This window comes from Rhodococcus sp. IEGM 27, from assembly GCF_033142305.1.
Classification (GTDB): Bacteria; Actinomycetota; Actinomycetes; order Mycobacteriales; family Mycobacteriaceae; genus Rhodococcus_F; species Rhodococcus_F oxybenzonivorans.
Genome location: NZ_JAWLSG010000004.1, coordinates 289,950 through 347,620, shown reverse-complemented (window position 1 = coordinate 347,620; position 57,671 = coordinate 289,950). Strand labels below are relative to the sequence as shown.

Here is a 57,671-nt window from a genome sequence, read left to right as displayed (position 1 = left end):
AGGGCTGAGATTCCGACGCATTAGTTTCGTGGGTCGGCGCGTGCAGGTGCGAGGAAAACGACAGCTCTCTGTAGGACGCGGCGTATCGATCGGTGATGACACGACCATCGACGCGCGTTCGATCATGGGCGTGACCTTGAGGGCGGGCAGCAGACTCGGTCGACGGGGAATCATCACATCGACGAGCCATTTGTCGCTCATGGGTAAAGGCGTTGAGATTGGCCAGCGGTCCGGAATAGGCGATTTCTTCCATCTCGGTGCATCCGGCGGAGTAAGAATTGGCGATGACGTGATTATTGGTCCATACTTTGTCGTTCATTCGCAAGAACACCGCTATGAGTCGCCCGACAGGCCGATACGAGAACAAGGAACGATTCAACTTCCAGTTGAGATTGGCGACAATTGCTGGATTGGTTCGCGCGTTACTTTGCTTGCGGGGACAAAGATTGGTCCACGCACAGTGGTGGCCTCGGGGGCGGTTGTTCGGGGCGAGCACGCGGGAAATGAAATACTCGCAGGCATTCCGGCGAGATCTGTGCGTGCCATCTGACGGCTAAGTGATGGAAAAAACCATACTGAGAATGGGGCATGACAGCGATGTGGATAAGTTTGTTGAAGAGCACCATTTCTCGCGGCGTCGTCATGGTCATAACTGTGGCTTGCTCATTCACGACTACATGGTTGATAATCCACAACGCAAGCGCCACCGTATACAGTTACTACGCGTTGTTGGTCACTATCCCGGCCTTGCTCGTATTTTCCGACCTCGGGGTTGGCGCCGCGGTAGTTAATGCCGTAGCGGACGAAGAGGTCAGCGGCAGCAGAGAGAGAACGCAGAGAGTGCTGCTCACTGCAATTAGGATCACGACCGCGGTTGGTATAGCGATAATTTTCGTAGACACGATTGTCTATGTTGGAGGTTGGTGGCCTGCCGTGTTGGGCGTGCCGGACACCGAGACGGGCATTGGACTAGCGGCATTCATGGCGGTCCTAATCTACTCGATCGGACTTCCATTCTCAATTGGTCAGCGGGTCCTACTCGGCGCGCGTCTCAATCACTTAGCGGTATTGACGCTGGGAATTCAAGCACCAGTTACGTTCCTCGGCGTCGTACTCGTCTTTCAGTTGGGTCTCAATCCGATGCCCTTCCTGCCAGTTTCATTCTTCCTTGCAGGACTTATCTCATTGGCTATCTCGGCATGGCTCGCGGCGCGAAAGATCTCGCCTTCGGTGGGTTGGGCGGTGACCCGAGTCCTCGACGTTCACGGATGCCGCGGGGACAAAGTTATGAATGCGGGGATCCCGATGCTCGTGCAACTCGTGGCGGCAGCGGTCGCCATACAAAGCGGCAGGTACGTCGTCAGCCATCTCGGGACAGTGCCAGAACTTGCGCAGTACAGCCTTTCCGCCCAGATTTTTACTTCGGTTGGCGTCCTGGTCGCGACTGCAGGCATGGCCTTATGGCCGATTTTCGCGAATGACCGTGCGCGCGGGACTGGAGTTTCACCCCAGATAGTCTCGCTCGTCTTTGGAGGCGTGGCAGCAGCACTATGCACGATAATATCTATATTCGCGGACTATATCTTTGATGCCCTCAGTGGGGGATCAATCACCGTTTCAAGTGGAATGTTACTTGCCTTCTCGTGCATGGTCTGCCTTCAGGCCGCGGTGTATCCGCTAGGGATGTACCTTACCGACGTGAAGGGTCTTAGACTCCAGGTTCTTCCCCTCATTGTGATGGCAATTAGTGCCGTATCACTCTCGTTCTTCACCTTCCCATTCCTCGGTCCATCTGGCCCCATAATTGCAACCGCCGCATCGATCGGAGTATTCCAGCTCGTACCCTACTCGGCTATCGTGTCAATTCGACGGAAGTCCATTGCGGGCCTCGACGCAAAGGTCAATGTATGAGCAAACAGAATATACCGCTTGATGGCTGCGTCATCGATAGTATGAGTGTCGTCATTGTTCACTATAAACGCGAATCGGATGTCCTTACTCTCGTTGATCGGCTTGTCAACGAAATTGGAGTAACCGAGAGTAATATCGTACTGTGCGATAATGGCTCGTGTGACGAATTCGACAAAAATGTGCGTCGCAAGTTTCCGCGCATGACGCTGCTGCAATTGGAGAATGTAGGATTCGGGGCAGCGATGAATGTAGGGGTAGCGGCCCTCTCTGGCTCCAGTCGCATACTACTACTTACTCATGAAGTGCAAATAGATGCGGAATGTATTAGAACCCTGTCAGCCGAACTAGACAACGAGTCCACAGGGATCGTAGGACCACGCCTAATGAGCCTCGGAGAGGGGAACTCGATATGGTCGTTGGGCGGTCGGACGGGCCGTCTCCTGAAGAAGCCGGCGAATATCGAGCGTGGTGAACGATTCAGCGGAATTACGGGCAATCCCGCTCGTCGCGTCGATTGGCTCGACGGGTCTGTAGTTATGGTTGATCGCCGGGTATTTGAGGAAGTAGGCGGCTATTCGGTTCCGTACTTTCTATACTTCGAGGACGTCGATTTCGGCTGGAAGGTGCGAGGAATCGCGGGAAAAGACGTCGTGTGCCGGATTGACGCGGTCGCTCATCAGGCACCTGGCGGAAACCTGGACCAGCTTTACGCCGTTCGGAATTTATTGTGGTTGTTGCGTCGGCAGGGGTTTCGTTTTGCCTACTCGGCATACGTATTCGAGACGGTTCTGCGCATTCTCTTTGGTGCTCTACTGAAGCCGCGTGGTGCAAAAAGGCGCATCGCGTTAAGGATCGCAGGGTTGGCGCAAGGCCTTCGTTACCCAGCGGAGTTTAAGTGAGGCGCCACCATTCATGGTCAGACAGAGGGACATTCGCTTTCACGGGATGCCTGCGAGAACCTCAAGGAGGCGCGATTCATGAACTCTAGGGACATTGCGGTTGATGCCTCTGATCGTACACAGACAGGTGCGTCGAAGCGGGCGCAAAGCGACTGGCGCGTACTTCCGTTGAACAGGCTTGTCGCGATAATTGCCCTGCTGGCGGCAGGTATGCGGATTCAGGTCTTCTCGGGCTTTACTACACTTAGTGTCATAACGATTATCTTATTGCCTGTAACGGTTCCTGCCGTGCTGGCGGCGAAGCCCGCCAGAAGATTGACGTTTGTTCTAGTCGCTAGTGTCCTCAGTGGGTCGTTACTGGCGTGGAGTTCGTCGGGGACGATAAATGAAGTAAACGCGATCTATATCGCAATCTTCACGTTGAGTAACTTTGGTATCTATATGGTAGTAGCATGGGCAACTAGTGTTCTAGGCATGGAACGCACCGCTGTCTTCTATTGTGTTGGTGCGGTCCTTTCGCTTGCATTGGATTCAAGTACAATTGCTGTGAATCCGTGGAAATACGGATTCTCACTCCCTGTGGCTGTTATTGTGTGCGGGTTTCTATCAAACAGGTCGAAGTCGCTTGCAGTCATTGGCCTCGTCAGTCTCGGTGTACTAGGAGCACTCCTAGATTCGAGAAGCTTCTTTGCCGTCTGCGTCACTACGGCGGGGATTCTGATCTATGGGAAGTGGAGGGGCGCGGAGAATCGGAAATCGAGAATTGAATCGGCTGCCTTCCTAACGCTCAGTGTCGCGGCCGTGTACGTGATGGGTTCGAGGCTTCTCATAGATGGAGTATTTGGTACTACTAACCAACTGCTGACAGTGGCTCAAGCGAGCAGCAGTGCCTCGTTGCTGCTTAGCGCTCGCCCGGAATGGATGGCGACGATCGCTCTTATGCAGAACCATCCAATCGGCTATGGATTGGGCGCTGTGCCTTCTCAAGGCGACTATCTAACTGCCGTTGCCGGGCTGCGGGAGATCGGTGTGAACGCCGGTGGAGATTATTATACCGGATATATGTTTGGTGGGCATTTCAAATTGCATTCGGTGCTCGCTGATTTCTGGGTGAATTTCGGGCTGGTTGGGTTGGTGTGTGGGGTTGTGATCGTGAGTGCACTCCTCGCCGCATTGTTACGGGAGATTACCTCTCCGGATCTGTCGATATTGTGCGTCTTCACCTCGCTGTCGGCGCTTTGGTTTATGTTCTTCGGTCCCTTTCTTACCAACCTACCTTGGGTGATGTTCGCGCTTGCTATCGCGCATTTTCGGCGCGCCCATTCGGCCGGTCCGGTCGGTGTGGCATCGAGAAACGGGAAAGTGTAGGGATCAAATGACTGTGCTTGATAATTCGTTCGGGCGTGCAGTGTTTAATTTCGTTTTCGCAACGCCATTTGTCTCGCGCCGTTTTCGATGGCTGCTATTGAGAATCGCTGGAGCGGACGTTAGTCGATCGAGGATCGCTGATGGTCTGTATGTAGGTAGCAGTCGGATTAAAATCGGTGCGGGATCGTTCATCAATAGGGAGTGTTTCTTTGACTCGTACGAGAGAATCGAGTTAGGGGAACGTGTTTCTTTAGGTATGCGGGTACTACTGAGCACAAGCAGTCATGAACTGGCTGGCGCTAGCCGCCGTGCGGGGAATGTATCGGGAAGACCGATAACGATCGGTGATGGATGCTGGATTGGCGCGGGTGCAACGATCCTTGGCGGTGTTTCGATCGGCGCAGGAACTGTTATTGCTGCGGGCAGTGTAGTGAATTCTGACTGCGAACCGAATGCTCTTTATGCGGGGTGCCCTGCAGTTCGCAAAAAGTATTTACCGCAGCATACGCAAGAAGGCGGTCCGGCCGTAGTGGCGCGCAGCGCGCCGAGTCCAACTACCACAAGCGCCAACAGGCGGGATTCGGGGATATGATGAGTACTCGGATGGCAGTTTTCGGTACGGGCTACTTAGGGGCTACTCACGCGGCGTGCATGGCGGAGCTTGGTCACGACGTAATCGGGGTAGATGTCGATCCCTCCAAAGTGGCCAAATTGGGCGCCGGTGAAGTGCCGTTCTACGAGCCTGGGCTGGAAGACATCCTAAGACGCAACATTGCGGCTGGGAGACTGCGCTTTAGCTCGTCTTACGAAGAGGCCGCCGAGTTCGCGGATACTCATTTCCTTGCGGTTGGGACGCCTCAGAAACGGGGTGAGTTCGGAGCGGACTTGACCTACGTCGATTCCGTAATCGAACGCCTGGCCCCTTTGCTTACTAGGGAATCCGTCATTTTCGGTAAATCGACTGTCCCTGTTGGTACAGCAGAGCGGCTTGGCGCGCGGGCGCGTGAACTATCCCCGGCGGGCCGTGCACTGGAGGTGGCCTGGAATCCGGAGTTTTTACGCGAAGGTTTTGCTATCGCGGACACTTTGCATCCAGATCGCATTGTATTGGGGGTGGACCGTGCTTGCCCAGGACGCGCGGAAGGTGTCGCCCGGGAAATCTACGCTAAGATTCTTGCAGAGGAAACACCGTTTATGGTTGTGGATCTTGCGACATCAGAATTGGTGAAGACGTCAGCGAATGCGTTCCTTGCGACGAAGATCTCTTTCATTAATGCAATTTCGGAGGTATGCGAGGCCGCTGGTGCAGATGTCACGATGCTGGCGGACGCAATCGGACATGATGCTCGAATCGGCCGTAGATTTCTAAATGCGGGCATTGGTTTCGGAGGAGGCTGCCTTCCGAAGGACATCAGGGCGTTTATGGCCCGGGCTGGTGAGTTGGGGGCAGACGAGGCCCTGACCTTTCTGCGTGAGGTCGATAACATAAACATGCGTCGTCGTACGCGAATGGTTGAATTGGCGCGCGAGGCATGTGGTTCGCTTGTAGGCGCGCGGGTCGCAGTATTGGGAGCGTCGTTCAAGCCTGACTCAGACGACGTTAGGGATTCGCCAGCCCTTAACGTGGCGGGGCAAGTGCAACTTCAGGGTGCGACCGTTAACGTTTTTGATCCTAAAGCTATGGAAAACTCCCGCGCTTTGTTTCCCACGCTGGGATACGCGGCGACAGCCTTAGAAGCGTGCGAAGGTGCGGATTTGGTTTTGGTGCTTACGGAGTGGTCCGAGTTTTTGAAGCTTCAGCCCGGGGACCTTGACGCGGTAGTAAGACGCAGGGTAATTATCGATGGCAGGAACTGCTTGGACGGGCAAAGGTGGCGGGACGCCGGATGGTCGTACAGAGGATTAGGGCGACCGTAATTGCTCGACTGCGTGGAAAGTCCCGTAAGATCGGAACGACCATCATTCGTTTTGTATAATCTGAATTCACATAATATGTTAATTGGCCATATATCGTCCAATTGTACGAATACAACGGTCCAGGAATGAGGTTGCTCCATGGTGGATATTGAGGAGTTGAAGCGTCGTATAGGTCCGAGTAGGCGTGGGATCGTTCACCTTCTAGGTGAGGGGATTGGCCGAATTCCGGTCCGGATTCTACGCTACGTCCTAGCAAGCAAGTTGTTGGGAATGACGATCTCTCCGTCAGCTCAACTCTACCGGTGGAGAGAAGTTCGGGCGGGGCGGAATATATCGATTGGTGATGGTTCCATCATTGGCCTTTGGGCGACGCTCGACGGGCGTGAGGGAATTCGAATCGGTCGGAATGTCAACCTTTCGAGTGAGGTTTCTTTATGGACGCTTCAACATGATCCGCAGAGTCCACATTTCGGTGTCAAAGGAGGTCCGATCGAAATATCGGACTACGCGTGGATCAGCTATCGGGCGACGATTTTGCCGGGCGTGAGCATCGGTGAAGGGGCCGTGGTGGCGGCGGGTGCAATCGTTGCGCATGATGTGGATCCGTACGCCATCGTCGGTGGAATCCCGGCGCGCAAAATCGGAGAACGTGTTCGCGGACTGACGTATTCTTGGCCGGATGCTGATGCGCCCGCGGCGTGGTTTATATAATCGGAGTCTGGATCGATCTATCGGTCGAGTAGTTCTGCGGGGCGTGTTAAGGGGTCGGCTTCTGCGTGCATCCTGTAAGTACACGGCTCTGACTAGTAGATCGATCTGCAGGACTTGGGGGGAGGGGGTAGTTTCCGAGCCCACCGCGCCTGAGTTTCGCACGCTTTCGCCGCGCGTCGATCCGAGTCTGGTGGCCTGGGGAAGGACATCTAGTCGATAGCTTTTCTTAGGCATGCGTCGTACAGAGCGCAGACGCCGTTCCACGAATAGTGATGCGCTGCACGTTGGTGTGCGCTGCGGCGTAGTTCGCCTTGCAGGACGGAGTCTTGTAGAAGTTTCGAAATTGTCGCCTCGATACATCCGGCTTCTGGGTCCACGAATAACGCGGTGTCTCCGAGTACTTCTCGGTTATAAACTGTGTCTCGAGCCACTATCGGCGACTTGCAAGCCATCGCTTGAACAAGAGCGGGATTGGTGCCACCGACGCTATGCCCATGGAAGTATGCGCCTGCGTGCTGCCAAAGTGAGAACAGGCGTCGGTCGTCGCTTACGTGCCCAAACCAGTGTATCCGTTCGTTCTCAGCGGCGAGATTCTTGACTCTTTCGTCAAGTTCGCCGCCGTAGCCAGACGACCCAACGATTGCGATATCCCAGCGCTTGCTTAACCGTTCCGCGGCGTCGAAGAACTCCACAACCGTATTTTCAGGCACAAACCGCGCAACCATGAGCGCATATGGGTGCCCTGCTAACTCGGGGACAGGTTCAAGAGGACCCGGGTCGGTGCCGCCGTACGGGATGAATATGCCATCGCGCTTGAACCCTGCCGCCCATCTTCGTGCGATTTCTTGGGAGTCGTACACCAAGTGGTCACCGAACTTGGCGGTCAGCCTCGCTCCACCGCGAAACACCGCCTTCGCTTTCTTACCCCACTTAGCGCGTTCCCACTCGATCCCGTCTACGTTCACGACCGTGGGAATGCCTCTTGCCCTGAGGAGGGGAAGCCAGTACCCATTCGCAACATTCATGACCAGTGCCACGTCGGGGCGATGTCGAGCCGCGTGCACTGATGACGTCAGACCATATGAAAGAGTGCTGAGCGATTTACTTTCCACGCCCTTGGTGACGATTGCGTGTACCCGGGGATCAAGATCTGGCGTGTCTTTTTTCGTCGAACCATCTCGGCCGTAGACGGTCACGTCCCACCCCTGGTCTGCCAAATAGGGAGCCAGTTGTCGCACGAGCGTCTCAAATCCGCCATAGAAGCTGGGGTAGCCACGAGTTCCGATTATCGCAACTGATTTGCCCACGAAGGTTGTCCTTTGGTCGGTTCGTAATCCTGCTCGGTCATCCGCGGACTTCCGGTGTCACAAAGCGGTTGGCGGGACGCAGAGCATCTTATTACGGCGATTCCACCTACGCCCGACTGCACACACCCGTGGGCGCGCGTACATCAAGCTCATGGCGTAAACTCGCTTCCAGCCCGTGGATTCGTCTCGGCAGCATCGCAGCGCTGAGCTTAGCTGGCGTGTATCGCATTCGAACTTCGAGGGGACTCTATGCGGATTGTCGTCACCGGCGGCGCCGGCTTCATCGGATCGAATTTTGTGAACGCGACTGTGCGATATCGCCCGGACGTCAAGGTCACCGTGCTGGATGCGCTCACATACGCGGGTTCCCTCTCGTCGCTGTCGGCGGTACGTGAGTCGATCAACTTTGTCGAGGGCGATATCACCGATGTCGACTTGGTCGACGCGCTGGTTGCGGAGTCGGACGCAGTTGTGCACTTCGCGGCCGAGTCGCACAACGACAATTCGCTCGCGGATCCATGGCCATTCCTGCAGACGAACGTGAGCGGCACCTACTCACTGCTGCAAGCGGTGCGGAAGCACGACGTCCGCTACCACCAGATTTCGACAGACGAGGTGTACGGCGATCTCGCGTTGGACGATCCAGCCAAGTTCACGGAGCACACCCCCTACAACCCATCCAGTCCCTATTCGTCCACAAAGGCAGCGTCGGACCTGCTCGTCCGGGCATGGGTGCGATCTTTCGGTGTGCGGGCGACATTGTCGAACTGCTCGAACAACTACGGGCCCTACCAACACGTGGAAAAGTTCATTCCGCGGCAAATCACCAACATCCTGAACGGTGTGCGCCCCAAGCTCTACGGTGCTGGTAAGAACGTGCGCGACTGGATCCACGTTGACGACCACAATTCGGGAGTCTGGCGCATCCTCGAGGCCGGGGAGATCGGCCGCACCTACCTCATCGGTGCAGACGGCGAACTCGATAACCTGTCAGTTGTTCGGATGATTCTGGAGCTGATGGGCAAAGACCCCGATGACTTCGATCACGTCACCGACAGAGCCGGGCATGACCTGAGGTATGCCATCGACTCATCCACGTTGCGCACCGAGTTGGGTTGGGAACCGCGGTACACCGACTTTCGGCAGGGCCTGCAGGCCACTATCGATTGGTACCGGGACAACCCCACATGGTGGGAAACAGAGAAGCACGATGTCGAGGTTCGCTACGCGGCACAGGGGGCATGAAGGTGAAAGTTCGAAACCTGCAAGTGCCAGGCTCGTGGGAGATCACTCCCGAGCAGTTCGGGGACGACAGAGGTGCTTTCCTCGAGTGGTTCAAAGGTTCGACCTTCGAGGACAGTGTCGGACATTCCCTCAACCTGGCCCAGGCAAACTGTTCGGTGTCGGCCGCCGGGGTCCTGAGAGGAATTCACTTCGCGGACGTGCCGCCCGGACAGGCGAAGTACGTGACCTGTGTGCGAGGCGCGGTACTCGACGTCGTCGTCGACATACGAATCGGATCACCGACCTTCGGCACGTGGGACTCGGTGCTGCTCGATGATGTCGACCGGCGCGCGATCTACCTCTCCGAGGGACTAGGCCATGCCTTTCTTTCGCTCGAGGACAACTCGACCGTGGTCTACCTGTGCTCCACGGGGTACACGCCGGGCGCCGAGCACGGTATCCACCCGCTGGATCCGGAGGTCGGTATCGAGTGGCCTACGACGACACGGGCAGGTGAGCCCATGGAATTCACGCTGTCCAATAGGGACGCTGCCGCCCCGTCTCTGCACGATGCCATCGAAGCCGGCATGCTGCCCAGCTATGACAAGGTGAAGGAGTGGGTCAGTGGTCTCGCCTAACGAAGTGGGCAACTCGGGGAGCGCCTCCGGTGCTGCAAATGAGTCCCGAATGAGAGGCATCATCCTTGCCGGCGGATCAGGTACTCGCCTTCACCCGATTACCATCGGTGTCAGTAAGCAATTGGTGCCCGTATACGACAAGCCGATGATCTACTACCCGCTCAGCACACTGATGCTGGCCGGCATCCGCGACATCCTCATCATCACCACCCCACACGACGCCGAACAGTTCCAGCGACTCTTGGGCGACGGCTCCCAGTTCGGTGTCGATCTCAGCTACACCATTCAGCAAGAACCCAACGGACTTGCGCAGGCCTTTGTGCTGGGCGAGCAGCATATCGGCCACGGTCCGGCGGCGCTGGTACTCGGAGACAACATCTTCTACGGGTATGGCCTCGGACAACAGCTCGACCGATTCGATCAGTTGGACGGCGGCTCGATTTTTGCCTACTGGGTAGCCGATCCCTCCGCATACGGAGTGGTCCAATTTGATGATCGAGGCTTTGCGCTGTCGCTCGAAGAGAAGCCCGCAACACCCAAATCGAACTACGCGGTGCCGGGACTCTACTTCTACGACAACGACGTTGTCGACATCGCGAAGAACCTTCGGCCGTCCGACCGAGGGGAGTACGAAATTACGGACGTGAACCGCGCCTACCTCGAGCAGGGGCGTCTCAACGTCGAAGTTCTCCCACGTGGAACAGCCTGGTTGGACACCGGGACGTTCGACTCGTTGCTCGAGGCATCGAACTACGTGCGCACCATAGAGCAACGGCAAGGACTGAAAATCGGCGTGCCCGAAGAAGTAGCGTGGCGGCAAGGGTTCATCTCTGATGACGAGTTGGGTCAACGGGCAGAAGTGTTGCTCAAGTCTGGTTACGGTGCGTATCTTCTGCAACTTCTGGACCTTGGACGTGCCACACCCTGAAGCGTCCGGGAGAAGCGACACCCGTTGTTTGTATCCCGGCACTTTCTTCCATACGGCGAGCTGAAAGATCAGGGCCTAGGCTGAAGCCGTGCGATGGCGGAGAGGCTTTGCGGTAAGCCTGGTGTGTGCCCTCGTCCTTGCGGTCGCGGGGGTCGGAGTAATCGGCTACTTCGTGTACACCGAAGCGCGCGTCGATGACGTTGAATCGGTTGACGCCATAATCGTACTGGGCGGTGAGCACGACGGGCGTGAGCAGTACGCCATGAGTCTCGCTCGGCAAGGCGTCTCCGAGAACGTCGTTCTGTCCAATGCTTACTGGACCGGCGACAAGCAGATGGCCGCCTTCTGTGCTACCACGGATCCACAGTTCACCGTGACATGCCTGCCACCGGAGCCGAGTACCACTCGCGGCGAGGCGATTCTGACTCGCAACCTGGCGGACCAGAACGGGTGGGAGAGCGTGCTGGTGATCAGTTGGCGATACCACTTGCCTCGGGCACGGTTCATCTTCTCCCAGTGCTTCGACGGGCGAATTCTGGTGCGGGACGTGCCGCGTCGGTACGACTTCAGCCTGGCCGAATGGGAATACACCTATCTCTATCAGACGGTGGGCTTTGCAAAGGCAGTGCTTCAGGGTGAATGCTGACCGAGCGGTTTCTATCGAAGCCGTCCTGGGACCTTCTCGAATGCAATGCTGCTGACGTCCGCCAAAATGTAACCCAGAATCGCCATCGACACACCCGCCAGCACCGTCCATGCCCCTAGCAGGGCCTTGCGACGCCACGGCTCTTGCGGAGCCAGGTCCACCACTGACGCGACCACAGCGGTGAAGGGTACGGCGGAACCAAGAAGACCAACGCCCACCCAGGCGTAACCGTCACCCTGACGCCCGGAAGCAACGACGATGCCCAAGACAGCGCAAACGCACATGGCTAGTGCCACGGTGAGACGACGTACTCCTACGGCCGGGCCGACTACGGTAATGGCGAGGTAATACAGCACCGCTCCCAAGGCGCCACCCACGGCTACCCACCATCCGAAGTGAGCCGAAGTCGAAACGTTCACCGGGACAACCGCCCTACGCGCGCACCCACCATTGCCGCAGCCAGCGCGGCCAAGGGCGTGACCAGGAGATACAACACGCCTACACGGGGAGACGTGAGCGTGACGCCTTGTACCGCGAAGAAGCTGAATGTTGTGAAGCCGCTCATGACACCGAAAAGCAGGAAGGGACGAACCAACGCAAGGGGGCCGTGGGCGGTGGCCGGAACGACACCGAACAAGAGTCCGAAGGCGAAGCAACCTACTACGTTGATCGCGAAGGTGGTGAACGGAAACTCGTCGATATCGTCAGGCCACCAGCGCCACAACTGATAACGCGCAGCGGCGCCCACCGCGCCACCCACCATGACGGCGAGCAGCGTGGCGGGCCGCAGCTTCGTATCGATCGCTCAACCTCCGCAGACGGGAACGTTGACGGTCACCGCCGGATCATCCACCAACGGCTGGACAGGTACGCGCGCCTCACCGGGCACGATCGGTTCCGTCAGCTCGTACTTCACCTCGGTGGTGGCGCCCAAACGGATCGGGACGAGGGTGTCGAACACCGGATGCCCCAGCTCCTTACCGGTGAGGAACATCGTCGGCTTCCCGTCGATGGTCACATTCCGGAGCTGAGCGCCCTGGGTGGCGAGAAGCGACAACGCAGACACATTCGTGCCCTTGGGCACGTTGAGGGTGTTGATGAAAGTGCCCGCCACATAGTCGGGAAAGTCCGCAGAAGGCACGGTGTTGGTCAATCGCACCGTCACCGTGGACCGTCGCGTGTCACCCTCACAGCTCTCCGCCGTGTAATCGATCTCGCGCGTCAGGTAGTAGTCGAGCTTGCCGCCCGCCTGGTTGTTTATCACCACGCCGGCGAAAGGGGCGGGGTCTTCGGGAACAGTGTGCCCGAGCGGTGTGTCCGCCAGTACAGCCTGCTCGTCCGCGTGCGCGCTCCACACTGCAATGCGGCGCTCATTCACGCCGCGGCCCAATGCGTCGAGCAACTTCTGCGGTGATGTGATCTGGCCGGTCATCTTGTCGATTACACGCGCGGCGACGGTCTGCAGATACTGTTTACGCGCGTTGTTGTCGTTCGCGAAGCGGACATAGGAGGTGGATTCGGTGAGTTCGACGACGTTGTCGGCGTTGATCACCTCGCCGTCCGGCATGGTGACCGGTCCGATGGCGCCGAGAACATAGCTCAGGGCTACCGGGTCGGTGGCGATGGCACCGTCTACCTGCTCGCCCGACTCCTGCGCCCACAGCGACTTCCAGATCTGCGCGGCGTACGGGAAATGCGAGCTGAGATTGCTGTTGCGCGAATCCGTGGTGGGGCGGCTACGACCGTACTGGGCGGCGAACTCCGGACCGAGATCGAGCGGTTGACTATTCATGGGCAGGTCGGAGTTGCGGCCCAGGCTGTCTACCCGCGCCACCCCGTCATTCGCGCGAACGACGCCGTATCCACCCAGCAGGCCGCCGGTACCGCGAGCCTCAGCGTTGGTCTGGAATGCCATGAAATAGCTGCGGGGGCCGTCGGCACCGAGCATGCCCGGTGCGATTTCGGCGGCAATTGCGGTGTTACCAAGAAGTTTCGCTAATTCTTCGGTTTGTACCTGAAGTTGGGTTCTAGCATCGATAACAGCGTCGAGGTACGCAGGCTCGGAGATATTCTGTGCCTCGATATCCAATTGCTCAGCGGCATCGGCTGTCTCGCCGAGTACGGGGGCGGCATCCCGGAGCGGCTGCAGGTTTACCTTCCCGCCGGCGGCGATCAACTCATTGGGGGCCAGGGAGGTTCCTGCGGCTACCGCCGGTGTGAGAACCTCCGACGTGAGACCCTTTACGACGGCCGAGATTTGCTGCGACGTTTCGAACGGGCTTCCCAGCCACGGTACGGCCGCCGCGATACTCCACGGGATCGAGTGGGTGTTGTCGAAGGCACGGGACGCGTACTTGTCCGCATCTGCCGACGAACGCTCCGCGTCAACTGGATTACCGTCCAGTAGGGCGTCTTTCGCGAGCTGCGCGTGCTGCCGAGCCTCGGTCAGATTTGCCTGTGCCTCGCGGGCGGTGTAGCCGAGCCAGGCCCCGAAAGCCACCACGACCAGGGCCGCAATTGAGCCGCCAGCGATAATTCGGCGCCGCCGTTTGTAGGCTTTGCTGCGCACCGTGGTGCGCTTACGTACACGCCTGGGGGCGTCTGCTGGGCGAGTCGCGTCCTGGGGGTCAGGAATCTCGTCTCCCGATGTGCCCGTGACGTTGTCATCCATGCAGATCGGCTCCTGTCTAGTCGGTGGGCCTGAGCGTAGCGTGAAGTGCGATACTCGTCCGACCTCAGGTAGAGGACGGCTCCTCGGCAAAGTATTGTGCCCCTAATAGAACCCGCACTTCTTCCGATAACGGGAAGGCGTGCCACGGGAGCCGGTGGCGAAAGAAATAGATGGGGTTCGGTGACGGGGTGACGGCTCGATGCGGCGCATCGCTGACAAGGGGGTGGCGCTTGTGAGTGCCTTCCCTCTTTCGCGTGCCCAGCAGGGGCTCTGGTTCGCCCAGCAACTCGACCCGGACGTCCCTTTGAACGTGGCGCTGTATGTCGAGGTTCGTGGGCCGGTGGACGTCGATGCGTTGACCGACGCGACCACCCGTGCGGCGCGCGAACTGCAATCTCCATTCATCCACATCGTCGAGCGTGGCGGGGTGCCCTCGCAATCGTTCGACCCTTCGATCCCCAACGCCCTCAGCTACCTCGACCTGCGGGGATCCGCGGATCCTGAGGCCGAGGCCCAGCGGTGGATGACCGAGCGATACAGCCGCCGGCTCGACCCGACCGCCGATTTGATGATCGCGTCGACACTCCTGCATCTCGGTGAAAGCCACTTCTACTGGAACACGTTCGCGCATCACCTGATCGTCGACGGGTACGGCGCGATGACTGTGGTCGAGCGCATCGCGGAGCTGTACACCCACGCAGTGCGCGGGACGGAACCACCGGAGCCGCGGGCGCTCGGTGTGCGCGACATATTCGACGCAGAAATTGCCTACGAAGGTTCGAGTAGGGCGGCCGTCGACCGGGAACACTGGGCAAAGCGGCTGACCGAGCTGCCCTCGCCGTCGCGGCTGACTCGTCGTGAGGCTCCTCCCGCCGCAGTCTCCCGGATTGCCAGCCGTTCTCTCACGCCTGAATCGACCGATCTCATGGGCGAACTCGCGCGCCGATCCAACTCGTCCGAAGTGCCGATCGTGGTCGCCGCATTCGCGGCATTTCTGGCTCGGATGACCGGCAACACCGACATTGTGTTGAGCCTTCCGGTGTCCGGGCGCACCACCGCGGCCATGCGCCGATCGGCGGGCATGGTGTCCAACCTCGTCCCGGTGCGCGTAGCAATCGGTGCAGAAGATGACACCGAGAATGTGGTGCGCCGGGTGCAGCTCGAACTCACCGGAGCATTGCGGCACCAGCGGTATCGATACGAAGACATGCTGCGCGACCTGGGGCTCGAGCTCCAGTCGCGTGCTGCGTTCGGGCCGGTGGTCAACATCATGGCATTCCTGCACGACGTCACCCTCGGTGACGAAGTAGGCGAGATGCACCTCCTTTCCGCTGGACCGGTCGATGATCTCGCCGTCGACATCTACCCCGGAGTCGGCGGCGGCCCACCGCGTGTCTGCTTCGAAGCCAACCCCGCCCTGTACGAACAGGGCGAGGTAGAACGGCTTCTCGAGCGATTCGTGGCCTTCCTCGCCGACTTCGTCGGAGCCGGGGCCGATCGCCCAGTCATCGACCTCGAAATTCTCGACGAAGCCGAGCGCGGAGCCCTCGTGCCGGCCTCGGGGCCCATCGCCGCCGAACCGACGACCCTCGCCGCCCTGCTGAGCGTGCCGGAGCACGCGACCCACCCCGCAATCCGCTGCGGGGAAACGGATGTGACATATCTCACACTCGATGAGTCGTCGAACCGGCTGGGGCGCAGGCTGATCGAACGAGGAGTCGGGCCCGAAGATCGAGTCGCGGTGATCGCGTCCCGTTCCGTCGAATCGATCGTCGGGTTGTGGGCGGTCGCGAAGGCGGGTGCGGCTTTCGTCCCCATCGATCCCGGTTATCCGGCCGAACGGGTTGCGCATATGCTGGCCGACAGTAAGGTCACCCTCGCGCTCGCCGTGGATTCTGAGGTCGTACCGGACCGCGTCGAGTGGATGTCCTTGCTTGACGGTGACGGCTCCGCCGCGCCGATCACGGACGCAGACCGTGTACGTCCGTTGCACGTCGATCACCCGGCGTACGTGATTTATACGTCCGGATCGACCGGAACTCCCAAGGGTGTGGTGGTCACTCATCGCGGACTGTCGAGCCATGCGGCAGCACTGCGCAGGCTCTATCGGGTAACTCCGGAATCGCGGGTACTCGCATTCGCGTCGCCGAGTTTCGACGCGTCCATCCACGAATTGCTGTCGGCCTTCACCGCCGGCGCCACCTTGGTGATCGCCCCGGCAGACGTGTACGGCGGCGACGAGCTGACCGCGTTGCTGCGCCGGGAGCGAATCACGCACTGGACGGTGACTCCCGCCGTACCGGCCGTCACAGACCCCGACGGGCTCGAGGACTTACAGGTCGTGGCCGTAGCGGGCGACGTATGCCCACCCGAAGTGCTCACGCGATGGGCCCCCGGCCGGACGCTGCTCAATCTCTACGGGCCCACCGAGGCCACCGTGTGGTCCACGGCAACACCGTCACTCGCACCCGGCGACGTCGTCACGATCGGTGCCCCCATCGAGGGTGTATCCGCGCTGGTGCTCGATACCGGGTTGCGGCCGTTACCAGTCGGCGCAGTAGGGGAGTTGTACCTGTCCGGGCCCGGGGTCGCGCGCGGATACCTGGGAGAACCGGGGCGCAGCGCCACCCGATTCGTCGCCAATCCCTACGGAGACGGGCGCCTGTACTGCACCGGTGACCTGGTGCGCTGGACCCCCGACCTGACGCTCGAGTTCATCGGTCGCGCCGACGACCAGGTGAAAATCCGCGGTCACCGAGTAGAGCCCGGCGAGATCGACGCCGTGCTGCGGACGTATCCCGGTCTGGACCTGTCGGTGACCGTCGCTGCCCCGGGTGTGAGCGGCCCGCAACTGGCGACCTACGTGCACGGGCGGAACCTCGAGCCCGCACGGATGCGCGACTATCTCGCGCAACGGTTGCCGGACCACCTCGTTCCGTCGTCGATCACCGTGCTCGATTCGGTGCCGCTGACACCGGCAGGCAAGGTGGACAAGGCCGCACTGCCCACCCCGTCACCGCGCGGGACCGGTGATCGCGCACCGCGGTCACCGATCGAGGAACTTCTCGTCGGAGCATTCGCCTCGGAAACGGGACTGGCCACCGTCGGTATCGATGCCGACTTCTTCGCATTGGGTGGAAACTCCCTGGGCGCAGCGCGTCTCGCCTCGCGGTCGAGCGCCGTGCTGGGCCGCCGGGTCACGGTGCGCGACATCTTCGACCACCCGACCGCGGAAGCCCTAGCCGCTCACCTCGGCGCGCCCGACACCGGGTCGCGACCACCGCTGGTGCCGCGGGCCGTGGACACAGCGGCGCCGCTGTCCGCGGAACAGCGACGCCTGTGGCTGGTGAATCAGCAGAACCCCGAGCGCGACCCGTACGTGGTGACGTTCTCCGTAGACCTCTCCGGCGATCTGGATGCCGCTGCATTTCGTGCCGCGGTCGGTGATGTGGTGCAGCGGCATCCGGCGCTGCGGACCGTGTTTCCCGATGACGGGGCCGGCCCACGACAGGTGGTGCGCAGCGCGGATGTCGAGCTGACGGATGCAGAAACCGCCGCCGTGTTCGACCTCACGCGCGAGGTGCCGATCCGGATGCGGCTGCGCCGAGTAGCCCCCGATCAGTACACGATGTCGGTAGTGGTGCACCACATCGCAATCGACGGGCTGTCCCTTCCGCTCTTCGTCCGGGATGTCTCGGCCGCGTACGCCGACCGTCGTCGAGGGCAAGCGCCGGTGTGGGAGCCGTTGCCGCTGCAGTACACCGACTACGCGTGGTGGCAGCAAGACATTCTCGGTGATCCGGACGACCCCGCCAGCCTCGTCCGCCGCCAACTCGACTACTGGGCAGAGACTTTGCGTGGCCTGCCCGAGGTGCTCCCGCTGCCCCTGGATCGTCCCCGGCCGCCGTCCGCACAGAGTCTCACCGCCGGAAGCGCCGAGTTCCGGGTCGACCCCGAGCTGCACCGGCGCCTGCTCGCCCTCGCGCGCGACCACGACGTCACGGTGTTCATGGTGCTGCACGCCGCGCTCGCCGTACTGCTGCGCGGGCTGACCGGAACCGAGGACATCGCGGTCGGCACCGCCACCGGCGGACGCCCCGACCCCGCGCTGGACGGCATCGTCGGCATGTTCGTGGGCACGGTGGTACTACGCACCCCGGTAGCGGCAGGCGCGACTTTCACCGACCTACTGCGCACCGTCCGCAGCGCCGACCTCGAAGCCTTCACCAACGCCGACGTGTCGTTCGACTCGGTGGTACAGGAGGTGCTCTCCACCCGGACCACAGACGCACACCCGCTGTTCCAGGTGATGCTGGCCTACCAGAATTCGATCGGCCCGGAGATCCAGCTCGACGGGGTCACGGCCCGTGTGCGGGAACAGGAACCGCACGTCCGCGCCTTCGATCTCGACATCACCGTGGACGAACTCCCGGCCGGCGACGGCGATCCGGGCGGTCTGCGCGGTGTCATGACGTACCCGCGTGAACTGTTCGACGACGGCACCGTGAACCGGTGGGCGGGGCAACTCGAGACGATCCTGGCCGCCGTCGCGAGCGACCCGGGCCGTCCGGTAAGTGACATCGACCTCCTCGGTCCGGCCGACCGGGCGGCACTCGTGCCCGCGTCCGGCGGCGCCTTGGTTCCCGCGCGAACCTTGCCGCAACTCCTGCACGACGGGCTCAACCCCGACGGCGTCGCACTGCGGTTCCACGGCAACGACATGACCTACCCGGAACTCGAGCAGCGTTCGAACCGCTTGGCCCACAGACTGATTGCGCGGGGCATCGGGCCGGAAGATCTGGTGGCGGTGATGGTGCCCCGATCCGTCGAATCCGTCGTGGCCATGTGGGCCGTCGCGAAATCCGGTGCCGCGTTCGTGCCGATAGACCCCGGCTACCCTGCCCAGCGCATCACGCACATGCTCCGCGACTCCGGAGTCGACGTGGCGCTCGCGCGGGATGCATCGGTGGTTCCGGACGGTATCGACTGGATCGGCACAGCGGATCTCACGGGCGAGAGCGCCGCGATCGACGACCGGCACCGCACCCGCGCGCTGCACCTCGACCATCCCGCTTACGTCGTCTACACCTCCGGCTCCACCGGAATGCCGAAGGGCGTCACGGTAACTCACCGTGGACTCGCCGCCCTCGTGGCGGCAAACGCCGAGTACCGCAACCTCGGACGCGACTCCCGGGTGGCGCACGTCGCCTCACCGTCCTTCGACGTCTCCGTCGGAGAACTACTCCTGGCCTTCACGGCCGGCGCCACCGTGGTGATCGCGCCTCCCGACACCTACGGTGACGACCTCACCGAACTGTTCCGCCGCGAACGCGTCACCCACTTCCTCACCACTCCCACGGTGCCGCGCCTGATGAACCCGGAGAGCCTCGCCGACCTCCGCGTCCTCGAGGTCTGCGGCGAGCCGTGCCCACCCGAACTGGTGACCAGATGGGCACCGGGCCGGGTACTCCTCAACAGCTACGGCCCCACCGAAACCACCGTCGTCTGCACCAGCGCAGAACCGCTCCACGTCGGCGACCGCATCACCATCGGCACGCCCTACGCGGGAACGTCGGCCGTGGTGCTCGACGATCGACTGAGGCCGGTACCCGTCGGCGCAGTCGGTGAGCTGTACCTTTCGGGTGACTGCCTGGCCCGCGGCTATCACCGCAAATACGCCTTGACCGCAAGCCGGTTCGTAGCAAGCGCATACGGAAGTCCGGGCTCCCGGATGTACCGGACCGGTGACATGGTCCGCTGGACCAGCGACCACCGGCTCGAATTCGCAGGCCGCACCGACGACCAGGTGAAGATCCGCGGATTCCGGGTGGAACTCGGCGAAGTCGACGCCGCGCTGGCGTCCGCACCCGGTGTCGACACCGCGGCAACGGTGGTACGTACCTCGGCCGCGGGTGAACCGGTGCTCGCCTCCTACGTTCACGGCGCAGAACTCGATGCGCAGGCCCTGGTGGAGTTCCTGCGCGAACGCCTGCCGGGCTACATGGTGCCCGCGTCGGTGACCGTGCTCGACGAGGTGCCCCTGACCAGCAGCGGGAAGCTCGACCGGAACGCTCTGCCCGCACCCACACTCGCGCCGGTTCCCGCCCGGGCACCGCGCGGGCAACTCGAAGAGCTCGTCGCCGGAGTGGTCGCCGACGTGCTGGGTCTGCCCTCGATCGATGCGGACGCCGATTTCTTCGCCCTCGGCGGAAGCTCGCTCACCGCAACCCGATTGGTGTCGCGACTGAGGGCGGTGTTGAACCGCCGGATCAGCGTCCGCGATGTGTTCGACGCACCGACCGTCGCCCAACTTGCGATCCGGCTGGAGGACGCGCGCACCACCGCGGCTCTGCCGCCCCTCGTCGACGGACCTCACACCGGACACCGAGGTGCCTCACCCCTCGCGCCCGCGCAGGAGAGGCTGTGGTTGCACGAGCAAATGAACCCCGGCTCACCCGACTACGTGGTTCCCTTCGCGATCGACCTCGACGGACCGGTCGATGTGGGTGCTCTCGCCCTGGCCGTCCGCGACGTGGTCGGACGGCATGAGCCGCTGCATTCGGTGTTCGAGGACACGGCATCCGGTGTGGTGCAGGTGGCGCGGCCGGTCGAGCTGGACCTGTCGCCGATCGCCGTTGCCCCCGGCACGCTCGACGACGAACTCGCGGCCCTGGGCAGCCACGGATTCGACCTCACCCGCGAAGTGCCCATACGGATCCGGATCTTCGAACGCGCACCCGAGCGCTACACCGTCGCCGTCGCCGCGCACCACATCGCGGTGGACGGACTGTCGTTCGGCCCGCTGACCCGAGACATGATGACCGCGTATGTGGCACGACGTGCCGGACGCGAACCGGGGTGGCCGGAACTGCCGGTGGGCTACGGGCGGTTCGCGCAGTGGCAGCGATCGGTGTCTGCCACCACGGCGCCGGCGGACGTCGCGTACTGGTCCGAGCGACTGCGGGGAACTCCCGAGCTGCTCGAGCTGCCGACCGACCGCCCGCGGATGCCGGCGGCCACCCGGACTGCCGGACGGGTGGCGTTCGCGGTGGACGCCGCGTTGCACGGCGCCGTGGACGCTGTGGCCCGTAGCTGCGGGGTCACTCCCTTCATGGTGGTGCACAGCGCGTTGGCGCTGACGCTCGCCGTGCTCAGCGGAAGCGAAGACATCGCCGTGGGCACCCCGACCTCCGGACGACCGGACCCGGCGCTGGACGACCTGGTGGGGATGTTCGCCGGAACGGTAGTGCTGCGCACTCGCGTCGATCAGCGACAGACGTTCACCGAATTCCTGGCGGCTGTTCGCGACACCGACCTCGAGGCGTTCGCCCACGCGGACCTGCCGTTCGATCAGGTGGTGGACGCCGTTGCTCCCGTGCGGTCGGCAACCCACCACCCGCTGTTCCAGGTGATGCTCGCGTACCAGAACTTCGGCGGAACCGAGCTACGACTCGACGAGGTCGCCGTCCGCCGTCGCAGTATCGAGAGCGCCGTCAGCCGGTACGACCTCGAACTGTCGCTGAGCGAAATGCGGGCCGACGACGGGGCAGCTGCCGGACTCACCGGTGACCTCGTGTACCCGGCGGAGCTGTTCGACTCCTCCACCGTCGTCCGGTGGTCGGAGCTGCTGCACCACATTCTGTCCACGGTGGTGGCGGATCCGTCCCGGGCACTGGGCGACCTCGAGTGGGTGACACCCGCCGAGGCGGCCGCCCTGGTGCCGTCCCGTGGCCCGAAAGCCCTAGCAGCACAGACGCTCCCGGAGCTGTTGACAGCTGACCGGACCGGGATCGCTGCCCGGTGCGGCAACGAGGAACTGGCCTACCGCGAGCTGGATGCCCGGTCCAACTGGTGGGCCCGCCGCCTGATCGCCGTCGGTGTCGGGCCCGGTGACCGGGTCGCGATCATGATTCCGCGCTCGCTCGACTCGGTGATCGCGGTGTGGGCGATCGCGCGCAGCGGTGCCGCATTCGTGCCCCTCGACGTCGACCAGCCGGCCGAACGCACCGCACGGATTCTTGCCGACGCGGGCGTCACCACGGCGCTGACACTCGACGCCTCGCTGGTACCCGGCGGTATTACTCCGCTGATCCTGGCCGGGGCCGGCGCTGATCCGATTCCGGTGTCCGAGGACGAGCGGGTTCGGCCGCTGTCCGTGGATCATCCCGCCTACGTGATCTACACCTCCGGCTCGACCGGCACCCCCAAGGGCGTCGTCGTCACCCACCGCGGCCTCTCCGGTCATGCCGCCGCCCTGCACCGCTTCTACGGGGCCACCCCGCAGTCGCGGGTGCTGCACGCAGCGTCCCCGATGTTCGATGCGTCGATCCACGAGATGCTCCTGGCCTTCACCACCGGCGCCGTGCTGGTGATCGCCCCACCCGGCGTCTTCGGCGGAGACGAACTGCGCGAGCTACTGCGGCGCGAACGGATCAGTCATTGGACATCGACCCCGGCAGTGCCGGCGACGATCGACCCGAGCGGACTCGACGCCCTCGAGGTTCTCGCGCTGGCAGGGGACGTGTGCCCGCCCGAACTGGTGTCGCGGTGGGCAACCGGACGCAGGGTGCTGAATCTCTACGGCCCCACGGAAACGACGATCTGGGCGACGGCGGCGGAACTGTCGAGCTCGCGCATCACGATCGGTGGTCCCGTCGACGGCATGTCGGCCGTGGTCTTGGATCCCCGACTTCGGCCGGTTCCCGTCGGGGTAGTGGGGGAGCTGTACCTCTCGGGCCCCGGTCTGGCCGAGGGATATGTCGGCAGGCCGGGTACAACCGCGGGCACCTTCGTGGCCGACCCGTACGGCGGCGGACGCATGTACCGGACCGGTGACCTGGTGCGCTGGAACCGATTCGGCGAGCTCGAGTTCGTCGGACGCGCCGACAGCCAGGTGAAGATCCGTGGGTTCCGCGTAGAACCCGGCGAAGTCGATGCGGTGCTCGCTTCAGCGCCAGGGGTTCACTCGGCGGTGACGGTGACGCGCCGCGGCGAACTGGCGTCGTACGTCAGCGGCAGTGCCCTGGAGCCGGCGGCACTGCGCGCCTTCGTCGCCGAGCGACTGCCGCGCTACCTCGTGCCCGCATCCATCACCGTGCTCGACCAGTTGCCTTTGACGGTGAGCGGAAAGGTCGACCGGTCCGCGCTTCCCGACCCGGAACTGCCGACGTCGTCGACGCGTTCACCGCAGACCCCGCTCGAACAGGTGGTGGCCGACGCGGTCGCCGAGGTGCTCGGTGTGCCCGAGGTGGGAGCCGACACCGACTTCTTCGCTCTGGGCGGCAACTCGTTGTCCGCCACCCGGGTGGTGTCGCGGCTGTCGTCGGTGACGGGAGTGCGCGTCGGGGTGCGTCACCTGTTCGACCAGCCGACCGTCGCCGGCCTCGCCGCCCTGATTGCCGAGGGCGGGGACGAGCGGCCGCCGCTCGTGCCCCGCGACACCGACGGTCCGGCACCGGCCGCCTTCGCGCAACAACGGTTGTGGCTGCTGGGCCAGCTCACGCCGGGGTCTGCCGCGTACAACGTGCCATTCGCTGTCGACCTCGACGGTGCACTCGATGTCGACGCACTGCGGTGGGCGCTCACCGATGTCGTCGAGCGGCACGCCACGCTACGCACCGTGTTCACGGTCACCGACGCCGGCGTCGTCCAGACGGTCCGCCCGGCTGAAGTGGAGCTGACACCTGTCTGCATCGCGGAAGAAGCCGTGGACGACGCCATCGCCTTCCTCGCCGCCGAGGGCTTCGACCTCGCGGTCGAGCGGCCCGTGCACCTGGCCCTGTTCGAAAGGGCTTCGGAGCGCTACACCCTGGCCGTCGTGCTGCACCACGTAGCCGTCGACGGGTTGTCGTTCGGTCCGTTGGTCCGCGACCTCACCACCGCGTACGAGGCCCGGCTCGACCGGCAGGCGCCCTCCTGGCCGGCGTTGCCCGTGCAGTACACCGACTACGCGCGATGGCAACGTGAGGTGCTCGGCGACCCCGCCGATCCAGACAGCCTCGTGCACCGCGAGCTCGACTACTGGGCTGGGGCGTTGCAGGACATGCCCACGCTTTTGCCGCTGCCCACCGACCGGACACGTCCCGGCACTCTGCAGGGAACCGCCGGTGTCGCCCCGTTCGCGGTGCCTGCCGAACTGCACCGCGCACTCGAAGAGCTGGCGCATCAACAGAACTCCACCCTGTTCATGGTGATGCACGCGGCGCTGGCCGTGTTGCTGTCCAAGCTGTCCGGGGCGGACGACTTCGCTGTCGGAACCCCCACGTCGGGTCGCACCGACCCCGCGCTGGACGACGTCGTCGGGATGTTCGTCGGCACCGTTGCCCTGCGCAGCCGGGTGGATGCGCGCTCGACGTTCGCGCAACTGCTGGCGTCCGTGCGGGAGACCGACATCGCCGCGTTCGCGCACTCCGAGGTGCCGTTCGACCTCGTGGTCGACGCCCTCGCCCCGGCACGGTCAGCGGGTCACCACCCGTTGTTCCAGGTGATGCTGGCGTTTGAGAATTTCGGAGACGGCGGCGCAGACCGGCTGCCGGAACTGCCCGGCCTCGTCGTCCGGGGCCGCGAGGCAGGCACCGGGATCAGCCGCTTCGACCTCGAGGTGTCGTTGCGAGACCGGCGCACACCCGAAGGAAGTCCCGCCGGCCTCGACGGCGTGTTCACCTTCCCCACCGAACTGTTCGATCAGCACACCGTCGAGCAGTGGGTGCAGCGACTGCAGCGGATCCTGCGTGCGGTCGCCGACCGACCCCATATCGACGTAGGCGCCATCGACGTGCTGACCGCGGACGAGCAGAGGGCCCTCGTCGGAGGCACCGAAGGCGTCGCACCGACGGTGAAGTCGCTGGCGGAACTTTTCGCACGGCGCGCCGCCGAGAACCCGAACGCCGTCGCCGTCACCGACGGCGACACCACCCTGAGCTACGGGGACCTGGACCGGCGGTCCGCCGAACTGGCCGCGGCCCTGTCGGAGGCCGGTGTGGGGCCCGAAGACGTCGTCGCCGTGGCGCTGTCGCGGTCGGCGGAACTCATCGCGGCGCTGCTCGCGGTGGTCCGCGCCGGCGGGGTGTACCTCCCCGTCGACGTCGACTACCCGGCCGAACGCGTGCGCTACCTCCTCTCGGACGCATCACCCGCCGTGCTGCTGACCTCCGCCGCAGACGCCGCGAACCTGCCCGAGGTGTCGTGCCCGGTTGTCCTCCTCGAGGCTGCGCCTGTGAGTGGTTCGCGAGTGCAGGGACTCCTTAACCACTCACAGGCGCAGGGCGCCTACCTGATCTACACCTCCGGCTCCACCGGAGAGCCCAAGGGTGTGCTGGTGTCCCACGCCAATGTGCTGTGGCTGCTGGCGAATACGTGCCGGGAATTCGGCTTCGGCGCGGATGACGTGTGGACCATGTTCCATTCCCACGCCTTCGACTTCTCGGTGTGGGAGATGTGGGGAGCGCTCACCACCGGCGGGCGGCTGGTGCTGGTGGATCACGACGTGGCCCGTTCGCCGCGCGACTTCGCAGAACTGCTGAGCCGCGAGGGAGTGACGGTGCTCAATCAGACGCCGTCCGCGTTCGGCCAGCTGGCCGACTACGACGTGACCGACACCGTGCGACTGCTGATCTTCGGTGGTGAGGCACTCGACCTCGCGCTGGTGTCACCGTGGCTCGCGCGGCACCCGTCGGTTCGCGCCGTCAACATGTTCGGAATCACCGAAACCACCGTGCACGTCACCCACACCGATCTCGGTGTCGGCGACGGTAGGGCTTCGCTCGGCCGGGCCATCCCGGGAATGCGAACGTACGTATTGGACACCTCGTTGCGGCCCGTGCCACCGGGAACCGTCGGCGAACTGTACGTCGCGGGCCCGCAGGTGTCCCGCGGCTATCTCGGCCGGCCGGGCCTGACCGCCCAGCGGTTCGTGGCCGACCCCTTCACGCCCGGTGACGGCATGTACCGCACGGGAGACCTCGCCCGCCGGCGTGCCGACGGAGAACTCGACTACGTCGGCCGGGCCGACGCGCAGGTGGAGTTCCACGGCTACCGCATCGAACCCGGCGAGGTCGAGGCGGCGCTTCTGCGTCACGACGACGTCGACGGTGCGGTAGTTGTGTTGCGCTCCACGAGCATCGGCGAACAATTGGTGGCGTACGTGGTGGCCGACGCGGAGCCGGCCGCACTCACGCGGCACCTACGCGCACTCCTGCCCGAGTACATGGTGCCCGGAGCGATCATTGCGGTGCCGTCGATTCCCCTGACGCACAACGGCAAAGTCGACCGGCGCGCACTGCCCGAACCGGACGTGACCGCCGACGAGTGGCAGGTGCCGCACGGCCCGATCGAGGAAGTGGTCGCCGGCATCTTCGCCGAACTGCTCGGCTCGCCCGAGGTGGACATCCGCCGCAGCCTGTTCGAACTGGGTGGCAATTCGCTGATCGCCACCCGGGCCGCGACTCGGGTGAGTGCCGTCTTCGACACGGACATCACGGTGCGCGACCTCTTCGAGGCACCCTCCGTGGCCGAACTGGCAGCCCGCGTGGAGGACCTCGCGCATACCGGGCGTCGGCGACCCGCCCTGCTGCCGGATCGGTGGCACGGCCGGGTGCCGCTCTCGCCCGCGCAGCAGCGGATGTGGGTGCTCAACCAATTCGACACCGACGCAGCCGGATACAACATTCCGATCCTCCTCCGCCTCGACGGCGAACTGGACACCACAGCCTTTGCGGCCGCGGCCCGGGACCTGCTCGAGCGGCACCAGACCCTGCGCACCGTGTACCCGTCCGACGCCGAGGGGGTGCACCAGATGCTGCTCGCGGCCGATGCGGTACCCCTCGACCTGTCTCCCGTCGCCATTCCCGCCGACGCACTCGACGCCCACGTGCGGGCACTCGTCGACACCGGATTCGACGTCGCCGCCGCACCGCCGGTTCGCGGGCGTGTGTATCGCGTCGGTGCCGATTCGCACGTGCTCGCGCTGGTTGTCCACCACATCGCCGCCGACGCCTGGTCGCTCGGCACGCTGATCCGCGACACCGCCGTCGCCTACCGTGCGCGGCTCGAGGCTCGCAGCCCGGAATGGCCGCCGCTGCCGGTGCAGTACAGCGACTACAGCGTGTGGCAGCGCACCATGCTGAACGACCCCGGCCGGGAGTACTGGCTCGAGACGCTGGCCGACCTGCCGGAACAGGTGACCCTGCCCCTCGACCACCCCCGTCCCGCGGCACCCTCGGGCCGTGGAGCCGTCCACAGCGTGGAGTTGGACGAGGCCCTGCACGACGGCATCGCCGCCTTGGCGCGTACCGGACGGGCAACCACGTTCATGGTGTTGCATGCCGCGCTGGCCGTGCTGCTCTCGAGGTACAGCGGCAGCCGGGACGTTCCGATCGGCACCGCGGTTGCCGGGCGCACCGACCCGCAACTCGACGACGTCGTCGGCATGTTCGCCGGAACGCTGGTGCTGCGCACGCAGATCGATCCCTCCGCCAGCTTCGCCGAGATCTTGGCCCACGTTCACACCCAGGACGTCGCCGCATACACGCACGCCGACATGCCGTTCGAGACCCTGGTGGAACTGATCAATCCCGCCCGCTCGACGTCACACCATCCGCTGTTCCAAGTGGCGCTGTCGATGCAGCGGCATCGCCCGGGACACTTCACGTTGCCCGGCCTCGACGTCACACCGATGACGCCGACAGCGCATCCCGCGAACTTCGACCTCCAGCTCACCGCCACCGAGGCAGCGCCGGGTACACGCATGCACCTCGAATTCGGGTATGACGCAGCGCTGTTCGACCGCTCGACGATTCTCGGTTTCGCCTGCCAGCTCGTCCGGCTACTCGGGTCGGTCACCGCAGACCCCGATCAGCGGGTCGGCGACGTGGACCTGTCGAGTCCCGCCGAGCGCGCAGCCCTCGCCCCAGCCCGTGGCCCCGCCACACCCGCACCGGTCGCGCTGCACCACATCCTCACCCGCGGGGCCGTGCTGGCGCCCGGCGCAGTCGCGGTGCAGGACGGCGAGACCGCCGTCACCTACCGGCAGCTCGACCTGCAGTCCGAGGGGTTGGCACGGGAGCTGCACGCACTGGGCGCCCGTCCCGGCACGACGGTGGCATGGTCGGTACCGCGATCGGTGGAGTCCGTGGTGGGGTTGTGGGCGATCGCGAAAACCGGTGCGGCCCCCGTACTCGTCGATCCCGATCTGCCGAGCGCGCGAATACACGCGATGCTCGCCGCGGCGGGAACCACTCTCGGCGTGGGCTCGGTGACCCTCGGCGGGGACATCACCTGGGTGGAACCCCACGCGCACGCGGACACGTCGGCGGGTGCGATGGTCCGCCCCCACGTCCACCCGGACCAGCCCGCGTACGTGGTGTTCACCTCCGGAACCACGGGCACCCCCAAGGCAGTGGTGGTGACGCACGCCGGCCTTGCCGCACTCGACATGGACGTCGCCCAGCGCTATGCCGCCGGCCCCGGGTCCAGGATGCTGCACCGTGCGGCCGCCGGCTTCGACATGGCGTTGCTCGAGATCCTCGTCGCGGGTGCGTCGGCGGCCACCCTCGTCGTCGCCTCCGACACGGAGTTCGCAGGGCCCGCACTGGGCGATCTACTGGAACGGGAGCACATCACACACGCCTGCATCACCCCGACGGCGCTGGCCACCATCGGTTCGCGCGAGTTGCCGCACCTGCGGATGATCATGCTGGGCGGGGAACGTCTGGGCACCGCCCTGGTGGATCGGTGGGCGCCCGGCCGCCGAATGGTCAACGGTTACGGACCGGCCGAAGCGACCATGTACGCGATCGCGACCGGCCCCCTCAGTCGGGGCGAGTCCGTACCGATCGGTGAGCCCGTGCCGGGCTTCGAGGTCGTCGTGCTCGACGAGCGGTTGCGTCCGGTTCCGGTGGGGATGCCCGGCGAGCTCTACCTCGAGGGCCCGGGCCTCGCCCGTGGCTATGCCGGGCAACCGGGTCTGACGGCCGAGAGGTTCGTGGCCTCCGCCGGCGGCCGCCGCCGGTACCGCACCGGTGACCTCGTGCGGTGGAAGGCGGCCGGTGACCGCCATGTACTCCAATTCCTCGGCCGGAACGACGCTCAGGTCAAGGTGCGCGGCGTACGCATCGAACCCGGTGAGATCGACAGTGCCATCGCTGGGCTCGTCGACGTGGACTTCGCCGCCACCGTGGTGCGCACCACGCCCACCGGCCACGACACCCTGACGTCGTACGTCCTGCCGCGCACCGAGCTGAATACCGTGGCCCTGCGTCGAGGCCTCGCCGAAGTGTTGCCGTCGTATCTGGTTCCGGCCTCTGTCGTGGTGCTCGACTCGCCGCCTCCGCTGATCAACGGCAAGCTGAACGTCCGCGCGCTCCCCGTCCCGGACCTCGGGTCCGGTGAGCTCGAGCCGCCGAACACCGACACCGAGCGGACGGTCGCCGACGTGTTCGCAGACGTTCTCGGGATCGAGGAGGCGGGCAGGGGAACGCACTTCTTCGATGCCGGCGGAAATTCCTTGCTTGCAACACAATTGGCGGCGCGGCTCACCGACGCGGTCGGCGCTCCTGTTCCGCTGCGCACTCTCTTCGCCCATCCCACCGTCGCGGAGCTCGCCGGGTCCCTCGACACGTCGGTGCCCGCGGAGGGCCTGCGCCCCGCACTGGGAGCCCGGCCGCGCCCGGACCGGATCCCGCTGTCCCGGAGCCAATACCGCATGTGGGTGTGGAACCGCCAGAACCCGGAATCTGCCACCTACAACCTTCCTGCCACGGTGCGGCTCGAAGGTGACCTGCACGTGACGGCGCTGGCCACCGCACTCGGCGACGTGACCGCCCGCCACGAGGTGCTGCGAACCCGGTATCCGTCGGAGCCGGGGGAGTCGCCCTGGCAGGACATCACGCCCGGCGTGGCACTGGACCTCACGCCTCGTGACGTGGACGCCTCCGATGTGGCCGACACGGTCACGCGACTTGCACGCGCACCATTCGCCCTCGCCGCCCAGCAACCGCTGCGGGTGCAACTGTTGCGAGTCGCACCTGACGTCCACGTGCTGGTGATCGTCCTGCACCACATTGCCGCCGACGGCTGGTCCCTCGCTCCGCTGGTGGCCGACGTGCTCACCGCCTACGCGGCTCGCCGCGCGGGTACCGCACCGGAGTGGGAGCCGCCGGCCGTGCAGTACGCCGACTATGCGCTCTGGGAGGAAGAGCTGCTGAGCAGTGCGTATGCGGCCCGCGGCGTCGAGCACTGGCGGGTCGCATTGGCAGATGCCGAATCGGTCGCGCCGTTCCCGGTGGACCGGCCCCGTACGAGCGCGTCCACGGACACGGCCGGGCTGGTGCGGTTCTCCGTCCCGGCTCCGGTGCAGCAGGCGGTCCACCGGTTGGCGCACGAGCACCGGGCCACTCCGTTCATGGTGCTGCACGCCGCGCTCGCCGTGCTGCTCGCCAGATTCGGCGACCAGCGTGACATCACCATCGCCACCGCCGTCGCCGGCCGCGGGGACCCGGCGCTGGACGCGGCGGTGGGGATGTTCGTGAATACCCTCGCCCTGCGTGCGCAGGTGGAGCCGGACATGCCGTTCACCGGTCTCCTGGCCCAGGTACGAGACTTCGACGTGGAGGCCTTCGACACCGCCGAGGTTCCGTTCGAGGTGATCGCCGACCTTCTCGGTGGCCGTGTTCCGCAGGTCGCGCTGGCACTGGAAAACCTGCGGCCCCCCACCGTGCGGGTGTCCGGCCTCGAGGTGCAGGCGCAGGAAGTCGACACCGGGACAGTCAAATTCGATCTCCACGTCACCCTCACCGAGCAGTGGGACGGCGCCGACCCCGCCGGTATGACAGGCGCCGTGGCGTACGCACAGGATCTGTTCGACCACGCCACCGTTCAGTCGCTGGCCGAAGAACTCGTCCGGGTGCTCGAAGCTGTCGCCGACGACCCACAGGTGGCCACCGGCGACATCGCGCTCACCGGCGCGGAACCGCTCGGAGGAGGGCCCGCCGCGGAGGAACGCACGCTCGCCGAAATCCTGACCTCGACCGCTGCCGCGTACCCCGACAGCCCCGCGGTCACCGACGGCACCCGGACGCTGACGTATCGCGAACTCGACCGGCAGTCGGACGCGCGCGCCCGCGAACTGGTTGCCGAGGGCTTCGGCCCCGGCTGGATGCTGCCGATCGACCTGCCGCGATCCGTCGACTTCATCACCGAGTTATGGGCCGTCACCAAGACAGGCGCCGCCTACATGCCCAGCCCGAACCGGGCAATCGCCGCCACCGCGACGTACCGGGACTCCGCACGGGGACTGGCCTACGTCATCTACACCTCCGGGTCCACGGGAGCCCCGAAGGGCGTGGCCGTCACCCACAGCGGGCTCGCATCACTGACTGCCGAAGTCGTGCAGCGCTACCGGGTGACGCCCGACTCGCGCGTACTGCACGGATATAACCCCGCGTTCGATGCGGCGCTCCTCGAGATGCTGCTGGCGTTCGGGTCGGGCGCCTGCCTGGTGTGCGCCCCGCCCGACGTGTACGCCGGCCCCGAGTTGCAGCGCTTCCTGTCGGACCAGCACGTGACCCACTACCTCTCCACGCCCGCAGTGCTCGCAACCCTCGATCCCGACGGGCTCGACTCGCTGCGCGTGGTAGCGGTGGGTGGTGAGGCCTTGCGCACCGAATCGGCCGAAATGTGGAGTGCCGGGCGACTGATGCTCAACGCGTACGGGCCGACCGAATCCACCGTGGTGGCCACGCTCGCCGAGGTGGACGGGAACGTGACGATCGGCGCACCCATCGCCGGCACCACGGCGACCGTGCTCGATCCCCGACTGCAGCCGGTACCGGTGGGCGGCATCGGCGAACTGTACCTTTCGGGTCCCGGCCTGGCCCGGGGATACCTGGGCCAGGCCGGCCTCACGGCGGCGAGCTTCATTGCCACCGAAGATGGATCGCGCAGCTACCGCACCGGCGACCTGGTGCATCGCCGCGCAGACGGTACGTTGTCCTTCGTCGGCCGCGTGGACCGGCAGGTGAAGGTCCGGGGCATGCGGATCGAACCCGCCGAGGTCGAGGCCGGGCTGCTCCGACTCACCGGAGTCGAGCAGGCCGCGGTGCTTCTGCGTGACGGGGAACTGACCGCCTTCGTCACCGGCACCGACCTGAACCCGGCGTCGTTGACGGAGCGCCTGGCCGAACAACTGCCCGCGTACCTCGTGCCGTCGAGAATAGTGGTGGTCGAGTCCCTACCGCTGACCGCCAACGGCAAACTGGATGTACGCGCGCTGCAGCTTCCTGCCACGCAGCCGGTGGATGTGCTGCCGCCGCGAACCATCACCGAAGAGTTGGTGGCAGGTGTTTTCGCCGATGTCCTCGGAGTCGACCTGCCCGGCGCGAACCACAGTTTCTTCGACCTCGGTGGTGATTCGCTCTCCGCCACCGCGGTGGCCGGCCGGCTCTCCACGGCGTTCGGGGTGAGCGTGGCATGGCGGGCGTTGTTCGAGAACCCGACCGCCGCCGGACTCGCGCACTGGCTGGACCACACGCGATCGACCGGAGCAGCTCAGCGCCCGGCACTCGTGCGCCGGGACCCGAACACCCGAGTTCCCCTCTCCCCGCAGCAGCAACGCATGTGGCTCCTCAACAAGGTGGATCCCGACGCTTCCGTCCATCACATGATGTTCGGTACCCGGCTGGACTCAGGCGTGGACCCGGCCGCTCTCCGGGCGGCGATCGCCGATGTGGTGGAGCGGCACACGGTGCTGCGGACCGTCTTTCCCGCCGACGCGGACGGCCCGCACCAGGTGATCGTTCCCACCGCACACGTCCTCGACAGCCTCGTGCAGGAGGGCGACGCAGACCTCCAGAAATTCGGCAGACAACGATTCGACCTCGAACACGAACCACCCCTGCGCGTGCGGATGTGGGCAGAACCTGCCGGTGGCCACATGGTCGCCGCGGCAGTGCACCACATCGCACTCGACGGCGGCTCGATGGACCCGTTGCTCGCCGACCTCGCCGAGGCCTACCGGGCGCGCGTGGAAGGTGCAGCACCCCAGTGGAATCCGCTTCCCGTCGACTACGGTGACTACACCCTGTGGCTGCGCGATTTCCTCGGGAACGCCGCCGATCCCGGCAGTGTCGCGCACACTCAACTCGACTACTGGGGACGTGTTCTCGGCGGCGTCGACGCACCGCTGTCGCTGCCGACGGACCGCCCGCGGCCGCGCCACCCCAGCCGCAACGGTTCCCGCGTGGACTGGGTTGTCGACGAGGAACTACGCGCTCGGCTGCATGCTCTGGCTCGTGTCCACGGCGTCACCGTCTTCATGGTGTTGCATGCCGCGCTCGCCGTAGTGCTCGCGCGGGAGAGCGGCCACCCCGATGTCGTGGTGGGCACCGCCGTCGGTGGACGACCCGACCCCCTGCTGGACCGGCTGGTGGGCATGTTCGTAGGCACCGTGGCGCTGCGCACCGAGGTGCCGCCCGCCCTGTCGTTCGCGGAACTGCTCGACCGGGTACGCGCGGTGGATCTGGAGGCGTTCGCACACACGGACGTCCCGTTCGACGACGTCGTTGCGCGGGTGGCGCCTCAGCGTTCACCTGCCCACAACCCGCTGTTCCAGGTGGTCCTCAATTATCGGCGGGTGCCGTCGCAGCCCGTAAGCCTGCCCGGCGCCGCACCGGTCGACGTCGACGAACCACGAATCGAATTCGATCTCGTGTGGGACGTCGTCGACACCGCGGAGGCGCTCACACTCCGTCTGGTGTACGCCACGGACCTGTTCGACGAGGCGAGCGCCCGCGGGCTCGCCGGACGCTTCGGTCGCCTCCTCGACGCCGTCGCCGACAACCCGTCGATTCCGGTCGGCGACCTCCCAGTTCTCACCGAATCCGAGTACGACGAGCTCGTCCGCGGGCCGTTGCGCACACCGTCGCCCCGCACGCTCGCCGACGTGTTCGAGGCCCAGGTGCGGGCGACCCCGGACGCGGTCGCGGTGGTGGACGGCGACCTGCAGTGGACCTACGCGGAACTCGACGCCGAAGCGGAACGCTGGGCAGGACAACTGATCGACCGGGGCGTCGGACCCGAAGACGTCGTGGTGATCGCGACACCCCGCGGCCGGTACTGGGTGCTGGCCGTGTGGGCCGTGACGAAGTCGGGTGCGGCGTGGCTGTCGGTGGACCCGGCGCATCCCGAGGAACGCGTCGCCTGGATGATCACCGATTCGGCGGCGGTGCTCGGCCTGACGGTCGGCGACCTCACTTCTACGCTGACCGGCTCCGTGGACTGGCTCGACCTGTCCGATGCGCAGTGGAACGAGCAGACACCGGCCCGAGGGGATCGACGGATCCGTCGACGTGGATACGCGCAGGTGACGGAACCCGATCACGCGGCCTACCTCATCTACACTTCCGGATCCACCGGACAACCGAAAGGTGTCGTGGTGCCGCATCGGGGTCTGGTGAACGTGGTGGCCGCACAGCCTCCGGTTCTCGGCACCGAATCGGACATCCGCGTGCTGCAACTCGCCTCACCCACTTTCGACGCATCGCTGTTCGAAATGCTCTACGCTCTGACCTCCGGCGGAACCCTGGTGATGTCCTCGGAATTCGGTTATGCCGGAGACGAACTGGCGAAGACGGTCGTCGACGCACAGATCACCCACCTCATTGCGACACCCAGTGTGCTGGCCACCCTCGATGCCGAGACGCTGTCGCCGCGTACCGTCGTGGCCGTCGGCGAAGCACTGCCCACCGAACTGGCTTCACGGTGGTCCCGTCGGCACCGACTCTTCAACGCCTACGGGCCCACCGAATTCACCATCCTCGGGTCGCTCGCCGGACCGCTGGGCCCGGGCCGCGTGAACATCGGCACCGTGATCGATGGCGGTGCCGCCCTCGTGCTGGACGCGCGTCTGCATCCCGTCCCGAACGGTGTGGTGGGGGAGCTGTACCTGGCCGGCACCAGCGTCGCACGGGGTTACGTCGGCCGTACCGACCTCACCGCAACCCGATTCGTGGCCCATCCCTATGGCAAACCCGGCGAACGGATGTATCGCACGGGTGACCTGGTGCGGCGCACCGCAGACGGCGAACTGGAGTACCTGGGCCGCGGCGACGCGCAGGTGCAGATCGCCGGGATCCGGGTGGAACCCGCCGAAGTGGATTCGGCGTTGCTCCGTCACCCCGATGTCCAGTCCGCCGTCACCGTGCCCCACACCGCGGGTGACGACGCCACGGTCCTGGTTTCCTACGTCAGCGGCGACACCGACCTCACCTCGGCTGCGGTGCGCGCCCACGCGCGTCGCCTGCTGCCCCGGCACCTCGTCCCCTCCGCTGTCACCGTCCTGGACCGGTTGCCGGTGATGCCGTCGGGCAAGGTGGACCGGAACGGCCTCCCGACACCGGCATTCGACACCGAAGCGGCCGTCCTCCCGGCCGGACGAGTCGAGCAGGACGTGGCTGACGCGATGGCCGCTGCGCTCGGCGTCGACACCGTGCCCGCCGACGAGGACTTCTTCACCCTGGGCGGAACGTCGATGGGTGCGGCAACGGTGGCCGGTGAACTACGCCGCCGCCTCGGCCGCGAGGTGCCGATCCAGTGGGTCTTCACCGACCCCACCGTGCAGCAACTCGCCGCCCGGATCGAGGCCGGCCCCGAACTGTCCGAAAGTGTGCTCGACACCCTGGTGCGGCTGGGTGGAACGGGGGAAGGCCCACCCCTCTTCTGCGTCCATCCGGCCAGCGGAATGTCCTGGTGCTACGCAGGACTCACGGACTACCTCGGCGACCGGCCCCTCTACGGCCTCCAGGCCACGGGGGCGGCCGCCGTCCCCGACAGCATCGCGGAGTTTGCCGCCTCCTATGTCGAGGCCGTCCGGGCCGTGCAACCCCGCGGTCCTTACCACCTGCTGGGCTGGTCTCTGGGCGGCATCATCGCTCACGAGATGGCCGTCCAGTTGAGTGAAAACAACGAGAGTGTCGCGACACTCGCGATGCTCGACACCCTGCCGCCGGAATTCCACGAACGGGACGACATCCGCGGCGAGCAGCCGTCGATCCGTGACGCGCTGGTCGAACTCGGTGTCCCGGCAGACCGGTTGACGGACGGCGGGATCGACTACGAGGAAGCGGCGCGGGTACTGGGCGACGAGCATCCGGGTCTGAGCTTCCTCACCGCCGACGCCCTCCGCCGACTCGGGAACGTGATCGACCGACTCGGCCTCCTCGATGCCCGGCACCAACCGCGCCGCTACGACGGAGAGATCCAGTTCTTCACCGCGGCAGCAGACCTCGAACTTCATGCGCGTCCTCCACAGATGTGGCGGGGCCGGCTCGGCGAGAACGTCATCGAGTTCGACGTCGACGCCACCCACGCCGCCCTGGCGGACAAGGAACCGCTCGCCGAGATCGGCCGAGTGTTACGGGATCGGGGGAACACAGTGGCCCCTGGAACCTGAGCAAGCCGAGGCCCGCATCCTTCGAGACGAGGAGGTCGATCGGGTCAGGACATACGAATGACAACGCGATCACGGCGCTCGGCGCGTGAACTCGATGGGAGACTCGAACATGGAAATCCAGGACTACCTGCGCATTCTGCAGGCACGATGGAAAATTATCGCCATCACCACGGTGGTGGCGATCCTCGGGGCGCTCGGTGCCTCACTGCTCACCACGCCCCTGTATGAAGCCTCCACCCGGTTGTTCGTCTCCACCTCGGCGGGCTCGTCGGTCAATGAGCTCTACCAGGGAAACCTGTACTCGCAGCAACGCGTGGCGTCCTACACCAAATTGCTGACCGGTCAGACTCTCGCGCAGCGCACCATCGACAAGCTGGGTCTCACCGAGACACCGGCCGAGCTTGCCAATCAGGTCAAGGCCACCTCCGCACCCGACACCGTCCTCGTCGACCTGAAGGTGCAGGACCCCTCACCCGAGCGTGCCCGCGACATCGCCAACGCGATGTCCGACGAATTCGTGGTCATGGTCCGTGAACTCGAAACACCCGAACGGGGCGGCGCACCGGCCGCGCGCGTTGTCGTCGAACAGCAGGCGCAGACGCCGTCGACGCCCGTCTCCCCGAAGACACTGCGTAATCTCGCGCTCGGTGCCGCAGTCGGACTCCTGCTGGGTATTGCCCTCGCCGTGCTGCGTGATCGCCTCGACAACACAGTGAAAGACCGTCGTACGGTGGAAGAGCTGGCCGGCTCCGCGATGATCGGCACCATCCCGTTCGACAAGGATCGGCAGACTCAGCAGGCCATCAATTTCGCGGAGGGCCACTCGTCGAGCGCGGAGGCATACCGAGAACTTCGTACCAACCTGCAGTTCCTCGAGGTCGACAACCCGCCCCGGGTCATCGTGGTCACCAGTTCGCTTCCCACAGAGGGCAAGACGACCACAGCCATCAACATTGCGTTGGTCCTCGCCGAGGGCGGCAAGTCTGTATGCCTCGTCGAAGGCGATCTCCGAAAGCCCCGCGTGTCCAAGTATATGGGCGTTGTCGGTTCCGTCGGTCTCAGTAGTGTGCTGGCGGGGCAGGCCACTCTGGACGGGGTGCTCCAGCCCACTTCGTACCAGGGATTGACCGTCCTCGCGTCCGGGCCGATTCCCCCGAACCCGAGCGAGTTGCTCGGAACGGCCACGGCGCGACAGGTTCTCGCCGACCTACGCGAACGTTTCGACTACGTCATCGTCGACGCGTCACCGCTCCTCCCGGTGACCGACGCCACCGTTCTCACCGCCATGTCGGACGGCGCGCTCGTAATCGCCCGGCACGGCGAAACCAAGCGCGAGCAGTTGACCCGCGCCGTCGGAAACCTGCACAGCGTGGGCGCCACCATCCTGGGCACGATCATCACGATGACGCCGAGCCGGGGCAAGGGAGTCTACGAATACAAGTACTACTACGAGACGGACAAGTCGCTGCCGCAGATGCAGCGGGCCGAGGCCGCGGTGCAGACTCCATCGCAGCCGGTCCACGCCGCCCCGGCTCCGGCGGCGCCGCCGGCCCGCAACTCCGCGCCGGCCGGAAACGGACACCACTCGGGCTCCGAATATGTGGAAACGCAGGCCCACCAGGTGCTCGAACAAGAACACGACACCGATTGGGCGGAGCGAGTGAATTCGCACGCCTACACCGCGCAGCCCCCCGCTCCGCGGCGCGCTCGGCGATACCGCGAAGACGGGGAGGATGCGTCCGGGCCGGACGCTCCGCGTCAGTAGTTCCGGACGCTGCGCGTCAAGACACCCAGTAGGTCGGCTATCTCGGACCCGACGGCCAGGAACGTTTCCTCGTCCTGACCGATCGGGTCCGAGATGTCTTCAGGTCCGTCTGCGGATCTGTGCTTCGGCCGCGCTGCGGCCAGATCGGCAACGGTCTTTGCATCTGCGGCCACGGCAAGTCGTGCGGCCTCCCTCAACGTGAAGGTCTTCTTCAACTGCTCAGGAGCCATCGCCAGCACCTTCTCACGCTGACGTTCGGTCATGGTGAGTACCAGGTCGGCGTCGACCGCCAGATCCTCGGTGAGTCGCCGAGCCGTGAAGCCGCTGGGATCGCCTCCGAGGCCTTCGAGAACCTGGGCCGCGGTCGGCTCCATCGGATGACCCACCATGGCGCGGGTACCTGCACTTTCGGCGGTGAGATCGGTCAGTCCGAGCTCCTCGGCGAATGCCAGGGTGAGGCGCTCGGCCGTAGGAGAACGACAGACGTTTCCGGTGCAGACGAAGAGAACATGCATGGGCGAAGCATAGGGTCTCGCTCCGCACCGCGCGTACACGCACTGTTGGCTTGGAACATCAGTCGGGTAAATGCCCTGCTCACCCGCGCCGGATATCAACGGTGCATGCGCTGCACCGTCTTTGGAACCGGATACCTGGGAGCGACCCATGCCGCCTGCATGGCGGAACTGGGGCACGACGTGCTGGGAGTCGACATCGATCCCGGAAAAGTGGCGAAACTCTCCGCCGGTGAGGTGCCGTTCTACGAGCCGGGCCTGGCCGAGGTTCTCCGCCGCAACATCGAGGCGGGGCGGCTGCAGTTCACCACCTCCTACACCGAGGCCGCCGCGTTCGCCGACCTCCACTTCCTGGGAGTCGGCACCCCGCAGAAGAAGGGGGAGTACGCCGCCGATCTGCGGCACGTGCACTCGGTGATCGACACCTTGGCGCCCCTCCTCGACCGACCTGCGGTGATCGTCGGCAAGTCGACGGTGCCCGTCGGAACCGCGGCAGAACTGGGCGCGAGGGCGCGGGCGCTGGCACTTGCAGGGGACACCGTCGAGGTGGCGTGGAACCCCGAGTTCCTGCGGGAAGGGTTCGCCGTCCAAGACACCCTGCACCCCGACCGAATGGTGCTGGGAGTCGACCGGGACCGACCCGGCAGTGTGGAGTCGCAGTTGCGTCAGCTGTACGCCCCACTGCTCGCCGAGGACATTCCCTTTCTGGTCACCGACCTGGCAACCGCCGAGCTGGTCAAGGTCTCGGCGAACGCGTTCCTGGCCACCAAGATCTCCTTCATCAACGCCATCTCGGAAGTGTGCGAGGCCACCGGCGCCGACGTCACGCAGCTCGCCGATGCGCTCGGCTACGACGCGCGCATCGGCCGGCGCTTCCTCAACGCCGGACTGGGATTCGGCGGCGGTTGCCTGCCCAAGGACATTCGCGCCTTCATGGCCAGAGCCGGTGAACTCGGCGCCAACCAGGCACTGCATTTTCTTCGCGAGGTCGACAGCATCAACATGCGCAGACGTACGCGGATGGTGGAACTGGCAGCGCAGGTGTGTGGCGGCTCGTTGCTGGGCGCCAACGTCGCGGTGCTGGGCGCTGCATTCAAACCCGAGTCCGACGACGTCCGTGATTCTCCCGCCCTCAATGTCGCGGGGATGATGCAGCTACACGGCGCAGTCGTCAGCGTCTACGACCCCAAGGCGCTCGACAACTCGAGGCGCCTCTTCCCGACTCTCAACTACGCCACCTCGGTGGCCGAAGCCTGCGAAAACGCCGATGCGGTACTGGTTCTCACGGAATGGGCCGAATTCGCGGCTTTGAAGCCGGACGATCTCGCCGGAGTAGTCCGAGCCCGCGTGATGGTGGACGGCCGCAACTGCCTCGACGCCCAGCAGTGGCGGAACGCGGGATGGGTGTACCGGGGGCTGGGCAGGGGATAACGTTGATCTCGCCGCTACGGAGGGCGAGGCGATGGCGAAGTTCCGGGTCGGATTCGCAACAGCACTGCTCGGTGCCCTCGTCTGCCTGCTCGGTGCGGTCCCCGTCCACGCGGCCGAAATCCCGACTCGGCCGGGTCCGGCACAGTCCGACGCCGGCGCGGCCATCCGGTACTCGAAGGACAACCCCGGTTCCACGCCGCCCGGTGTCAACGACTTCTCTTGCCGTCCCGGTCCCGAACATCCCGCCCCGGTGGTCCTCGTGCACGGGAGCGATGGCAGCGCATATTCCAACTGGGCGGGCCTGAGCCCGAAATTGAAGGCCGCCGGGTTCTGCCTCTTCGCGCTGAACTATGGCCGCAAGGCCGGAACCGACCACTTCGGGATGCAGCCCATGACGGTCGGCGCACACGAGCTCGCGGAGTTCGTCGACGACGTGCTGTCCACGACCGGCGCCGACGAGGTCGACATCGTCGGACACTCCCAGGGCGCGACCGTGGCGAGGTACTACATCAAAGAGCTCGGCGGAGCGGCAGACGTGGATCGGTGGATCGGTCTGGCCTCGCCCTCCTACGGAGGAACCTTCTTCGGTATCGCAACCGCTGTGGTGTCACTGCCGGGCGGCACCCAATTGATCGAAGGGTTCGGCTCCGAAGCGCTGGCCGAACAGGTGCAGGGCTCGGAATTCCTCACCCGGCTCAACAGTGGCGGTGACACCGTGCCCGGCGTCGAGTACACGACCATCGGGACGCGGTACGACGAGGTGATCCAGCCGTACACCAATGTGGCGTTGCGCGACCCCGGCGCGAAAAACATCCTCGTCCAGGACCTGTGCCCGCTCGACCAGACCGGGCACTTCAACCTGCCGTACGACTCCTTCACACAGCAGCTCGTCCTCAACAGTCTCGATCCGGCTCACGCGGCCGTGCCCCCGTGCACGGTTGTTCCCCTCGGCACGGGTATCGCCGGGGTGATCATCGCGAGCAACTCCTGAGCAGCCGGCTCCCCGCCCCCTCTCCAGCTGCTCGGTTGCCCCGGCGATGCCTTTCGCTAGACTGCGGGGCAATGGAGTGGGGGATTCCATCACACGGACCCGTGCACAGTCGAGTAAGGCGGCCCATGAGTTCGGTTCTCGGAGTTTCGGTTGGTGCAAGCGCTGTGCGGTTGGCACGACCCGACTCCGTGACCCGCGAGGACTCGGGACACCACGTGTTGCCCGACTTCCGTTCCCAGGTGGTCGCCGCGGGGCGGGAACTGCCCGAGGACCTCGCCGCCGAATCGATCGGCGTCGTACTGGCCGGGGGATTCGATAACCGCGAAGTGCATGCCACCGGGGTTGCGTATCGCGACGAGGCGCAGGCAGGAGCCGTGCAGGCGGCGATGGCACGCCAACAGCTCGGGAACTACCAGCTCGTTCCCGAGGCTTCCGCGGCGCTGACAGTGCTCGACGCTGCGGGCGCGTTGGGTGACCACGCGACGCTGGTGTTCTACGACCTCGGCAGTTCCGGACTCACCGTCAGCGTCGTCGACCGGGAAACCGGCGCCGTGGTGGAAAGCACCCGCACCGACACTGTGAGCGGTGACCTCTTCGACCGGCTGATCCGCGACAACCAGTTGGTGAACAAGCGCATCTCCACGCCGCACGACGCGGCCGCGAGTCACGCACTGGACCTCCGTTGCCGGGAGGCCAAGGAACGGCTGTCCGTCGGCGGCGCTGTCGCGGTGCCCGGGGACGGCGGCTTGCTGCTGCTGTCGCGCGATGTGTTCGACTCTCTCATCGGCGTCACCGTCGAGTCCTCTGCCCGCCTGGCTCGGGATGTGATCGCCCGGTCGGGGCGGATCCCCGACGCCGTGGTTCTCACCGGCGGTGGGGCGCGGATCCCGCTGGTGCGGTCCGTCCTCGAATCCTGGCTGGCATTGCCCGTCATCGTGCCGGACCACCCCGAACTCGTCGCAGCACAGGGCGCAGCGCTCCTGGCGCAACAGGCGCAGCAACAGCAGGCGCCCGGTGGCGTCACTGTCCTCCCGCCGCCGGCGGAGACGTTCGGTCCCTTCGTCGGCTCCACGATGAGTCCCTATGCTGCTGTTCCCGCCGGCCCTGCCGTGCCGCCCCTCGAGTACGACGACGCCTCCTTCGCGCGCCAAGCGCCGGGTCCGTCGGGCGGACGCAGCAGCGGGGTCTCGAGTACGCCGTCGTGGTTGAGTGCGGCGGCACCACCACCGAGTCAGCGTGTAGCGAAGGTCCAGATCCGGGGCGCAGCACTGGCCGGTGGGGCATTGGCCGTCATCGCACTGGTCGGCCTCGGACTCGGTTACGGCAGCACCCTGCTCAACAGCACGGAGGGCACGTCCCAGCCCGTCACCACTCAGCCGAAAGCGAAGCCCCCCGCGGTAACCGAGATGGCGACTCCGTCACCGACAGCGCCGCCGCCGACTCCGACCGAAGCCGTCGAGGAGCCCGCGGCAACCGCGTCCCGGATCCAGATCCCGGAGCCGGAGCCCGAACCCCCGCCGCCACCGCCCGCGCCGGTGTTCCCGGGGCTTCCGCAGTTCCAGTTGCCACCCCTGCAGCTTCCCCCGCTGCCGAGGATCCCCGGCACGTAACCTCCGCACTCCGCGACTTTTCCCGTGGTGGCGAGGCACTCTGCGCGCCTACCATGGAATGTGGTTCTCGCACTGTCCGAGTCCGGGCGGCGTCGAACCCAGGTCGCGCAGGAAGGAAGTGTGCAGTGACTGTCACCCCCGCGGGGTCGTACCACACCCCGAATACACGAAACTTCTCGTCCGGTAGCACGCGCGACGGCAGTCTTCCCGTCGCGTACTACAAGCCGATCCTCAGGATGTTTCCGCCCACCAGCGAGACCGTGGAAAAGGTGGCGATGCTCACCGTCTACGGGCTGATGGCCGCGGCCCTCCTGATCATCGCGCTGCAGGTGGCCGGCATCCTCAACTGAAGCCGGCCTCACTTCGAGTGGCGGCCGCCTCGCGAAGGTGCGGCGGTGCGGAACTGCGGGTTGCCCCTGCCCCTGCCGCTGTTCCTGTTTCCGCCGCTCCGAGATCCGAGCGGGCGTGCCAGTACCACCGCGATGGCGGTCGTCAACGGCACGGACAGTGCGAGCGCGATACCGCCGACCGCCGAGCGCACGATCTCGATGGACACCGCGTCGCTGAGCAACACGTCCTGGATCGACCGCCCCGCGACACTGAACACCAGTAGCAGTGGAAGAGCACCACCGGCGTAGGCGAGTACCAGCGTGTACACCGTGCTGGCAATGTGGTCGCGGCCCACGCGCATCGCCGAACCGAAGATCTGGCGTCGTGATGCGTCGGGGTCGAGCGAGGCGAGTTCGAACGCCGACGCGGCTTGGGTGATCGTGACGTCGTTGAGCACACCGAGCGAGCCGATGATGAAGCCCGCCAGAAGAAGACCCGTGATGCTGACGTGCTGGATATAGGCCTGGACGTTGGTGTTCTGCTCTTCGGAAAGTCCTGTCAGCTGTGTCATCACGATCGTGAGGTAGGAGAGGACCGCGGCGAGGAGCATCGATGCGAGTGTGCCCAGCAGCGCGGAGCTGGTCCGTAGCGATACGCCGTGCGCCAGATACAACACGGCGTACAGGATGATCGCTCCGGACACGAGAGCCACCGGTATCGCCGGCTTGCCGTCCAGCAGGGCGGGAAGCATGAAGAGGACGAGCACCCCGAACGACACCACGATGCCGACCAGCGCCCGGAGTCCCCGCCACCGAGCCACGACGATGACGACGACGGCGAAGGCCAGCGCGATGAGTGTGACGGGCCAGCCGCGGGCGTAATCCTCGAACGAATATTCCGTCGTCCCGTTCACGTCGGTCTGCCGGGAGAGGCGAATACTTTCCCCGACCCTGAGGTCGGGTTGTCCGGGGCCGGGGATGATTTCGAGCAACGTCTGGGTGCCGGCGTTGGGACCGGACTCGATGTCGACGATGCTTCGCTGGCACTCGTACGCGTCCGTCGGCGGGGGCACGGGAGAACCGGTGAACGCGCGCCCCGCGGAGGAACTGCCGCAGGGGCCGATGTTCTGCATGGTCACCGTGCCCGCCTCGGTGACTGCCACGCCGCCCTGTGCGCTCTGGAAAGGGAGGTCCACGGCGACGTCCTGCTTGCTCGGCCACAGCGCGATCGCACCGATCAGCACGGCGATGCCGATGACGACCAGGAGCCCGATCACCACCTTCGCGGCGATGGGCCCCACCGGCACCGGGCCGCCGCTGTGGCCGTGGCCGTGGCCGTGAAAGTCGTTCATCGGCGGTACCGCGTCGGCTGCCGGCTGGATAGTCTCCGCACGCACACAGGGTAGCCGGAGATCAATCGCTCTCTTTTGTGACTGGAGTGACCAGAGATGATCTGTTGCCACGATATCTGGTTGGTATTGCTCTCGTGTCGCCTAGATGTCGCCAGTGTGGTTAGATATCGATGCGTGGGGCGCTGCAGTTATTACGCAGCGAACGCTGAGATCTGCGAAGGAAGGGTTGGAATCCCGAAACGAGGGGTGGGTTCCGGCCGGCCCTGACGAGAGCCTCGTGTTCTGCCGGGAGAAGTGCCGAGCTGGGTGGCGGGGTACAGGGGGGGTTGACCCCGCCACCGACCTGACGCCCACAGGGGGGGGGGGGAGGGGCGACAGGTGCTCGCGGCACTCGAGGTGCCGTCTGCCAATCTACCGACACGGTGGGGGTATTCGTCAACCGGGTCGGTCAATTAGCGCACCGTGTCGTGACCTGTCGACCCGACGGCCTAGGATTACAGCCGTTCGGAGGTGTCCCCATGCGTATTTCGCGGCTGCCGCGGTCCAGGAACCATCTTCGCCGGATCGTGGCGCAGATGGACCTTCCCGTGCCCTGGAACAGGGACGAACTGGTGAACAACGTCGCGCGGCGCCGCGGACGCCCCATCCTCGTCGTTCCGGTTGCGCACGCGCTCGTCCGCGGCGGTCATTTCGGCCTCTGGCTGGCACGGGCCACCGACGACGTCATCCTCTACGCTGCCGGGACGTCGGACGTACATGCCACGCACATCATCTGCCACGAGCTGGCGCACATGGAACTCGGCCACGATCGCACTGCGATCGGTGATACCTCCGTCGACTCGAGAGTCCTCGCCGAGGCGGCGCCGTCCGTGGACACGACGGACGTGGTCAAAGTGTTCGGTCGCTCCAACTATTCGAACGACCAGGAGTACGACGCAGAACTTCTCGCCACGCTGATCATGAGCGGCCGGCGATCGACGATGTGCGACACCGGCGGTGACCCGCGGGCCTCGCGGATACTCGGAACGTTCTGACCTCGTGTACGCGCCTCCCGCCTACGTGACGTTGCCTCTGTTGTCGATTGCCTGGGCGACAACCCTTCTCCGGCTGATCCTCGTCCGGTCGACGGTCGCCGAGCGCAGGTTGAATGCGGCGCTCGTCTTCGCGTCGCTGTCGCTCGTCCTCGGGCGTCCGGCGATCCGCGACCTCGTCGACGGCCAATTCGGTCACGAACTCACGCGAGTCCTCGGCAGTGTCTGCATCATGCTGACCGCGGCATCGTTGATCAGCCTGTTCTCCGTGTGGGCGCTGGGTTCCGAGAGACTTCCCCGAATTCACGTGTTCGCGTTGTCGGCGGCGCTCGTCGCGGGGGCCGTCATGGTCGTTCTGAGCGCGCCTGCGCGTTCGCGAGGAGTTTCCCTCGCGGACGAAGGCGGCTGGCGTTTTGCGGCATATTGCCTCACCTATGCGTCGCCGATCTTCGGGGCCGCAAGCCTCAATCTGTGGATCTCGCTGAAAGCGGTGCGCAGCGCGGTGGCCGGGCGCGAGCGCCGCATATTCCTGGCCGTCATCGGATTGTCCCTGTTCGAGATGGCCGACATGGCAACCGTCATGGTGACGGGCGTGAGCAAGGCCGTCAGCGACGGCACCACATTCACCGAAACATACTACGACTCGGGAGCCTTCATCCGGCTGTTCGCGGTGTCGGCCGGAGCCCTGATCGCGTTGGGACCCGCGCTGCGGGCGGCCGGTCGCCGTTACCGTTCGTGGCGAGTTTCCAGGCGGCTACTGCCGATGTGGCGAACGTTGACGGAAGCCGTCCCGGAAGTGGTGCTCGAGCTACGCCGCAAAGACCGCCGCACCTTGTCGGCCGACGATCGTCTGGACCGAATGGGCGTCGAGATCCGAGACGCAATCCTCATCCTGGACCGGCATGTGGTGTTCGAACTGGGCCACCAGGCGGGCAGTGCAGCGCCCGTGGTCGTGGCCACCCGATTGCACCTGGCGTGCAGAGCCCGCATCGCCGGCCACTCGGCGCACGGCACCGGCGTGCTCGCACACTCGTGGTCGTCCGACATCGGCGGCGAACCATGGGAGCTGGCGAAGCTGGCCGATCACTGGCACGACGCCGAACAGGTGGCCGCAACACTGTGGGAGCGGCGGCTACCGCAGTTCGGTGGGCGCAAGCAGCTCCCGTCCCGGATGACCGTGTGACGACCGCCGGACAGGGCTACGCCGGGCGGCCGGGGGTTCGCCGCAAGTTCTCCAGAACCGGGATCAAGGATTCCATCTCGTCTGCAGTCGGGAGCGCGGCGGCATCGAGCGAGCGCATCGACAGATGCTGCACGCCGGCGTCCCGGACGGCGATCTTGAAGCGCACGAGGGTGTCGTAATCGCCGTACCCGTCGGCGGCAAGGTACTGCTCTGGTGCCGAGAAGTGCTGGGCGACCGCCCGGAGCACCTCTGCCTGGGCCGCGTGCTCCTCGCCGCGCCGCAACGAATCGATGACCGAGGGCTCCACGATTCTCCCGAGTATGCGGGAAACGCTCGCGGCGACGACCTCTGTCCCGGGCTCCGGGTCGTCGAGTTCGTGGGCCAGCGCGAAGAGGCGGTTGACCCGCACCGACAGTGGCACGCCGTTCATGCTGTCACCTCCGTGTCGCCGCTACGTTCCGGGTGGTCGGTGTCTTTCAGTCTCACCGCGTCTTCCCATCGGCGCCAGAAGCGCTCGCGCATGGCGGCATCCAGGCCCTCTTCCCGCCCGTAGAGGAAGCGGCGGTAGAGGGCTTCCTCCCGCTCGTGCGGGTCGTCCGCGGTGGAGGGTTCCTCGAGCAGATGGCCGAAGGCGAACTCGATCAGTGGCTGTCGGGGGCCGGCCGGACCTCCGTTGACCTCGAGCAAACGGGTGACGTAAGCGCCGGTGATTTTCGACACCACCCGGCTGAGGTCGGCCGCCGCGTCGGCCAATCCCGGCACCTCCGGATGAGCCGCACTCAGCTTGGTGATCCGGGTGTGTGGGCCGAGGATCTCGATGATCGTGTCCAGGCTCAGCGGTATCTCGGACGGCCCCAGCGTCAGCGGGCGGGACGGCGCCGACCGCTCATCAGCGTCCAGGGCCTCGAGGGGAGTGGGACTGCCGCCCTCGAGCGTCCGGGCCGCGCTCCCGGGGGCCCAGCGCAGCGCGACATCCAGTTTGCGGAGAGTCTCGATGCTCGGGTCCGGCCCGGTCCCGTTCTCGGCGCGGGTCTGCGCCGCGTCGGACGGGCCACCGGCAGCCGTGACCTGGTCCTGCGTGAGGTTCAGCAAACGCCGTCGCTTGTAGACGAACTGTCCGAAACGCGCGCGGGTGCTGGTGACCATGTGTTCCCCCGGAAGACACGCAAGCGACGCGCGTGTCGCTTGCTGTGCCTCGATCCTACTGCTTGTAGCTGGTGAGGAAATTACCGAACCGCTCGATGGCCACAGCGAGATCGCGAGCCCACGGCAGTGTCACGATCCGCAGATGGTCGTGGTCCGGCCAGTTGAACCCCGTGCCCTGCACCATCAGGATCTTCTCCTGCAGGAGTAGGTCCTGGACCAGCTTCTCGTCGTCGTAGATTTCGTACACGTTGGGGTCCAGACGGGGGAACGCGTACAGCGCGCCTCGAGGCTTGACGCAGGAGACCCCGGGGATCATGTTGAGCCGCTCCCACGCCACGTCCCGCTGCTCGAGCAGTCGCCCGCCGGGCAGAATCAGATCTTCGATGCTCTGGTGACCGCCGAGCGCCACCTGGATGGCGTGCTGACCCGGAACATTGGGGCACAGTCGGGTGGACGCCAGCAGGTCCAGCCCCTCGAGGAAGCCCGCAGCATGCGCCTTGGGACCGGTGACGGCGACCCAACCGGAGCGGTAACCCGCCACCCGGTACGCCTTCGAGAGGCCGTTGAAGGTCAGGCACAGCAGGTCGGGCGCGAGCGTGGCCAGCGAGATGTGCTTGGCGTCGTCGTAGAGGATCTTGTCGTAGATCTCGTCCGCGAGCAGCAGCAGGTGATGCTTGCGTGCCAGATCGACCAGTTGTTGCAGCACCTCCATCGAGTACACCGCACCCGTGGGGTTGTTCGGGTTGATGACCAGCAGCGCCTTGGTCTTCTCGGTGATCTTCGACTCGATGTCCGCGATGTCGGGATTCCAGTCGTTGCCCTCGTCGCAGAGGTAGTGGACGGGAGTGCCACCGGCGAGGCTGGTCATGGCCGTCCACAGCGGGTAGTCCGGTGCGGGAATCAGCACCTCGTCACCGTTGTCGAGCAGGGCCTGCATCGTCATGGTGATGAGCTCGGAGACACCGTTACCCAGGTAGATGTCGTCGACATCGAGCTCGGGAAAGCCGGGGACCAGTTCGTAGCGGGTGACGATCGCCCGACGGGCCGACAGGATGCCCTTCGACTCGGAGTAACCCTGCGCATAGGGGAGCGCCGCGATCATGTCGCGCATGATCACGTCGGGCGCGTCGAAACCGAACGGCGCGGGGTTGCCGATGTTGAGCTTGAGGATCCGGTGTCCCTCCGCCTCGAGCCGGGCGGCGTGGGCGTGTACCGGTCCACGAATCTCGTACAGCACGTTCTGGAGCTTGGTCGACTGCTCCAGCGTGCGTGGCGGTGTGCGGTGATGGCCGTGGTCTGGGTTGCTCACGACCGCCATTCTCCCACCCCTGGGCAACTCGATTTCTACTGGTCGGTACGAGCGCCCTGGTCGGAGGTGGTCGACCCGCGAAAAAGCAGGCACATGTGAGGAAGGTCACCGTACCCTCGACAAGAGGTCCGATTCGGCCGACGCCCACAGTCACCCGGAGGCACGAGAAAGATGTCCGCACCGGAATTCACCCGTCCCGCACCCGTCGACGTCGTGCACCACACCCACCTCACGGGCGTATTCGAGCCCCAACGCGAGGAGGTGGACGTGGGTGGCCTCGACGTGATCGGCGAACTGCCCGGCGATCTTCAGGGTGCCTACCTCCGCAACGGACCGAATCCGCGCTTCGACCCGATCGGCAGCTACATCTATCCCCTCGACGGCGACGGCATGGTGCATCGCGTCGAAGTGACCGACGGCACTGCGCGCTACACCAACCGATTCGTCCGCACGCCGATGGTGGAGGCGGAGGAGAAGGCGGGGCACGTCATCTGGCCGGGCGTCACCGACCTGTACACGCCCGGCGTGGAGGAGGTAGGGCCCGAACTCGCCGGCAGACCGCGCGAACTACCGGACATCAACGTGGTGCGGCACGGCGGGCGACTGCTGGCAATGGCCGAGACCAGTCTGCCGTACCGGTTGAATCCCGAGGACCTGAGCACGCTCGGACCGGACAACTGCGACGGCGCGATGTCCGTGGGGAGCACCGCCCACCCCAAGATCGACCCGGTGACCGGCGAGATGGTGCTGTTCAACTACATGCTCGAATCCCCGTATCTCACCTGGTCGGTGGTGGCCGCGGACGGGTCGGCGGCCCGCCCGCCGACGGCGGTCGACGGCGTGGACACGCCGTTGATGATCCACGACATGGCCCTGACGCGGCGGTACATCGTGTTGATGCTGTGCCCCCTCGTCTTCGACATGGCCGCGGTGCTGACCGGTGGTTCGGTGCTCGACTGGCGGCCCGAGGAGGGAACGCGTATCGCGCTGATTCCGCGCGACGGCGGCCGCGTGCGCTGGCTGACGTGTGACGCGTACTGGGTGTGGCACTTCGCCAATGCCTTCGATCTGCCCGACGGAAAGGTGTCCGTCGACTACGTGGAGTGGACGTACCCCGGTGGGTTCGCCAAGGCGCCGGCGCCGTCGACCGGGTCACTGGTCCGCGTCGTCATCGATCCCGAGACCGGACACCTGACGAAGGACGTCATGTCCGACCGCGACGTCGAGTTCCCCCGAGTCGACGACCGCGAACTCGCCGCACCGCATCGCGCGATCGCCACCGTCGGCAAGCTCGACGTCAGCCGGGGCAGGCAGGATTCGTTGTGGTTCTTCGACACCGTCCGCGGCACGCAGTGTCACTGGGACCCGGGCAGTGTGTCGGTGGGCGAACCGATCTTCATGCCGGGCGCCGAGCACGAATACTGGGGAATGATCGGCACCGACCGGAACGACATGTCGTCGTGGTTCTTCGTGCTTCCCGCCGAAGACCCCGGATCCGGGCCGATGGCCAAGGTGCGGTTGCCTATCCGGGTGCCTGCAGGACTTCACGGGGCGTGGCTGCCGGCACAGTGAGGTGAGGCGGAATATCCTCGGCCAATGACTTCTGCGCCCTACGGATCCTGGCCCTCTCCGATCGCGGCGGCGGACCTCGCGTCCAGCGGCCACCCCGTGGAGGGCGGCCGGTACGTCGGTGACGACGTGTGGTGGTCGGAGCTGCGCCCCAGCGAAGGTGGGCGTGTGGCCGTGCGCCGTCTCGGCCTGGACGACGAGCCGGAGGACGTGCTGCCTGCCCCGTGGAACGCGCGGACACGGGTACACGAATACGGCGGTGGCGCCTGGACGGTGACCGACTCCGGCCATCTCGTGTTCGCCGAGTTCGGTGATCAACGGCTCTACCTCCTCGAAGGTGCGACGCCCGTACCCCTGACCCCTGTTCCGCCGCACCCGTGCTCCTTGCGTTACGGCGACCTGTCGGTCGTCGACGGAGCGGTGTGGGCGGTGCGGGAAATGCACGACACCGAGGGCGGCGTCACCCGCGACATCTGCGTCGTTCCTCTGGACGGGTCGGGCGCGGACGACCCCGACCGTGTTCGGTCGGTCGTGGCCGGGTCCGACTTCCTCGCGTATCCGCGACTGTCTCCCGACCGACGCCACCTCGCGTGGATCGCGTGGAACCACCCTCAGATGCCCTGGGACGGTACCGAGCTCAGGGTTGCGGACCTTGCGGGTGGCCGCGTGGTCGGCGAGGTGAGGACACTTCTCGGCGGACCCGAGGAATCGGTGCTGCAGCCCGAATGGGTGGGAGTGGACGAGCTCCACGTGGTGAGCGACCGCAGTGGTTGGTGGAACATGTACCGCCTCGGCGCCGACGGTGCGGACCCCGTGGCGCTGTGCCCGATGAACGCAGATTTCGGTGGTCCGCTGTGGATGCTGGGCGCGCGCTGGCACACCCGACATGAAGACGGCACTCTGCTCACCGTCCGTACCTTCGGGACCGACACCCTGGCGGTGCTCGATCCCGACACGGGCTCCCTGACGGACATCCCCCTCGAGGGTCTCACCACGGTCGGCTTGTCCGACCGCAAGGGAAATCGCCTATTGCTGCTCACGGGGGGCGCGAAAGCTCCGTCGGGCCTACGCGAGCTCGACCTCGACACCGGGGCACTCCGCACCGTCCGCCTGTCCGTCACCGAGCTCCCCGAGGCCGCGTACCTCCCCGAGGCGCAGCAGCTGACCTTCCAGGGTCCCGAGAGGGAGGTGCACGTGATCGCCTACCCGCCACGTCACCCGCTGTACAGCGGCATGGACGGCGAGCTGCCGCCGTACGTGGCGTTCGTACACGGCGGGCCCACCTCCCGCGTGACACCGACCCTCAATCCGGTGTTCGCGTTCTTCACCAGCCGCGGAATCGGCGTCGTCGATGTGAACTACGGCGGGTCTACCGGATACGGGCGTGAGTACCGGAACCGGCTCCGAGGCCAGTGGGGTGTGGTCGACGTCGACGACGTGGTCACGGCGGTGACCGGTCTGGCCGACGCCGGACTGGCGGATCCGCGCAGGCTCGCCATCGAGGGTGGTTCCGCCGGCGGCTGGACCGTGCTGGCGGCGCTGACCACCTCCGACGTGTTCGCCTGCGGCGCATCCTATTACGGTGTGGCCGAGCTCGACGGTTTCGTCAAGGAGACACACGACTTCGAGTCCCGGTACATCGACGGGTTGATCGGACCGCTCCCCGAATCGGCCGACCTCTACGCCGAGCGTGCTCCCCTGAACAACGTCGACGGACTGAACTGCCCGGTCCTGCTGCTCCAGGGACTCGACGACCCGATCGTCCCGCCATCGCAGGCGGAGCGATTCCGGGATGCGCTCGTCGCCAAGGGCATACCCCACGCCTACCTCGCGTACGAGGGCGAGTCGCACGGGTTCCGGAGACTCGCCACCTTGATCAGTTCGCGCAACGCAGAGCTCTCGTTCTACGGTCAGGTGCTCGGATTCGAACCGCCCGACATTCCGCGTCTCGAACTCTGGCGTCCGGACGCAGAACAGTAAGACTGCAACCGGTCAGACGTCGAGCAGGGCGCGCGACGACGCGGCGGCATAGATCAGCATGAGCACGAACAACATCCAGCCGGCGCCCTGCCAGACGAACCATCTGCCCCCGGCACGCCACACCTGATAGGTGCGGACGAAGGCCGTGACACCGCCGAGCAGCAGCACGAGAGGAGGGCCGAAGACGAGAAGGTACTTTTCGTCTCCGGCACACTCCATCATCGAGTCCGTGCAGCCCCCGGCTTGCGTCGACATCCACACGAGTGCCACCACCATTGTCAGTAGAGCGGCACCGAGTACCGACAACGTGAATGTGACAGCACTTCGAAGGGTGCGATCGGTGTCTCGACTTTCGTCCGTCGTCATCGAGCGACCCGATCGACCGGCTCGCTGTGTCCTGCGGCGCCCGCGCAATGGGCGCAACAGAACATCACTTCCTCTACCTCGACGCCGTGACCGATGATGCGGCACCCGCAATGCGAGCATTCGGGTGCCATCGCCGAGATCGCGCACTCGAAGCTGTCGAAGGTGGCGGATCGATCGCCCCGGGTCACCGTGAATGTTTTGTCGTACTCGTTTCCGCAGGTCTCACACGTGGCCATGTCGACTCCTTCCTCGCGGACACGAGAGTCGGTTACCCCCGGTCGCTGACGCGAATCAGGCGGTCACACCGCGAAACCAGCGCCCCCACCGTTTCCGGTGGGGGCGCTGGTTGTCGTGCTGAGTGGAGCTAGCTCTTGCGACCCGGTGCCTTGGCTCCGGACTTGAAGCCGAGCCCACCCGGCTTCGCCTTCGGCGGTGCCGGCGTCTGGCCGTTCGATCCGTCACCGTTCGACGCCGAATCCTGGGCTGTATCGACGGCATCGACCTTCGTCGCTGTCGTCTTCACGGCTTCAGCCTCGGACGCTGCGGCGGTGTCCGCCTCGCCTGCCGGTTGCTGGGGAGCAGCGGCCTGGGGAGCCGCTGCCCGACGGGCGCCCGGCGCCGTGGCGCCGCCCTTGAAACCGAGGCCGCCGGCCTTCGGAGCCGGGGGAGCCTTCGGCACTTCGGTGACAGGTGCCTCGGCCGTGGCAGGTGCCTCGGCGGTCGACGGTGCCTCGGGTTCGGCAGCCGGTGCCGGTGCAGAATCGGCCGTCGGAGCGGCGTCGGCCTTGGCGCCGGGCGCCTTCGCCTTGCCCTTCATCTGCAGACCCTTGCCGCCCGGTGCCTTGGCTCCGGAGGCGAGTCCCAGTCCCTTCGGCTGGGGTGCCTCGGCCGCGGCAGGTGCCTCGGAGGTCGGGGCTGCCTCGGCGGAAGCTTCGGACGACGCCGAAGAGCCGGCAGCCGGAGCAGAGGCCTTGGCACCGGGGGCCTTTCCAGCACCCTTCATCTGCAGGCCCTTGCCACCGGGAGCCTTGGCCCCGCCGGCAAGTCCCAGGCCCTTGGGCTTCGGAGCCTCTGCGGCAGGTGCCTCGGCGCTCTCGGCCGCCGGCGCTGCGGTCTTCTTCGCGCCGGGCGCCTTGGCGCCGCCTGCCATGCCAAGCCCCTTGCCGGGAGCTTTCGCCCCGGGAGCCTTCGCACCAGGTGCTGCGGCGCCGGGCGCCTTGGCCAGGCCCTTCATCGCCAAGCCCTTACCGGCGGGAGCCTGCTTGGCGGCCGGAGAGTCGGCCGCCTCCTCGATCTCCTGGACCCGCTCCTTCTCGACGACCTCGGCCTTCGCCTCGTCCTTCACCGGCTCCACCGGCTTCTGCGGCTCGGCCGGCTTCTCACGAGGGATCACCTTGATGTTCTCGGCCAGCTTGTCCGCGTCGAGACGCTTGATGGACGACAACATCAGCTGGGCGACGTCCACGACCTCGACGCCTTCGCCCTGACCGGACTCCTGGCGCGCGGTGACACCGTCGTTGAGCATGACCCGGCAGAACGGGCAGCCGGTCGCGATCTTGGTGGTTGCGGTGCTCAGCGCCTCGTCCACCCGGTCGACGTTGATGCGCTTGCCGATGTTCTCTTCCATCCACATGCGGGCACCACCGGCACCACAGCACATCGAACGCTCGCCGTGCCGCGGCATCTCCTTCAGCTTCGCGCCAGACGCCTCCATGAGTTCACGCGGGGCGTCGTACACCTTGTTGTGACGGCCGAGGAAGCAGGGGTCGTGGTAGGTGACGTCCTCGCCGACCGAGGCGACGGGGATCAGCTTCTTCTGTCGGACCAGGCGGTTGAGCAGCTGAGTGTGGTGAACCACCTCGTACTGTCCGCCGACCTGTGGGTACTCGTTGCCCAGGGCGTTGAAGCAGTGGGCGCAGGTGACGACGATCTTGCGCTTGTTCTGCTCGACGCCGTCGAACACCGAATTCAGCGTTTCGATGTTCTGCATGGCCAGCTGCTGGAACAGGAACTCATTGCCCGCACGCCGGGCGGAGTCGCCGGTGCAGGTTTCCTCGGCGCCGAGAACCATGAACTTGACGCCCGCCGTGGCAAGCAATTCGGCAACGGCCTTCGTGGTCTTCTTCGCGCGGTCCTCGTAGGCGCCGGCGCAGCCGACCCAGAACAGGTACTCGTAGTCCTCGAAACTGTCCGCATCCTGGCCGTAGACCGGGATGTCGAAGTCCATCTCACTGATCCAGTTGAGACGGTCCTTGGCGTTCTGCCCCCAGGGATTGCCCTTGTTCTCGAGGTTCTTGAAGAGTCCGGCGAGTTCGGAGGGGAACTCCGACTCGATCAGCACCTGGTAACGGCGCATGTCGATGATGTGATCGACGTGCTCGATGTCCACCGGGCACTGCTCGACACACGCACCGCAGTTGGTGCACGACCACAAAACCTCGGAGTCGATGACCGGCGCCAACTCGCCCTCGACGGTCTCGCCGACAAGCTTGCGCTCCGCCTCACGGCGGGCACTCTCCGGGATGGCGGAGAGCTTCGCCTCGTCCACGCCGCCGTCGCCGTCGACCAGCCCGATCTCGTCGCCGCCCATGTCCTTGCGGCCACCGGCCAGCAGGTACGGGGCCTTCGCCGACCCGTGGTCGCGCAGCGACGTGATGAGGAGCTTCGGCGACAGCGGCTTGCCGGTGTTCCAGGCGGGGCACTGCGACTGGCAGCGGCCGCACTCGGTGCAGGTGCTGAAGTCGAGCCAGCCCTTCCACGAGAAGTCCTCGATGTTCCCGGCGCCGAACGTGTCGTTGTCGGGATCGGCATCCTCCATGTTGATCGGCTTGCCGCCGGACATCATGGGCTTGGCCGCACCGAGGGCGACGCCGCCGTCGTCCTCACGCTTGAAGTAAATGTTGAAGAAGGCCGCGAACCGGTGCCAGGCGACACCCCAGGTGATGTTGCGGCCGACGATGTACAGCCAGATCATGCCCGACATCAGCTTGACGAAGGCGAAGACCGCCACCAGGTTGGGGCTCGCGGGCAGCAGTTTTGCCAGGTTCATCGTGAAGAAGTCGGTCCACGCGTTGGCATGCCCGTAAGTGGCGATCTTCCCGGCCTTGACGAAGATCATGCCGAGACCCTCGATGAGGACGACCGCCTCGACGAAGTACGCCGCGCGGAAGTTCGAGCCCGCGAAGCGGGACAGCCGCTCCGGCCTGCGCGGGTGGTTGAGCTGCCGGATCACGATCAGGGTGGTGATACCGATGACCGTGCCGAGGCCCAGGACCTCGTCGATGAAGTGGTAGACGGCGGTGTTACCGACGAGCGGCCAGTGGAAAGCCGGGTCGAAGGTCTGGCCGTAAGCCTCGAACCAGACGACCGCGCCCAGCATGAACCCGACCATGACCAGCCAGTGGGCCCAGCCGACCGTGCGGAACTTGGCCATGCGGGTGTGGGCGATGAACTCGACGCACATCTGCTTGAAGCGGGGAAGGAAGGGTCGCCAGCGGTCGGGTGCCGGTTGGCCCAGGCGGACGATGCTCACCGTCTTCAGCACGCCACCGATGAAGGCGAACCAACACACGAGGCTCAACAGCACGCCGATGGTGCCCAACGTGATCGTCAGGGCATTCATGTCGCGGCCTTTCGTTTCAGGGCGGCGCGGGGGCCACCACGGGAATGCTCAAGATCGTAACCCGTCGTAAGTTACCCGTCAGTAACACTAGCATCCTACTGACCGGTAACCAGAGTTTTTCGACGGTCTACCAGCACCGTCGGGGTATCCAATCGGCGTGAGAGGAAGCACCGACCGGACGTAACTGAAAGTCACGTTAGGTGGTCGAAAAGTGACCCCGCTCCCAAGGTCGTCCTAACTTCACTTTCCGGCGTGCGGCAATGTGGACTCGCTGGGCCTCCTGCGGGAACATCACCGGGCTGCCGCTGTCACGGAGGCGATGCGAGGCGTTGCAATCGAATAACAATTGCTGCAGTTTTGTTGGGGCTTTCGGGCGGAGTTCCATCGATCGGCGGCTCTTGTCATTCGACTGAATTACGAAACACCGGTCATTACCCGTCGGTAACATGGAACCGGTAACGCGTTTCCTTTTTTGAACGTTCCGGTCGTGACTGCGCTGTTACTCTGAGCGTGTTTTCCGGCTCTGCTCAGGGTCGTGCGGGGAGGGCTCAGCGCGCAATCCGATCCAGAACACGGTTCTCCAGAACACGATTTTCCAGAACACGGTTTTCCAGAACTTCATCGGGACGTTCCTGAAAGAGGCATCCATGATCGTGAGAAAAGCTGTAGCCACAGCGGGAATGACGGCACTGGCCATCGTTTCAGCTGCTGGAGTTTCCCAGGCGGAACCCGTTGCGGTGCCCGCTTCCCCGCCGGTGTCGAGCGCACCGGCAGTGTCGTCGCTACCGTTCCACGACGTCGCCTCCCGGGA

At 65.3% G+C, this 57,671-nt stretch carries 34 protein-coding genes (2 of these 34 cut by a window edge); 22 read left to right on the top strand and 12 right to left on the bottom strand.

Annotated elements, in window-relative coordinates:
* The 7 genes from R4P95_RS16390 to R4P95_RS16360 all read left to right on the top strand — a co-directional run.
* On the top strand, positions 1–550 hold the 3' portion of the coding sequence (locus R4P95_RS16390) for an acyltransferase (protein WP_317745940.1). Its footprint begins 155 nt before the window's first position; only the last 550 of its 705 coding nucleotides appear in the window; its start codon lies off the left edge, out of view; the stop codon is at positions 548–550.
* 62 nt (positions 551–612) lie between these two features.
* On the top strand, positions 613–1,911 hold the full coding sequence (locus R4P95_RS16385; RefSeq protein ID WP_317745941.1) for a hypothetical protein: 1,299 nt from the start codon (positions 613–615) through the stop codon (positions 1,909–1,911).
* Positions 1,908–2,810 (top strand): glycosyltransferase family 2 protein, encoded by a 903-nt coding sequence (locus R4P95_RS16380; protein ID WP_317745942.1) that lies wholly within the window; start codon positions 1,908–1,910, stop codon positions 2,808–2,810. The genes R4P95_RS16385 and R4P95_RS16380 overlap by 4 nt, the downstream gene beginning before the upstream one ends.
* Positions 2,811–2,888: 78 nt before the next feature.
* Positions 2,889–4,178 (top strand): hypothetical protein, encoded by a 1,290-nt coding sequence (locus R4P95_RS16375; RefSeq protein WP_317745943.1) that lies wholly within the window; start codon positions 2,889–2,891, stop codon positions 4,176–4,178.
* A gap of 7 nt (positions 4,179–4,185) precedes the next feature.
* Entirely contained in the window at positions 4,186–4,770 is a 585-nt protein-coding gene (locus tag R4P95_RS16370) for an acyltransferase (protein WP_317753852.1), read from the top strand.
* The gene (locus tag R4P95_RS16365) at positions 4,770–6,095 is read left to right on the top strand and encodes a UDP-glucose/GDP-mannose dehydrogenase family protein (RefSeq protein ID WP_317746105.1); all 1,326 of its coding nucleotides are present in this window, start codon (positions 4,770–4,772) and stop codon (positions 6,093–6,095) included. Before R4P95_RS16370 ends, R4P95_RS16365 begins: the two co-directional genes overlap by 1 nt.
* A gap of 270 nt (positions 6,096–6,365) precedes the next feature.
* A complete protein-coding gene (locus R4P95_RS16360; protein ID WP_317745944.1) occupies positions 6,366–6,806 on the top strand; it encodes an acyltransferase in 441 nt (146 codons plus the stop codon).
* Positions 6,807–7,015: 209 nt separating this feature from the next.
* Here the strand turns inward: R4P95_RS16360 and R4P95_RS16355 are convergent, their stop codons facing one another.
* Positions 7,016–8,113 carry a glycosyltransferase gene (locus R4P95_RS16355; RefSeq protein WP_317745945.1) on the bottom strand — a complete coding sequence of 366 codons (1,098 nt, stop codon included), beginning with the start codon at positions 8,111–8,113 and terminating at the stop codon, positions 7,016–7,018.
* A gap of 249 nt (positions 8,114–8,362) precedes the next feature.
* On the opposite strand from R4P95_RS16355, the gene rfbB reads away from it, so the two are divergent.
* The 4 genes from rfbB to R4P95_RS16335 all read left to right on the top strand — a co-directional run bounded on the left by rfbB (position 8,363) and on the right by R4P95_RS16335 (position 11,549).
* A complete protein-coding gene (gene rfbB, locus R4P95_RS16350) occupies positions 8,363–9,358 on the top strand; it encodes a dTDP-glucose 4,6-dehydratase (protein WP_317745946.1) in 996 nt (331 codons plus the stop codon).
* Complete coding sequence (locus R4P95_RS16345; RefSeq protein ID WP_397517717.1) at positions 9,355–9,975, top strand: dTDP-4-dehydrorhamnose 3,5-epimerase family protein; 621 nt, start codon at positions 9,355–9,357, stop codon at positions 9,973–9,975. Before rfbB ends, R4P95_RS16345 begins: the two co-directional genes overlap by 4 nt.
* 49 nt (positions 9,976–10,024) lie before the next feature.
* A complete protein-coding gene (rfbA, locus tag R4P95_RS16340) occupies positions 10,025–10,903 on the top strand; it encodes a glucose-1-phosphate thymidylyltransferase RfbA (RefSeq protein WP_317746107.1) in 879 nt (292 codons plus the stop codon).
* 88 nt (positions 10,904–10,991) lie between these two features.
* Complete coding sequence (locus tag R4P95_RS16335) at positions 10,992–11,549, top strand: YdcF family protein (protein ID WP_317745947.1); 558 nt, start codon at positions 10,992–10,994, stop codon at positions 11,547–11,549.
* Between the two features lie 11 nt (positions 11,550–11,560).
* Here the strand turns inward: R4P95_RS16335 and R4P95_RS16330 are convergent, their stop codons facing one another.
* Genes R4P95_RS16330 through R4P95_RS16320 form a run of 3 tightly spaced genes read right to left on the bottom strand, consistent with a single transcriptional unit; the run spans position 11,561 to position 14,220 of the window.
* Positions 11,561–11,968, bottom strand: a complete 408-nt coding sequence (locus tag R4P95_RS16330) for a hypothetical protein (protein WP_317745948.1) — start codon at positions 11,966–11,968, stop codon at positions 11,561–11,563.
* Positions 11,965–12,312 (bottom strand): CrcB family protein, encoded by a 348-nt coding sequence (locus tag R4P95_RS16325; RefSeq protein WP_317745949.1) that lies wholly within the window; start codon positions 12,310–12,312, stop codon positions 11,965–11,967. Before R4P95_RS16325 ends, R4P95_RS16330 begins: the two co-directional genes overlap by 4 nt.
* A 42-nt stretch (positions 12,313–12,354) precedes the next feature.
* Positions 12,355–14,220, bottom strand: coding sequence for a DUF4012 domain-containing protein (locus tag R4P95_RS16320; protein WP_317745950.1), 1,866 nt, complete (start codon positions 14,218–14,220; stop codon positions 12,355–12,357).
* 199 nt (positions 14,221–14,419) lie between these two features.
* Between R4P95_RS16320 and R4P95_RS16315 the strand changes: the two genes are divergently transcribed.
* Positions 14,420–36,664, top strand: a complete 22,245-nt coding sequence (locus R4P95_RS16315) for a non-ribosomal peptide synthase/polyketide synthase (RefSeq protein ID WP_317745951.1) — start codon at positions 14,420–14,422, stop codon at positions 36,662–36,664.
* A 109-nt stretch (positions 36,665–36,773) separates the two neighbouring features.
* Positions 36,774–38,429, top strand: a complete 1,656-nt coding sequence (locus tag R4P95_RS16310; RefSeq protein ID WP_213576707.1) for a polysaccharide biosynthesis tyrosine autokinase — start codon at positions 36,774–36,776, stop codon at positions 38,427–38,429.
* On the opposite strand, the gene R4P95_RS16305 is transcribed toward R4P95_RS16310, so the two are convergent.
* Complete coding sequence (locus R4P95_RS16305; RefSeq protein ID WP_109332878.1) at positions 38,423–38,944, bottom strand: protein tyrosine phosphatase; 522 nt, start codon at positions 38,942–38,944, stop codon at positions 38,423–38,425. The genes R4P95_RS16310 and R4P95_RS16305 overlap by 7 nt on opposite strands.
* A 105-nt stretch (positions 38,945–39,049) precedes the next feature.
* Here R4P95_RS16305 and R4P95_RS16300 point away from each other — a divergent pair, with 105 nt between their 5' ends.
* From R4P95_RS16300 to R4P95_RS16285, 4 genes are all read left to right on the top strand, one after another.
* Positions 39,050–40,372: a UDP-glucose/GDP-mannose dehydrogenase family protein gene (locus R4P95_RS16300; RefSeq protein ID WP_317745952.1), complete on the top strand. Its 1,323-nt coding sequence runs from the start codon at positions 39,050–39,052 to the stop codon at positions 40,370–40,372.
* 31 nt (positions 40,373–40,403) lie between these two features.
* The gene (locus R4P95_RS16295; protein ID WP_317745953.1) at positions 40,404–41,363 is read left to right on the top strand and encodes an esterase/lipase family protein; all 960 of its coding nucleotides are present in this window, start codon (positions 40,404–40,406) and stop codon (positions 41,361–41,363) included.
* A gap of 125 nt (positions 41,364–41,488) precedes the next feature.
* Complete coding sequence (locus R4P95_RS16290; RefSeq protein WP_213576710.1) at positions 41,489–42,973, top strand: Hsp70 family protein; 1,485 nt, start codon at positions 41,489–41,491, stop codon at positions 42,971–42,973.
* Between the two features lie 125 nt (positions 42,974–43,098).
* A complete protein-coding gene (locus R4P95_RS16285) occupies positions 43,099–43,323 on the top strand; it encodes a hypothetical protein (RefSeq protein ID WP_213576711.1) in 225 nt (74 codons plus the stop codon).
* Between the two features lie 8 nt (positions 43,324–43,331).
* On the opposite strand, the gene R4P95_RS16280 is transcribed toward R4P95_RS16285, so the two are convergent.
* A complete protein-coding gene (locus R4P95_RS16280; protein ID WP_317745954.1) occupies positions 43,332–44,654 on the bottom strand; it encodes a YibE/F family protein in 1,323 nt (440 codons plus the stop codon).
* 518 nt (positions 44,655–45,172) lie between these two features.
* On the opposite strand from R4P95_RS16280, the gene R4P95_RS16275 reads away from it, so the two are divergent.
* Both R4P95_RS16275 and R4P95_RS16270 read left to right on the top strand, forming a co-directional pair.
* Positions 45,173–45,688: a hypothetical protein gene (locus tag R4P95_RS16275; RefSeq protein ID WP_317745955.1), complete on the top strand. Its 516-nt coding sequence runs from the start codon at positions 45,173–45,175 to the stop codon at positions 45,686–45,688.
* Positions 45,689–45,692: 4 nt separating this feature from the next.
* Entirely contained in the window at positions 45,693–46,868 is a 1,176-nt protein-coding gene (locus tag R4P95_RS16270; RefSeq protein ID WP_317745956.1) for an MAB_1171c family putative transporter, read from the top strand.
* 16 nt (positions 46,869–46,884) lie between these two features.
* On the opposite strand, the gene R4P95_RS16265 is transcribed toward R4P95_RS16270, so the two are convergent.
* The 3 genes from R4P95_RS16265 to R4P95_RS16255 are packed head-to-tail and all read right to left on the bottom strand — an operon-like array spanning position 46,885 to position 49,332.
* Positions 46,885–47,298, bottom strand: coding sequence for a hypothetical protein (locus R4P95_RS16265; protein WP_317745957.1), 414 nt, complete (start codon positions 47,296–47,298; stop codon positions 46,885–46,887).
* Positions 47,295–48,014, bottom strand: coding sequence for a helix-turn-helix domain-containing protein (locus R4P95_RS16260; RefSeq protein WP_317745958.1), 720 nt, complete (start codon positions 48,012–48,014; stop codon positions 47,295–47,297). Before R4P95_RS16260 ends, R4P95_RS16265 begins: the two co-directional genes overlap by 4 nt.
* Positions 48,015–48,069: 55 nt before the next feature.
* Positions 48,070–49,332 (bottom strand): pyridoxal phosphate-dependent aminotransferase, encoded by a 1,263-nt coding sequence (locus tag R4P95_RS16255; protein ID WP_109332866.1) that lies wholly within the window; start codon positions 49,330–49,332, stop codon positions 48,070–48,072.
* A gap of 162 nt (positions 49,333–49,494) precedes the next feature.
* Between R4P95_RS16255 and R4P95_RS16250 the strand changes: the two genes are divergently transcribed.
* A complete protein-coding gene (locus tag R4P95_RS16250; protein ID WP_317745959.1) occupies positions 49,495–50,895 on the top strand; it encodes a carotenoid oxygenase family protein in 1,401 nt (466 codons plus the stop codon).
* A 24-nt stretch (positions 50,896–50,919) separates the two neighbouring features.
* Positions 50,920–52,872, top strand: coding sequence for a prolyl oligopeptidase family serine peptidase (locus tag R4P95_RS16245; protein WP_317745960.1), 1,953 nt, complete (start codon positions 50,920–50,922; stop codon positions 52,870–52,872).
* A gap of 12 nt (positions 52,873–52,884) precedes the next feature.
* Here the strand turns inward: R4P95_RS16245 and R4P95_RS16240 are convergent, their stop codons facing one another.
* From R4P95_RS16240 to R4P95_RS16230, 3 genes are all read right to left on the bottom strand, one after another.
* On the bottom strand, positions 52,885–53,238 hold the full coding sequence (locus R4P95_RS16240) for a hypothetical protein (RefSeq protein ID WP_213576718.1): 354 nt from the start codon (positions 53,236–53,238) through the stop codon (positions 52,885–52,887).
* Positions 53,235–53,474, bottom strand: coding sequence for a hypothetical protein (locus tag R4P95_RS16235; protein ID WP_109332862.1), 240 nt, complete (start codon positions 53,472–53,474; stop codon positions 53,235–53,237). The genes R4P95_RS16240 and R4P95_RS16235 overlap by 4 nt, the downstream gene beginning before the upstream one ends.
* Before the next feature lie 128 nt (positions 53,475–53,602).
* Positions 53,603–56,860: a (Fe-S)-binding protein gene (locus R4P95_RS16230; RefSeq protein WP_317745961.1), complete on the bottom strand. Its 3,258-nt coding sequence runs from the start codon at positions 56,858–56,860 to the stop codon at positions 53,603–53,605.
* Between the two features lie 647 nt (positions 56,861–57,507).
* On the opposite strand from R4P95_RS16230, the gene R4P95_RS16225 reads away from it, so the two are divergent.
* Positions 57,508–57,671, top strand: the beginning of a protein-coding gene (locus R4P95_RS16225) for a hypothetical protein (RefSeq protein ID WP_213576720.1). The gene runs 271 nt beyond the window's last position; the window shows 164 of its 435 coding nt (coding positions 1–164); it begins with the start codon at positions 57,508–57,510; the stop codon falls past the right edge of the window.

What these genes read in the sequence shown, in the direction of transcription:
- rfbA (WP_317746107.1), top strand. Translation starts at nt 10,025, where the DNA reads ATGAGAGGCATCATCCTTGCCGGCGGATCAGGTACTCGCCTTCACCCG.
- R4P95_RS16295 (WP_317745953.1), top strand. Translation starts at nt 40,404, where the DNA reads ATGGCGAAGTTCCGGGTCGGATTCGCAACAGCACTGCTCGGTGCCCTC.
- R4P95_RS16370 (WP_317753852.1), top strand. Translation starts at nt 4,186, where the DNA reads ATGACTGTGCTTGATAATTCGTTCGGGCGTGCAGTGTTTAATTTCGTT.
- R4P95_RS16315 (WP_317745951.1), top strand. Translation starts at nt 14,420, where the DNA reads ATGCGGCGCATCGCTGACAAGGGGGTGGCGCTTGTGAGTGCCTTCCCT.
- R4P95_RS16265 (WP_317745957.1), bottom strand. Translation starts at nt 47,298, where the DNA reads ATGAACGGCGTGCCACTGTCGGTGCGGGTCAACCGCCTCTTCGCGCTG.
- rfbB (WP_317745946.1), top strand. Translation starts at nt 8,363, where the DNA reads ATGCGGATTGTCGTCACCGGCGGCGCCGGCTTCATCGGATCGAATTTT.
- R4P95_RS16345 (WP_397517717.1), top strand. Translation starts at nt 9,355, where the DNA reads ATGAAGGTGAAAGTTCGAAACCTGCAAGTGCCAGGCTCGTGGGAGATC.
- R4P95_RS16375 (WP_317745943.1), top strand. Translation starts at nt 2,889, where the DNA reads ATGAACTCTAGGGACATTGCGGTTGATGCCTCTGATCGTACACAGACA.
- R4P95_RS16365 (WP_317746105.1), top strand. Translation starts at nt 4,770, where the DNA reads ATGAGTACTCGGATGGCAGTTTTCGGTACGGGCTACTTAGGGGCTACT.
- R4P95_RS16275 (WP_317745955.1), top strand. Translation starts at nt 45,173, where the DNA reads ATGCGTATTTCGCGGCTGCCGCGGTCCAGGAACCATCTTCGCCGGATC.
- R4P95_RS16255 (WP_109332866.1), bottom strand. Translation starts at nt 49,332, where the DNA reads ATGGCGGTCGTGAGCAACCCAGACCACGGCCATCACCGCACACCGCCA.
- R4P95_RS16250 (WP_317745959.1), top strand. Translation starts at nt 49,495, where the DNA reads ATGTCCGCACCGGAATTCACCCGTCCCGCACCCGTCGACGTCGTGCAC.
- R4P95_RS16235 (WP_109332862.1), bottom strand. Translation starts at nt 53,474, where the DNA reads ATGGCCACGTGTGAGACCTGCGGAAACGAGTACGACAAAACATTCACG.
- R4P95_RS16230 (WP_317745961.1), bottom strand. Translation starts at nt 56,860, where the DNA reads ATGAATGCCCTGACGATCACGTTGGGCACCATCGGCGTGCTGTTGAGC.
- R4P95_RS16290 (WP_213576710.1), top strand. Translation starts at nt 41,489, where the DNA reads ATGAGTTCGGTTCTCGGAGTTTCGGTTGGTGCAAGCGCTGTGCGGTTG.
- R4P95_RS16325 (WP_317745949.1), bottom strand. Translation starts at nt 12,312, where the DNA reads ATGGTGGGTGGCGCGGTGGGCGCCGCTGCGCGTTATCAGTTGTGGCGC.
- R4P95_RS16310 (WP_213576707.1), top strand. Translation starts at nt 36,774, where the DNA reads ATGGAAATCCAGGACTACCTGCGCATTCTGCAGGCACGATGGAAAATT.
- R4P95_RS16380 (WP_317745942.1), top strand. Translation starts at nt 1,908, where the DNA reads ATGAGCAAACAGAATATACCGCTTGATGGCTGCGTCATCGATAGTATG.
- R4P95_RS16360 (WP_317745944.1), top strand. Translation starts at nt 6,366, where the DNA reads ATGACGATCTCTCCGTCAGCTCAACTCTACCGGTGGAGAGAAGTTCGG.
- R4P95_RS16305 (WP_109332878.1), bottom strand. Translation starts at nt 38,944, where the DNA reads ATGCATGTTCTCTTCGTCTGCACCGGAAACGTCTGTCGTTCTCCTACG.
- R4P95_RS16260 (WP_317745958.1), bottom strand. Translation starts at nt 48,014, where the DNA reads ATGGTCACCAGCACCCGCGCGCGTTTCGGACAGTTCGTCTACAAGCGA.
- R4P95_RS16280 (WP_317745954.1), bottom strand. Translation starts at nt 44,654, where the DNA reads ATGAACGACTTTCACGGCCACGGCCACGGCCACAGCGGCGGCCCGGTG.
- R4P95_RS16320 (WP_317745950.1), bottom strand. Translation starts at nt 14,220, where the DNA reads ATGGATGACAACGTCACGGGCACATCGGGAGACGAGATTCCTGACCCC.
- R4P95_RS16240 (WP_213576718.1), bottom strand. Translation starts at nt 53,238, where the DNA reads ATGACGACGGACGAAAGTCGAGACACCGATCGCACCCTTCGAAGTGCT.
- R4P95_RS16245 (WP_317745960.1), top strand. Translation starts at nt 50,920, where the DNA reads ATGACTTCTGCGCCCTACGGATCCTGGCCCTCTCCGATCGCGGCGGCG.
- R4P95_RS16300 (WP_317745952.1), top strand. Translation starts at nt 39,050, where the DNA reads ATGCGCTGCACCGTCTTTGGAACCGGATACCTGGGAGCGACCCATGCC.